Origin of the sequence: Pseudomonas vlassakiae (genome assembly GCF_014269035.2) — a bacterium.
Lineage (GTDB): Bacteria > Pseudomonadota > Gammaproteobacteria > Pseudomonadales > Pseudomonadaceae > Aquipseudomonas > Aquipseudomonas vlassakiae.
Map to the genome: position 1 here is coordinate 1 of NZ_JABWRP020000009.1, position 56,374 is coordinate 56,374.

Here is a 56,374-nt window from a genome sequence, read left to right on the forward strand (position 1 = left end):
ACATGCAGGTAGGGGTTTTGTCTTTCTGGCCCAGGAAACGTTCAGCCCCGGGCCAGTTCCGCCAGGTGTGCCGTCGCTTCTTCGCTCTTGAGCACCAGCACATCGCTTTCCAGCGAATCGAGCACCACTTCAGCGGTATTGCCGATAAGGGCCCCGGAAATCCCTGTGCGGGCGACAGTGCCGATCACCGTGACCACGGCACCGAGCTGCTTCTGCAAATGGGGAATCAACACATCAGCTGGCCCTTCCGCGACATGCAGGCGGTCTTCACTGACATCGTATTCGGCCTGGAACGCACTGCAGGCCTCGCGATAGCGCTTCTCGATGGTTTCACTCAGCTGATAAACCGGGTCTGACGCCGACAGCATGGGGGAGGGGTGCGCACTGACGACATGCAGGTCGCCTTTGGCCAACCCGGCAATCGCATAACCGTGGTCGATAATGCTGGCATGCAGGCGACGATGATCCTCGTCCTGGTTGCCGACATCCACCGCGGCCAGAATCACGCCACCGGCCCAAGGTCGTTCGCTCTTGACCATCAGGACCGCACAGGGGCACTGGCGCAACAGCTTCCAGTCGGTAGGCGTCAGCAGGGCCTTTTTCAGCGGGCTGTCCGGCCGGTGCTCTTTGATCACCAGCTCGCAACCCTCGGCCTGCTGCACGGCGATGATCGATTCATGCAAGCTCTCGTGCCAGTTCTGCTCATGGCTGACATTGTCATAGCCATCATCATGCAATTGGCTGCTGAGCAAGCTGAGCAACGCACTGTGGTCATGCTTCTTGTCACACATCAGCAGGTGCAGGCGAGCACCCGTTACGCTGGCAATCAGCTTGGCCCGGGTCAGTGCACGGCTATGGGCATGTTCCGGGTCGAGGACAACGAGGATGCTGCGGACCGCTTGCATGGGCGTGAACTCCGTTCAAAGGTTGCGACCAATGCCTGACTATAGTCGGCGCTTCCCGCGTCGCCGTTTGATGTACATCAAGCATAGTCACTGGTGATACCCGCCGCCCTCGGTATAATCGCCGGTCTTGCCTGTCCAGTGTGGTTGTTCGCTTATGTCGCTGATCCCCGAAATCGATGCCTTTCTCGGCTGCCCGACCCCAGATGCCTGGATCGAAGCGGCACTCGCCGACCAGGAAACCCTACTGATCGATCACAAGAATTGCGAGTTCAAGGCGGCCAGCACTGCCCTGAGCCTGATCGCCAAGTACAACACCCACCTGGACCTGATCAACATGATGTCGCGCCTGGCCCGCGAAGAGCTGGTGCATCACGAACAGGTACTGCGGCTGATGAAGCGTCGTGGTGTGCCATTGCGGCCGGTCTCGGCAGGGCGCTATGCGTCTGGCCTGCGCCGTCTGGTGCGTGCTCACGAGCCGGTGAAGCTGGTGGATACGCTGGTGGTCGGGGCATTCATCGAAGCCCGTAGTTGCGAACGCTTTGCTGCCTTGGTGCCGCACCTCGATGAAGAGCTCGGCACCTTCTATCACGGCTTGTTGAAAAGCGAAGCACGCCACTATCAGGGTTACCTGAAACTGGCCCAGCAGTACGGTGACGAGGCGGATATCGCCCGCCGCGTCACCCTGGTGCGGGAAGCAGAAGCCGAACTGATCCTGTCACCGGACCAGGAGCTACGTTTTCACAGCGGCATCCCGATGGCGCTAGCGGCCTGACGCTCACTAGCGGCGCCCCAGCAGCAGGCCGACCACCAGGCCAAAGCCTGCAGACACTGCCACGGTCTGCCATGGATGGCCACCGATGTAGTCCTGGGTGGCGTCCACCACCGGTTGCGCCTTGGCGCGCACCTGGCCGGCGGCCTGGCGAGCCTGGCGCAGTTTCAGGCTCACCTGGGCACGCAGCGTCTCGGCTTCTTCGCCAACCAGTGCGGCGCTGTCGTTCAGCAGTTTTTCCGATTCTTCGATCAATGCCTGCAGTTCACTGAAGACTTGGTCCTTGATCTGATCACTGTCTGCCAGTGCGGCGGTTTTCTTGGCCATGAACACGTCCTCGTCGATGGGATTGTTAGAACAATGGATGCCTGCGCGGCGGGAAAGTTGCGAAGGCTTTGCCGATGATCCGGCGCCTGAGTGTAAGATAGCGGCCATTTCCAACAGGCAGGTACCTTCATGACTTTCAATCTGGCCAACATGAGCTTCGAGGAACGGGCACAGATCGAGGCGGAAAAGGCCCGGCTGTTCGAGCTGTGGCAGAACAACCTGGGCAAGGCCAAGGGTGAAGCTGCGCGGCTGATCGCTGAAAAGCCGCGCCGCAAAGGCAAGTGGGCTGAGTGGGTGCGTGGCGAGCTGGACGCGATGTCGCCGCCAGAATTCGCCAGTATGGTCCGCAGCGAGGTCAACAAGATGATGGCTGCCGCCAGCGCCAGTCGCTGATCCCTTGCCCTACCAATACAGGCTGCCATCCTTGGGCAGGTCCAGCTTGCCCTCATCGGTGAAGCGCACGGTGCCAAACGGCCCGCTGGCCAGCTTGCCACGCAGCTTGTAAGGCATCCCTTGCAGTGAATCGAGCTTGCCCAGGCCATAGGCCTGGCGCAGGAACGCGAACGCCGTGATGCTCACTGGCACCACGATCACGGCTTCGTCATAACGGCCGATGCGCCCTTGCTGATCACTGACCCCAGACGCCAGCGGCTGGCCATTCACCTCCAGGTTCAACGCAACGCCGTTATAGTCGATGGGCGACTCGTTGGGGTTCTGCACTCTCATTTTCACCGCCATGCGCATTTCCAGCTCCTGCCCCGGCAGTGGCTCGATGCCGATCACGCTGATAGTGAGCGGGTCGCGGGCCTGGAACAGTGCGCAGGCGTTGAGCCCGCCAGCCAGCATCAGCACCAGCAGCAGGCGAAGGGAACGGCGCAAATGGGCAGCCATGGAAGGTCCTTACCGACGAAGTGGTGCCTGCAGTGTGGCAAAAGCACGACAGCGTTGAAAGCACAGGGTGTTATGAAAGATACTGTTTCTCATTAACGCCCGATAATTTCTCCTACTGGCAGTGCTTTACCCCATGCTGACGTCTCCCGTGTCCGCTCTGCTGGCAAGTTTCCAGGAGCACTACGACGACCTGCTGCAGTTCCTCACCCGGCGCATGAGCGATCGGCAGCGTGCCGCCGACGTGGCGCAGGAGACTTACCTGAAACTGGTCAAGATCGACGAGCAGGCGGTGCCGGTGCTGCATGCGCGCAGCTTCATCTTCCGCGTGGCTGGCAATCTGGCCATCGATGCGCTGCGCCGCGAACAGCGTATCGCCGCCAGCCATGAGGGCAGCGATGGCGCAGGGGAGGTGGCCTGCCCGGCGCCGGCGCCGGAGGCGACGCTGTTGGCCCGGGAGCGCCTGCAGATACTCGACGAAGCACTGCTGCAGTTATCCAGCAATGCTCGCCAGGCGCTGCTGCTGAACCGTGTCGAAGGCCTGACCCAGGCGCAGATCGCACAACGGTTGGGCGTTTCCGAGAGCATGGTGGCAAAATACATCGGCCAGGCCCTGCGCCATTGCCGCGACTGGCTCAAGCACAACCATGACTGAAACTTCGACCATGCACGCTCCGCAGCCGATCAGTGACTTGTCCGACGATGCCCTCGACTGGCAGGTACTGCTGCACTCGGGCCAGGCCAGTGCGACCGATCGGGCACGCTATCGGCGCTGGTGCCAGCTCAGCCCGGCGCATGCCGAGGCGGCACATGAGGCCGAAGCGCTGTGGCAGGATCTGGGGCATACACAGGCTGCCCAAGCGTTGCAAGCCGCGCCCGGGCGCAGCAGCAAGCGCCACTGGGCGGCAGGCATCGCTGCCGCGCTGGTGCTGCTGATGGCAGGTTACGGCAGCTGGCAACAGGTGCCGGTGTGGCTGGCGGACTATCACACGGGCATGGGCGAGCGGCAGCGTATCACCCTCGCAGACGGTTCGCGGGTACTGCTCAACAGCGCCAGCGCCCTCAATGTGGCCTTCAGCGCCAACGAACGCCGGGTGACGCTGCAAGCTGGCGAGGCATTGTTCGAAACCACCGATGACCCACGCCCCTTCGTCGTCGAAACCGCCGGTGAGGCCGTGCAGGGCAGCGCGGCCACCTTCAGTGTGCGTCGTGACGGCCACGTGGTGCTGGCCAAAGGGGCAGCCCGGCTCGGCGATCGCAACCTGGCCATCGCCGTCGACGCCAGCGCGCAGACGGCCTGGCAACGTGGCAAGCTGATCTTCAATGGCAAACCGCTTGGGCAGGTACTGGCCGAACTCGAGCGCTACCAGCATGGCCGCATTCTGCTCTCCGACCATACCCTCTCGGCACTCGAAGTCAGCGGTGTGTTCGATTTGAACGAGCCGCAGGGCCTGCTGCGCACCCTGGAGCAGCGTTATGGCCTGAAAGTCACCTATCTGCCCTGGCTGGCCGTCGTGCACTGAGCCTGTAAAAAATAATCGAAATTTTTTTCATTTGGCGCTGCAAGTTCGTGCAAGCCAGAACGTCGTAGTGGGACTGATCAGCAACCCATTCTCATTCACGACTTGTCTGGAAGCTCATTCGTGCCTCTCTTGCCCAAGCCCAACTACCGTCGCAGCGGTCGCCTTCACCATGCCCTGATGTCCTGCAGTGCCCTGGCCATGTTCGCCGGCTCCTTGCAGGCGTGGGCCGCCACAGACGTGGCAGCGCAGGTTCAGGCGCGCCAGGTTCGACTGGACCTGCCAGCACAAACGCTGGATCAAGCCCTGACCGCATTTGCCGACCAGGCGGGCCTGCACCTGCTGTACACCACCGGGGATGTGGCCGGCCTGAGCAGCCCGGCGCTGCAGGGCAGCTACAGTATCGAGCAGGCGCTGCAGCTGCTGCTGGCAGGTAGTGACATGGCCTGGCAATTCAGCGATGCCGGCACGGTCACCCTGCGCAAGACCGTGCCCGCGCCGCAGGCGGTCAACCTCAAGCCCATCGAAGTCAGTGTCGCCTCGCGCACCAGCACCGCCATCAGCGAAATCCCCGGCACGGTGTGGGTGGTTGAACAGCAGCAGCTGCGTGAACAGATCGACAGCGGCGTCAGCCTCAAGGAGGCGATCGGCAAGCTGGTGCCGGGCCTCGACCTGGCGCCCGAAGGGCGCACCAACTATGGCCAGAACATGCGCGGGCGCAATGTGCTGGTGATGATCGACGGTGTCAGCCAGAACAGCTCTCGCGGCCTGTCGCGCCAGTTCGACAGCATTTCGCCGTTCAACGTCGAACGCGTCGAGGTGCTGTCTGGCGCCAGCGCCATCTACGGCGGTGGCGCCACGGGCGGCATCATCAATATCGTCACTAAAAAGGGCGAAGCGGGCCCGGCACGCTTCGAGACCCAGCTCGGTGCCAGCAGCGGTTTCAACAATAGTGATGACCTGGCCACTCGTTTCGCACAGTCGATCAGTGGCGGCAACGACCGGGTCAACGCGCGCCTGGGGATCTCCGGGGAGCAGAACGAAGCCTTCTACGATGGCGCGGGCGAGCAGATCTTCATCGATAACACCCAGACCGACCTGCAGTACAACCGCACTGTGGATGTGCTGGGCACCCTCGGCCTGAAATTCACCGACGAGCAAAGCCTCGACCTGCTGGCCCAGTACTACGATTCCGGCAACCACGGCAGTACCGGCATCTACTTCCCCAACCTCAACTACAACGCCCCCTCGGACCTGGAGGACGCCGAACTGCGCAGCGGTTATTCTTCTGACCTTGAGCCACGCACCCGGCGCCTGTTGCTCAACGCCAATTACCACCACACCGACGTGCTGGGCCAGGACTTCTACTTGCAGGCCTCGTACCGCAAGGAAGACGACAATTTCTATCCGTTCCCGTACTACAACCGTGCCACTCCGAGCGGGTCGCGTGGCGTGTATTTCGCTGCCTCGCAACAGAACTTCGAAGTCACCAGCCTCAAGGGGCTGTTCGCCAAGCAGTGGGACAGCCTCAAGCTGACCTACGGCGTCGACCTGGATCGCGAGCGTTTCAACGCCGACCAGACCACGTTCGATGCGCTGACGTCCTCCCAGAGCGGGGGGCTGGACCTGGATAAGCAAAGCAAGGCCGAGCGTTACCCCAGCTATCGGGTCGATGGCGTTTCGGTCTACGCCCAGCTCGACTGGCATGCCAGCGACAACCTGACCTTGTCCGGCGGCGCCCGGCGCCAGCAGATGGATGTGGATGTCAGCGACTTCAAGGGCGTGCCCGGTGGAAGTAACGACTATGAGGTCAACCTGTACAACGTCGGCGCCATCTACGACTTCAAGAACGGTCATCAGCTGTGGGCCAACTATGGTGAAGGTTTCGACCTGCCAGACCCGGCCAAGTACTACGGCAAGCCTGGCCTGAGCGTGGCGGACAACCCGCTGGCCGGTATCAAGAGCCGCCAGGTCGAACTGGGCTGGCGCTATGCCGACCTCGACTGGGACGCGCAGGCCGCGCTGTACTACATCTGGTCGGACAAGATCATCAACGTCGACTCGCAGACGCTGACCATCGACGTCGAGGATCAGAAAAGCCGCGATTTCGGCTTCGAGGGCGCATTGACCCGGCACTTCCAGACAGGCTGGGAGGCGGGTGGAACCCTGCACCTGACCCGTTCCGAGGAAGAAGATGCCGACGGCGACTGGATCAAGCGCGACGCCCGCTATGCCTCATTGTCCAAGGCCACCGCATTCGTCGGCTGGAAGGGCGATGGCCGCAGTGCGCGGCTGCAGGCCAACCACGCCTTCAATCTGAAGGACGATGCCGATCATGAAATCGACGGCTACACCACCTTTGACTTGCTGGCCAGCCAGGACAGCGGTTTCGGCACGTTCAGCGCGGGGATCCAGAACCTGCTGGACAAGCAGTACAGCACCGTGTGGGGGCAGCGGGCGACGCTGTTCTACTCGCCGACCTACGGGCCGGCCTATCTGTATGACTACCAGGGCCGGGGCCGCACCTACACCCTGACCTGGAGCATGGCTTACTGATTGTCGTTGCCTGAGCCGGCCTCTTCGCGGGCACGCCCGCTCCCAAAGGGATAGCGCCCAAGCTGACGGAGCGGGTGTGCCCGCGAAGAGGCCATGTCAGGAGAACGCGGCCAGCAGATCCTCCACAAATGCCGCCTGCGCCTCGCCAGGTGCCTGTGCCCGATGCCGAGCCAGGGTGAACGGCACCACGAAATCCAGCCCCGTATCCAGCGCCCGCAACATTCCCTGGTCTTCCCAGCTTGCCGCGCAGTGACAGGGCAGGTAGCCAATATGCTGCCCCGACAAAATGAACGTCAGCACGCTCTCGATCTGTTCCGCCACCGCCATGCTGCGTCGGCTCTGGAACGGCTCGCCGCCTTTGAGAAAGCGGTACGGGTGGCGCACCTGGTCCGCCTCCAGCAACTGCTCGTGCGTCACCTCGGCCTTGTCGAACAGCACATGCCCCTTGCCGCAGTACAAGCGCTGGCGCTCTTCGAACAAAGGCTGATAGTCGAACGCCGCCTGGTTGCCGGAAAAATAGCTGATGGCAACGTCGAGCCGTTGCTCCAGCAGCAGTCGCTCAAGCTCCGCCGGTGGTGCGCTGACCAGCTCTAGCTGCACGGCTTCTTCGCGCCGGCGAAAGCGTGAGATGGCCGTGGCCAGGCGCAGGCTCACGGGCGCATCCTGGTTCTCGGCCATGCCCACCCGCACCGTCCCCAGCAAGCGCCCGGCGACGCCGTTGGCCTGCTGACGGAACAACTCGACGTTCAGCAACAGCCCGCGTGCCGCTTCCAGCAGCAACTCGCCCTTGTCGGTCAGCCGAAAACCGCCTTTGCCGCGGCTGCACAGGCGGTAACCCAGGCGCGTTTCCAGCTGCGCCATGCGCTGGCTGATGGTGGGCTGGCTCAGCCCCAGTACGCCCTGGGCGGCACTGAAGCCGCCGGCCTCTACTACAGTGACGAACAGCCGCAGCAGGTGCAGGTCGGGGTCGTGCAGTTGTCCGAGCATCACATTGCTCCTGATGAATGTCAGCTTTGCAAACTTGCCATTCTTGCAATGTTACCCGGATGGCATGCTGGCGGCATCCACCCACTTGCCGAGGTGCCCGTCATGCGTCGATCGCTGTGCCTGTTGTCCTTGATCCTGGCTCTGCCGCTGCAGGCCGAAGAAAAGGTCGTCAACCTCTACAGCTGGGCCGACTACGTCGCGCCGCAAACCCTTCAGCGCTTCGAAAAGGAAACCGGCTACAAGGTGCGTTACGACACCTTTGACACCACTGAAGTCCTGGAAACCAAGCTGCTCACTGGCGGCAGCGGCTACGACGTGGTGGTGCCGTCAGCCACCGTGCTGGCCCGGGCGCTGAAGGCCAATGCCCTGCAACCGCTCGACGCGCAAGGCATGCCCGGCTACGTCAACCTTGACAAGGACCTGCTGGCCAAGCTGGCCGAGACCGACCCAGGCAACCGCTACGCGGTCCCCTACACCTGGGGCACCTTGGGCCTGGGGGTGAACGTCGAGGCGGTGCGCCAGCGCCTGGGCGATGTACCGCTGGATAGCCTCGACCTGTTGTTCAAGCCGGAGTACGCCAGCCGCCTCAAGGCGTGTGGCATCGCCATGCCGGACTCGCCACAGGAGGTGATCGGTGTTGCCCTCAACTACCTCGGCAAGGACCCTTACAGCCAGGACAAGGCCGACCTCGCGGCGGCGCAGGACCTGCTCAACCAGCTGCAGCCGTCGATCAGCTACGTCGCCAATGGCCGACAGATCAGTGACCTGGCCAACGGCAGCGTGTGCCTGGCGCTGACCTACAACGGCGACGCGGCCATGGCCGCCGACCAGGCGCGCCGCGCCGGCAAGCCGTTCGAGCTGATCTACCGCATTCCCCGTGAAGGCACGCTGGTGTGGCAGGACAACCTGGTCATCCCCAGGGACGCCCCGCACCCGGAAGCTGCCCGGGCATTCATCGCGTTCATGTTGAAACCGGAGTCGGTGGCTGCGCTCACCAATACGCTGTTCTTTGCCAATGCCAACCAGGCCGCGACGGCTCTGGTCGATGACGCCGTGCGCAATGGCCCGGATATCTACCCGCCTGCCGACGTGCGTGAGCGCTTGTATGCCGACCGCAGCATGGCGCTGTCCGACCTGCGTCAGCGCAACCGGCTGTGGACGGCCTTCCGTAGCCGCCAGTGACCGATAAACACAAAGGAGCCCAACCGTGGAACAAGCCCAGAACAACGACCAGGCCATGACCCGTGACAGCCTGTACGGTACTGCAGCGGAAAGTACCTACGCCGGTATTACCAGTTTCTCCCGTCGTCGCTACAGCCGCGACCTGCGTGGAGTGGATGTTGTTGTCAGCGGTGTGCCATTCGACACCGCCACCAGCAACCGCCCCGGGGCGCGTTTCGGGCCTCGCGCAATCCGTGCCGCCTCGGTGCAGCAGGCCTGGGCGCGCCACTGGCCCTGGGCCTTCGACCCGTTCGACCACTTGGCAGTGATCGACTACGGCGACTGCGCTTTCGACAGTGGCGCCCCGCAGTCGGTCCCGGCGAGTATCCAGGCCCACGCCGAGCACATACTTGAAGCCGGTTGCGCCATGCTCACCCTGGGCGGTGACCATTTCATCAGCTACCCGCTGCTCAAGGCCCATGCCCGCCGCCACGGCCCGCTGGCGCTGATCCATTTCGATGCGCACAGCGACACCTGGCCGGACGAAGAAGGCCGCATCGACCATGGCACCATGTTCTGGCATGCCGCCCGCGAGGGCCTGGTCGATCCATCCTGCTCGGTGCAGGTCGGCCTGCGCACCACCAATGACGACAGCCAGGGCTTCGCCATCCTCGATGCCCGGCAGGTTCACCGCCAGGGCACCGAGGCGATCATCGCGGCGATCCGCCAGCGGGTCGGCGACCGGCCGGTGTACCTGACCTTCGACATCGATTGCCTCGACCCGGCCTATGCGCCAGGCACCGGCACCCCGGTATGCGGGGGGTTGAGCACGCTGCAGGCGCTGGAGATCCTCGGCGGCCTGCGCGGTATCAACCTGGTAGGGATGGACCTGGTGGAAGTGGCGCCAGCCTATGACCACGCCGATATCACTGCGCTGGCCGGGGCTACCCTGGCCATGGAGATGCTGTGCCTGTACGCGGCACGGCACAAGGTCGGCGCCGCCCGGTGATCGGCGGGCCTGATGCACCGTGCCATCAGGCCCATACTGAAACATCAGGAATCGCATTCACACTTTTGCCGCGAACCCTTCGCGCCTTAGGCTATCCAAACCCACATGGCGCGCTTTTCGTACAGGAGGTGAAGCATGAAACTCAGGGTGCCAGCCTTGTTCTTCGGCTTGACGCTAAGCCTGTCGGTACCGGCTGCGCCTGCGCAGTCATTGCAGCTCGCCGCCAGCAACAACAACCCCTACAACAGCCCGATCCAGCGTGCCAACCCCAACAGTCGCCAGGGCAGCATGCCGGCCACACCGCCCGTTCGCGGCCCGTCCACCCAGCCCATCTACCGTACGCCAAGCCTGGACAACCGCGGTATCGGCAATGGCGACAACCTGCGCCGCCAACAGCAGGCCCCCAATCTGGAGCCGACGCGGCCAGCGCGTGATGGCCAACGTGTGCCCTGATCCATCGCCTGATCCTCAGAAAGGAATCCTGCATGACCCGAATCAACTGGCTGACCACCCTGACCGCTGCGGCGCTGTTGCCACTGCTGGCCCACGCCGCCCCTGAGCAGCAATTTCCCAGCGAAGAGGGCCAACTTACCGTCAGCACGGTGGCCGATGGCCTGCGCAACCCCTGGGCGCTGGCTTTCCTGCCGGGTGGCAAGGACATGCTGGTCACCGAGCGCCCCGGCAACCTGCGGGTGGTAAGCGCCGAGGGCAAGGTCGGCCCACCCATCAGCGGCGTGCCCAAGGTCTGGGCCGAAGGCCAGGGTGGCCTGCTTGATGTAGTGCTGTCGCCTGAGTTTGCCAAGGACCGCACGGTGTACCTGTCGTATGCCGAGGAGGGCAGTGATGGCAAGGCCGGCACGGCAGTGGGCCGTGGCCAGCTGTCCGAGGACCGCGCGCGGCTGGAAGACTTCACTGTGATCTTCCGCCAGCAGCCCAAGCTTTCCGAGGGCAATCACTTTGGCGCGCGGCTGGTATTCGACCGCGACGGTTTCCTGTTCATTGCCCTGGGCGAGAACAACCAGCGCCCGACAGCGCAGGACCTGGACAAGCTGCAGGGCAAGGTGGTGCGGATCCTGCCGGACGGCGAAGTGCCAAAGGACAACCCCTTCGTCGGCAAGCGGGACGTGCGCCCGGAAATCTGGTCGTTTGGCCATCGTAACCAGCAGGGCGCAGCGCTCAACCCGTGGACCGGCAAACTCTGGACCCATGAACACGGCCCGCGTGGCGGCGACGAGATCAACATCCCGGAGCCGGGCAAGAACTATGGCTGGCCGATCGCTACGCACGGTATCAACTATTCGCTCATGCCGATCCCTGAGGCCAAGGGCAAGCATGTCGACGGCATGGTCGACCCGCACCATGTCTGGGAAAAGTCGCCTGGCATCAGCGGCATGGCGTTCTATGACAACCCGACCTTCAAGGCCTGGGATCACAACCTGTTCGTCGGCGCGCTGGCGGCTCAGGAATTGATCCGCCTGCAGCTCGACGGTGACAAGATCGTTCATGAAGAGCGCTTGCTCAGCGACTTGAAGGCGCGCATCCGTGATGTGCGGGTGGGGCCGGACGGCTACCTGTATGTGCTCACCGATGCCAAGGATGGGACACTGCTGAAGGTCGGCCTGAGCGAAGGCTGAAACCGCTTTTTCCTGAACAGGCCTTTTCGCGGGCTTGCCCGCGTAAGGGGCAGTGCAGACAATGGAGCGCTAACTGTCCAAGCCACCGACTATGCCTCTCGATCCGCAGTCCCTCTATCTTCAGGCGCTCGCCGAGCAAGGCTTCGCCCATGACCCTGCTCAAGCCCAGGCGGTCACGGCCCTGCAAAGCTGTTTCGAAGCCCTGGAAAGTGGCCATGCTGCCCAGGGCCTGTACCTCTGGGGCCCGGTCGGCCGCGGCAAGACCTGGCTCATGGACCTGTTCCACCGCTGCCTCAGCGTTCCGTCCCGCCGCCAGCACTTCCACCACTTCATGGCCTGGGTCCACCAGCGCCTGTTCCAGCTCAACGGCACTGCCGACCCTTTGAAGGCATTGGCGCGGGAGCTGGCCGGGCAGATCCGTGTGTTGTGCTTCGACGAGCTGTTCGTCAGCGACATCGGCGATGCGATCATTCTCGGCCGGCTGTTCCAGGTGCTGTTCGACCACGGCGTGGTGGTGGTCGCTACCTCCAACCAGCCACCGCAACAGCTGTACCGCGACGGTTTCAATCGCGAGCGCTTCCTGCCGGCCATCAGCGCCATCGAGCGGCACATGCAGGTGCTGTCGGTGGCCGGCGAGCAGGACCATCGCTTGCATCCCGGCGCACAGTGCCAGCGTTACTGGGTGGCCGAAGCGGGGAACAAAGGCGGCGCGCTTGAAGCCGTTTTCCTCCAGCTCAGCGCGGGTGAGCCCGGTAGCACTGCGCCTTTGCTGATTGGCTCGCGGCAGGTCGAGGTGATCCGGCGCAGCAACCAGGCGGTCTGGTGCCACTTTACCGAACTCTGTGAACGGCCCTTGGCTGCCATGGAGTTCATGGCCTTGTGCGACCAATTTCCGGCGATTCTGGTCGAGGGTATTCCGGCCTTGGGCGGTGAACAGCGGGCCGGGCGCATTGCCCGCGGCACCGAAGATGGCGCCGCGCGTGTCGTGGCAGGCGACCGGGAATTGCCGATGCTGTCACCCAGGGATGACGCGGTGCGCCGTTTCATCGCTTTGGTCGACGAATGCTACGATCGGCGTGTGGCCCTGTACCTGGAGGCGCAGGTGCCGCTCGATGCGCTCTACACTCAAGGGTATCTGGCGTTCCCGTACCAACGCACCCTGAGCCGGTTACGGGAGATGCAACTGCAACGCTTCGCCTGAAGGAGCCGAATCATGCAGCCGCTGTCGCATCATCTGCTGACCCAGGCCTACAACAATGGCTGGGCCAACCACCGCCTGTACAAAGCCTGCCTGCAACTGACCTTTGATGAGTTCGTCGCCCCCCGTTGCAGCTTCTTCCCGTCGATCAAGGCCACCCTCAACCACCTGCTGACGGTGGACTGGTTCTATCTGGACATGCTCGAGTGCGAACAGCGCGGTGAAACGCCGAACCCTGACGGCGAGCGCTTTTTCGAGCCGGAGCAACCGTTTGCCACCTGTACCGACCTGCATGCCGAGCAGGCCCAGGCCGACCACCGGCTGATCGCCTATTGCAGGCAGTTGCAGGACGATCAGCTGGCGCGCTACGTGAGCATCGTGCGGCCTGGGCGGATCCAGCGCGAACAGCGCTTGCGCCTGCTGGCGCATGTGTTCCAGCACCAGATCCATCACCGTGGGCAGGTGCATGCGATGCTCAGTGACACAGCGGTGCGGCCGCCGCAGCTGGATGAGTTTTTCTGTGAAGAGGAGGCCGACCTGCGCGCCCTGGACTTCGCCGAACTCGGCTGGAGCGAAGCGCAGGTCTGGAAGGGCTAGCGCCCGAGCCACTCCACCAGTGTCCGGTTGAAGCGCCGCGGCTCCTCGATCTGCGGCGCATGCCCCATGCCCTCGAAGGTCACCAGCTCGCCGTGTGGAATCAGCTTGGCCACTTGCGGCCCCAGTTCCTTGTACTTGCCCAGCCTGGCCTTTACTTCAGGCGGGGCGATGTCGCTGCCGATCGCCGTGGTGTCCTGGTCACCGATCAGTAGCAGGGTCGGCATCTTCAGGTCCTTGAATTCGTGATACACCGGTTGGGTGAAGATCATGTCGTAGATCAGCGCCGAGTTCCACGCCACCGCCTCATGCCCCGGCCCCTTGTTCAGGCCCACCAGCATCTGCACCCAACGCTCGTAATCAGGCTTCCAGCGCCCCGCGTAGTAGGTCTTGCGCTCATACTCGCGCACGCCTTCGGCATCGAGCTTGAGCTCGCGGGCATACCACTGATCCACCGTGCGGTAGGGCACGCCGAGGGCTTTCCAGTCCTCGAGGCCGATCGGGTTGACCATCGCCAGGCGCTCGACCTGCTGCGGATACATCAGCGCATAGCGAGTGGCGAGCATGCCGCCGGTGGAGTGGCCGAGCACGATGGCCTGCTTGATGCCCAATTGTTCGAGCAGGGCATGGGTGTTCACTGCCAGCTGCTGGAAACTGTACTGGTACTGCGCCGGCTTGCTTGAAGTGCAGAAGCCGATCTGGTCTGGCGCGATGACCCGGTAGCCAGCCTGGCTCAAGGCGTCGATGGTGGTCTCCCAGGTGGCCGCGCAGAAGTTCTTGCCATGCATCAGCACCACACTGCGGCCATTGGCCTGGCCCTGGGCTGGCACATCCATGTAGCCCATCTGCAGGGACTGCCCCTGGGACTGGAAGTCGAAATGCTGGAGGGGGTGAGGGTAGGTGAAGCCTTCGAGCTGTTTGCCGTAGGTGGGCGATTCGGCAGCGATGGCCGGGGCGCCGACGAGGCAGGCCAGGGCCAGGGCGGTTGCGCGCAGCATGGGGGGCACTCCATGTAGGACCATGTAGGAATTGGCGACTGTAGCAGTCAGTGGACCACCTTAAACGTTAAAGGTGTTACCAGGCATGAAACCAGCCCAGGGTAATCATCGTCACGACGATATAGCGCCCGCCCTTGGCCAGGGTCACCAGCAGCAGAAAACGCCAGAACGGTTCACGCATGATGCCGGCAATCAGCGTCAGCGGATCGCCGATCACCGGCATCCAGCTCAGCAGCAGCGACCACTGCCCCCAACGCTGGTAGCGCTGTTGCGCGCGTTGTAGCTGGCTGGCGCTGAACGGAAACCAGCGCCGGTCGCGCAGGTGCTCGATGGCCCGGCCGAGCAGCCAGTTGACCAGCGAACCGAGCACATTGCCCAAGGTGGCTACCAGCAGCAAGGTCACCCAGGCGTCGGGCTCGCGCAGCAGCAGGCCGACCAGCACTGCCTCCGATTGCAGCGGCAGCAGGGTGGCGGCACCGAAGGCGCTGAGAAACAGCGCCCAAAGGCTCAGCATCAGTAGCGGGCGACCACGGTGTCCTGGCCATCCTGGGTCACGCCGATGACCTGGTAGGCATCCTTATGGTCACCCATTTCCATGCCGGGCGAACCCATGGGCATACCCGGCACGGCCAGGCCCTTGAGGTCGTTGCGCTTGGCGAGCAGGCGCACCTGCGCGGCGGGCACATGGCCTTCGACGAACTTGCCATCGATCACCCCGGTGTGGCACGACGCCAGGCGCGGCGCCACGCCCAGGCGCTGCTTGACAGCGCTCATGTTCGGCTCGACGTGGTCGTTGACGGTGAAGCCATTGTCGCGAAGGTGGCTGATCCAAGCCTTGCAGCAGCCGCAGTTGGGGTCGCGATAGACATCGATGGTTTCGGCGGCCTGCGCCAGGCTGGTGATGGCCAGCAGGCCAAAGGTGAACAGGTGTTTACGCAGCATGGTCGAACAACTCCTTAGAAACGCAGGCGAATGCCTGCCACCAGACGGGTCTGGCCGAGGTCTTCGCCGTCCTCACGGGCCTGGCTGGCGCGGTTGCCGTGCAGGCGCTCGAAGCTTACCCCGACATAGGGCGCGAAGCCTCGGCTGATTTCGTAGCGCAGGCGCAGGCCGACTTCGCTGTCGGCAAGCCCCGCGCCCTGTTCGCGCCCGGCATCGTTGCGGCCGTAGAAGTTGGCTTCCAGGTTCGGCTCGAGGATCCAGCGGTTGGTCAGCAGGATAGCGTAAGCGGCCTCCAGGCGCAGTGCGCTCTGTTGTCGCTCGCCGGCATAGGCGGTGGCTTCCAGCTCCAGGCCATACAGCGGGGTGCCCTGGATGCCGAAGGCGGCCCAGGTCTGGCCGTTGGCCGGCTTGAAATCCTCGCGCAGGCCGCCGACCAGCTCCCACCAGGGGCTGATCGCGTGGCCCCACAGCGCTTGCAACTCTGCCTTGTGGGTCTTGCCTTGTTGCCGTTCACCCTCGGTGCGTAGCCACAGGCGGTCGATGTCGCCACCGACCCAGGCCGTGGCGTTCCACTTGAGGGCGTTGCTGCTTTCGAAGTTCTGGTATTCCAGCTGATCGACGATCACCGCCCAATTGACGGCGCGGTCATGCACCTGATGGCCGGGCAGGGGCGGGAAGGCGGCCTGGCGGTCGGCGTCGGTCAGCACGGGGAGCGGTGTGCGGGGTTGGCTTGGGGCTGTGCCGTGGTTCATTTGACTGTGGTCCATCGGCATGGCGCCATGGTCCATGTGCTCCATGCTGGTGGCCGTGGCCCGTTCGCTGGCCAGCAACGCGGCCAGGGCGACGCCCGTGATCAGGCGCCGGTTGCTGATCTCATTCATCGACCCGTACCTCGCGGAACATGCCGGTCTCCATGTGGTAGAGCAGGTGGCAGTGGTAGGCCCAGCGACCCAGGGCGTCGGCGGTGACCCGGTAGCTGCGGCGACTGCCAGGCGGCATGTCGACGGTGTGCTTGCGCACCAGGAAGCGCCCGTGTTCGTCCTCCAGATCGCTCCACATGCCGTGCAGGTGGATGGGGTGGGTCATCATCGTGTCGTTGACCAGGGTGATGCGCACCCGCTCGCCGTAGGCCAGGCGCAACGGTGCGGCATCGCTGAACTTGACCCCGTCGAACGACCAGGCGAAGCGCTCCATGTGCCCGGTCAGGTGCAGCTCGATATCCCGTGAAGGTTCGCGGCCATCCGGGTCCGGGTAGGGGCTGCGCAGGTCGGCATAGGTCAGCACCCGGCGGCCGTTGTCCCGCAGACCGATGCCGGGGTCGGCCAGGTTGGCGCGAGGGGCCATGGTCTGCATATCCACCAGCGGGTTACCGGACTCGCTGGCGGGGTGGCCTTGCATGCTGCTCATGCTGGCGTGGTCCATGCCGGCCATGTTGCCGTGATCCATCGCAGCCATGTGGCCGTGGCCCATGTCGGCCATGCTCAGCACGGGGCGCGGGTCAGGCTCAGGCACCGCTGCCTGCAGACCGCTGGCACGGGCCAGGGTGCCGCGGGCGTAGCCGCTGCGGTCCATGCTTTGGGCGAACAGGGTGTAGGCGGGCAGGTCGCCGACGGTCACCAGCACGTCGTAGGTTTCGGCCACCGCGATACGCAGTTCGTCCACGGTCACCGGTGTCACCGGCAGGCCGTCGGCGGCGATCACGGTCAGCGTAAGGCCCGGAATGCGAAAGTCGAAGTAGGTCATTGCCGAGGCATTGATCAGGCGCAGGCGCACGGTTTCGCCGGGCTGGAACAGGCAGGTGAAGTTGCCGCCCGGGGGTTGGCCGTTGAGCAGGTAGGTGTAGCTGGCGGCGCTGATGTCGGCCAGATCGGTCGGGTTCATGCGCATGCGCGCCCAGGCCAGGCGTTCGTCGACGGTAGCGCCCCAACCGTTGTCGGCAACGTCGGTGACAAAGTCGCCGAGTGTGCGCTTGTGGTAGTTGAAGGCGTCGGACTGTTTCTTCAGGGTCGCCAGCAACGCTTCGGGTGCCTGGTCGGACCAGTCGCTGAACAGCAGCACATGGTCGCGCTGGTAGGCATGCGGCTCGGGCGCGCGTGGCTCGATGACGATCGCGCCATACACCCCGGCCTGCTCCTGCAGGCCGGAATGGCTGTGGTACCAGTAGGTACCGCTCTGGCGCAGGGTGAACTGGTACAGGTACTCGCCACCCGGGGCGATGCCGGCGAAGCTCAAGCCCGGTACACCGTCCATGTTGGCCGGCAGGAGGATGCCGTGCCAGTGGATCGAGGTGTCCTGTTCGAGACGGTTGCGCACGCGCAGGGTCACCGTGTCGCCTTCGCGCCAGCGCAGCAGCGGGCCGGGCAGGCTGCCATTGATGGTCAGCGCGGTGCGTGGCCGGCCGGTGATGTTGACCGGCGTCTGGCCAATCGACAGCTCGAAGTGCTGGCCGGCCAGCTCGCGGCCATCGCTGGCCTGGGCCAGCGGCCGCCACAGGCCCAGGCCGGCCAGTGTGGTGGCGGCGCCCAGGCCTTTGACGAAGGTGCGGCGTGTGGGGTTGCGCAACATGGCGTGGCCTCATGCGTGGGGAGCCACGATCCTCGCCGGTTGCGCCTGTCAGCTGGCTGAGGCGCAGATTACAGCCTTGTCAGGCAGCCTGTTCGGCATCGCCCAGGTCGCGCATCAGCAGGCCGTACTCCAGCGCAACCTGCTCGGGAATCGGCAGGTACACCACATGGCCGTCGCCGGGCGCGACATCGATCGCGTGCTGTTGGCGGTCGAACAGGCGGTGCAGGTCGAAGTGGTAGTTGCCACGCGGGGTCATCAACTCCAGGTGGTCACCCAGGGCGAAGCGGTTCTTGACCTTGACCTCGGCCAGGCCATCGACGCGCAATCCCGTCAGCTCGCCGACGAACTGCTGGCGCTCCGACAGCGAGTTGCCACGCAGGTAGTTCTGGTATTCGTCGTGCACATGGCGACGCAGGAAGCCTTCGGTATAGCCGCGCTGGGCCAGCGATTCGAGGTTGTCCATCAAGCCCATGTCGAACGGCCTTCCGGCTGCTGCGTCGTCGATGGCCTTGCGGTAGGACTGCACGGCCCGGGCGCAGTAGAAGTGACTCTTGGTCCGCCCTTCGATCTTCAGCGAGTGCACACCCATGGCCGCCAGGCGCTCGACGTGCTGGATGGCGCGCAGGTCCTTGGCATTCATGATGTAGGTGCCATGCTCGTCCTCGAAGGCGGGCATCTCGCTGCCTGGGCGATTGCTCTCCTGCAACAGGAACACCTGCTGGGTCGGCGCGCCCAGGCCCAGGGTCGGCTCGACCTCACGGACGATGTCGCCGGTGGTGTTTTCCGTGGCTGGGGTGGCCTGGTATTTCCAGCGGCAGGCATTGGTGCAAGTACCCTGGTTGGCATCGCGCCTGTTCAGGTAACCCGACAGCAGGCAACGGCCGGAGTAAGCCATGCACAATGCGCCGTGAACGAACACTTCCAGCTCCATGGCCGGTACCTGCTGGCGGATTTCCTCGATCTCCTCCAGCGACAGTTCACGCGACAGGATCACCCGGCTCAGGCCCATCTGTTGCCAGAACTGCACGCTGGCCCAGTTGACCGTATTGGCCTGCACCGACAGATGCACCGGCATCTGCGGAAAATGCTGGCGCACCAGCATGATCAGCCCGGGGTCGGACATGATCAGCGCATCGGGCGCCATCTCGATCACCGGTGCCAGGTCCTTGAGGAAGGTCTTCAACTTGGCATTGTGCGGCGCGATGTTGACCACCACGTAGAAGCGCTTGCCCAGGGCATGTGCCTCGTTGATGCCCAGCGCCAGGTTGGCGTGGTCGAATTCGTTGTTGCGCACCCTCAGGCTGTAACGCGGCTGGCCGGCGTAGACCGCGTCGGCACCGTAGGCGAAGGCATAGCGCAGGGTCTTGAGGCTGCCGGCGGGGGCAAGCAGTTCGGGCTTGGCAGGTAGGGTCATGGGCGCACCGGGGCAAAGGCGCGGATGCTAGCGGCTGGCCGGGGCCGTCGTATTGATTTGAATCAACGGCAGGGTGGCACTTTTGCCCAGGTGGCGTGCACTAATGACCATGACCCCTGAGGAGTTGCCATGAACCAAGACGCCCTGCAGAACAAAGCCATGGCCGTGCTCCTGACCCTGGTGACCATCGCCTTCGTGTGGATCTTGCTGCCGTATTACGGCGCCATCTTCTGGGCAGTGATTCTCGGCATCCTGTTCGCGCCGTTGCAGCGTCACCTGCTGATCCGCTTCGGCCGCCGCCGCAACCTGGCGGCGGCCTGTACCGTGCTGGTGTGCCTGCTGGTGGCCGTGCTGCCAGTGATCATCACCAGCGCCTTGCTGGTGCAGGAAGGCGCCACGCTGTACCAGCGAATCGAGAGTGGCCAGCTGGACATCGCCGGCTACGTCGAGCGCGGCAAGGACATGCTCCCGGCCTTTGCCCAACACGGTCTGGACCGCATGGGCATGGGCAACCTGGACGGGCTGCGCGACAAGATCACCAAATGGGCCACCCAGGGCAGCCAGGTGCTGGCCAGCCAGGCATTCAACTTTGGCCAGGGCACCTTCGAGTTTGTGGTGAGCTTCGGCATCATGATGTACCTGTTGTTCTTTTTCCTGCGCGAGGGGGCCGATGTGGCGCGCCGGGTGCGCCTGGCCGTGCCGTTGCCGGAACACCAGAAGCGCCGCCTGCAGTTGAAGTTCAACCGGGTGGTAAGGGCCACGGTCAAGGGCAATGTGCTGGTGGCCATCACCCAGGGTGCACTGGGTGGTTTGATCTTCTGGGTGCTGGATATCCCCAGTGCGTTGGTCTGGGCGGTACTGATGGCGTTCCTGTCGCTATTGCCGGCGGTCGGCGCGGGAATTGTCTGGGCGCCGGTGGCAGCCTACTTCCTGTTGACCGGGGCGATTCTGCCAGGGGTGATCCTGACCGCGTTCGGCGTGCTGGTGATCGGCCTGGTGGACAACCTGCTGCGGCCGATCCTGGTGGGCAAGGACACGCGGATGCCCGATTACCTGATCCTGGTGTCCACTCTGGGCGGGCTGGCGGTATTCGGGCTCAACGGCTTCGTGATCGGGCCGTTGATTGCGGCGTTGTTCGTTTCCAGCTGGGCGATCTTCGCGGCGGCCAAGCCGCAGGTGCAGTTACCGTCCTGAGACGGTATCAGCGGAAGCTGTACGAAACCCCGGCATACACGCCGAAGCCTTCGCCCGGTGTCGAGCGGGCAACGTCCTTGCCGGCATCGTTGTACCCTGGCGTAACGGTCGCCGCGTAGCGCTGGTTGGTCAGGTTGCGCAGGTCCAGCCAGGTCTGCCAGTCCTGCTTCGGCGAATCCCAGCCCAGCCGCGCGCCGAGCACGGCGTAGGCGTCGGCGTGGTAGCTGTTGGCGTAGTCGACCTGCACCTGCGACGCCATCTGCGTGTTGACCCCGGCGTAGAACCCGCTCGGCCAGTCGTAACGCAGTTCCGCCTGGTAGTAGTGCATGGGGATGCCGGGCAGGCGGTTGTCGCCGAATGTATCGTCGTCGCGGTAGTGGAAGTCGCTGAAGGTGTAGGCCTGGCGCAGGCTCAGCTTGCCCGTGCCGGGTTGCTCCCAGAGGAGGCTGTCCAGGCCGGCTTCGACGCCTTGGTGGACGGTGGGGCTGGCGTTGAACTCCTTGAACGGCAAGCCTTGCACGACTTCCACGTTGAGCAGTTCGTGACGTACCTGCGAGTAGTACCAGGCCAGATCCCAATGCCCCAGCGCCGAGTCGCCGCGGGCGCCCAGTTCCAGAGTGGTGGCGGTCTGATTCTGCATCTTCATGGGCTGATTGGTTACCGGTGCACTCCAGACCAGCGACCACGGGTGCGGCGGCTCCACCGAGCGGCTGAGATTGCCGTAAACCTGCAGGTCCGGGCGAATGTCGTAACGCAGGCCCACACGCGGGGCGTAATCCCAGGCATGCTGGCTGACTTTGCCGCCATCGGCGGGGTAAGTCACATCGCTTTCACGGCGGGTATAGATCATCGCAAGGCCCGTGGTCAGCCACAGATTGGGGACCAGTTCCAGATCATTGCCAAGGTGCAGCACGGTGTCCGAACCCTGGTAGGTGAAGTCACGCGTGCGCGCGCCGACCACGTCGTTGATCCGGGAGAACTGCGAGGCGCCACTGTTGGGCAGGTGCTTGGTGGTGCGCCAGCCAACGGTGGTCTTGCTCTCATGGCCAAGCAGGGTGTCACGCCGGAAGTAGTTCAGCGTGCCGCTGACATCGGTGTAGGCCACCTTCAGGCGCATGGCGCCCTCGCGCAGGTCCATCGGGTAGTCGTGATAGACCAGCCCGGCTTCAAGGCGTGAGTCATCGTCGAGGAAGAAGGTGGTCTTGTTGCCCACCCAGGTGCTGCCCGGTTGCGGGCGGCTGTCGTTGCGCGACAGGTAGCCTGGGTTGGCAGCGCGAGGGTCATGCTTGATCTGGTCCTTGGTCAGGCGCCCGGCCAGTTCGTTTTCGGTTTCCCGGTAGCGCAGGTAGAAGCGCGTTTCCAGGTTCGGGTTGAAGCGGTAGCCGACATTGGCGGCAATGCCTTTCGAGCTGCCGCTGCTGTGGTCCTGATAGCCGTCGTACTCCGAGTCGGTCAGGGCCACGTAATAATCGAGGTTGCCCAGTACTTGCCCGGAACTGATCTGACGGTGCCGGTAGCCGCGGCTGCCGGCTTCGTAGCGCACCTGCAGTGGCGCGGCGTCGTAGCCGGTATGGGTCACGTAATTGATGGCCCCGCCCAGGGCCAGCGAGCCTTGATCGAAACCGTTGGCCCCGCGCAGTACTTCGGCACGGCTCAGCCACAGGGGTTCGAACAGCTCGTAGGGCGTACCGCCCGGGCCTGTCAGCGGCAGGCCGTCGAACAGGGTGTAGACCCCGGAACCATGGGCACCAGGTGCACGGTTGATGCCCGAGCCGCGGATCGACAACTTGATGCCGTCATTACCCGCGGACTGGGCGAACACGCCAGGTTGATAGGCCAGCACGTCCTGATTGCTGGCCACCCGTCCTTGCCCCACCTTGTCCATGTCGACCAGGTTGCTGGCGCCTGGGATCTCACGCAGACGCTCGGCGGCAGTCTCCAGTTCGGTCTGTTGCTGATCTTCGATCAGTACCTGGTCGAGTTCGATACTGCCAGCGGCCTGGGCGGCGCTGGTGACCAGCAGGGCCAGCAGCGAAAGGGGGAGGGTGGGGCGCATTTCAGGGGTTCCAGATCGATAAGCGGGATTCTGACGCTGCAAGTGTCAGACGAAGCACAGCTTTCGTTGTGGAACCGGAAAAAGAAAAACCCCGCCGAGGCGGGGTTTTGCGTATTGCCGAGTGATCAGCCCAGCAGTTGCAGGCCGGCGTGCTGGACCATGTCCAGCAGAGGCTGCGGGTATACACCGAGGACGAAGGCGAGGATGGCGATGGCCAGCAGCATCACGCCACCGGTGCGCTGTTCCCACTTCAGCGGGGCGTCGTGGCGACGCAGGTTCGGCTCGACCAGGTACAGGGTGACCATGACGCGCAGATAGTAGTAGACACCGATGGCGCTACCGATCACCAGCGCACCGACCAGCCACCACAGCTGCGATTCGACGCCGGTGGCGATGATGTAGAACTTGCCGATGAAGCCAGCGGTCAGCGGGATGCCCGCCAGCGACAGCATCATCACGGTCAGCACTGCGGTCAGGTACGGGCGGCGCCAGAACAGGCCGCGGTATTCGTACAGGGCGTCGGCGTCACGGCCGGCGTAAGGCGACGACATCAAGGTGATGACACCGAACGCACCGAGGCTGGTGATCACGTAGGTGACCAGGTACACGCCCATGGCTTCCAGGGCCAGGCCTTTGCTGGCGACCAGGGCGATGACCAGGTAGCCGAAGTGGGCGATGGACGAGTAACCGAGCAGGCGCTTGAGGTTGCTCTGGGTCAGTGCCAGCAGGTTACCGATCAGGATCGACGCTACCGCGATCACTGCCAGGACGGTGCTCAGCACGCCGCTGCTGGCAGCGGGGGAGAGCATGAACAGGCGCACGACCACGGCGAATACCGCAACCTTGCTGGCGGTGGCCAGGAACGCGGCGACCGGCGCCGGTGCGCCTTCGTACACGTCCGGGGTCCACAGGTGGAACGGTACCAGCGACAGCTTGAAGGCCAGGCCGACCAGCATCATGCCCAGGCCCAGCTGGGCCAGCAGGCTAGGCATGCTGGTGGCGGCCAGGGCCTTGCCCAGCTGGTCGAAGGTCAGGCTGCCAGCGTCGGCGTACAGCAGGGCCATGCCGAACAGCAGGAAGGCGGAGCCTGCGGCCGACAGCACCATGTACTTGATGCCGGCTTCCAGCGAGCGCTTGTTGAAGAAGGCGTATGCCACCAGGCCGTAGACCGGTACCGACAGCAGCTCCAGGCCGATGAACAGGCCGGCCAGGTGGTTGGCGCTGACCAGCACCAGGCCACCGAGGGCAGACATCAGCAGCAGCAGGTACAGCTCTTCACGGTTGCCCGGGAAACCCTTGGACCCTTCGCCGAGGTAGGCGTGGGCGAGGGTGACGCAAGCCAGCGTGGCCACCAGGATGATCGCCATGTACAGGCAGGCGAACTTGTCGATGGTGACCAGGGAGGTCACCGCCAAGGGCGCGACTTTCAGTGCTGGCAGGATCGACAGCAGGGCCAGGTTCAGGCCCACGGTGGACAGCAGGAAGGTCTGCGAGTGGTTGCGCTTCCAGGCGATCGCCAGCATCACCACCACGGTGGTGACGGTGGTGATCAGCATCGGCGCCAATGCGATAAAGTGTTGAGTGGTGAATTCCATAGCGCTCTTACCGGGCCGAAGCGAGTTGAGTGAAAGCGGAACCGAGCCACTGCTGCACGCCGGTCATGGTGGCGGCAGAGGTGTCGAGGAACGGCTGCGGATACACGCCCAGCAGGATCAGCAGTACCGCCAGGCCCAGCACCATGACCAGCTCGCGACCGTCCATGCCGGCCAGCACGGTGTCGGCCTTGGCCGGGCCGAAGTAGGCGCGGTGGATCATGATCAGCGAGTACACCGAACCGAATACCAGGCCGGTGGTGGCGATCACGGTGATCCACGGTACATGCACGAAGCTGCCGATCAGGATCAGGAACTCGCCGACGAAGTTGCCGGTACCTGGCAGGCCCAGCGACGCGGCGGCGAAGAATAGGCTGATGGCTGGGAGGTAGGCAATGCGGTGCCACAGGCCGCCCATCTGGCGCATGTCACGGGTGTGCAGGCGCTCGTACAGCTGGCCCGACAGGATGAACAGCGCGGCAGCCGACAGGCCGTGGGCCAGCATCTGGATCACCGCGCCTTGCAGGGCCTGCTGGCTGCCGGAGTAGATACCGATCAGCACGAAGCCCATGTGCGAAACGCTGGAGAAGGCGATCAGGCGCTTGATGTCGGTCTGCGCGAAGGCCAGGAAGGCGCCGTAGAAGATACCGATCAGGCCCAGGGTCATGGCGATGGGGGCAAACTCGGCCGAGGCGTTCGGGAACAGCGGCAGGGCGAAGCGCAGCAGGCCATAGGCCGCGGTCTTCAGCAGGATACCGGCCAGGTCCACGGAACCTGCGGTCGGCGCCTGGGCGTGAGCGTCAGGCAGCCAGGAGTGGAACGGCACCACCGGCAGCTTCACCGCGAAGGCGATGAAGAAGCCCAGCATCAGCAGGTACTCGGTACCGGCCGGCAGCTCGGCCTTGAGCAGGTCGCTGTAATTGAAGGTGATCACACCAGTGTTGCTGTAGTTGACCAGCACCAGGCCCAGGATCGCCACCAGCATGATCAGGCCGCTGGCCTGGGTGAAGATGAAGAACTTGGTCGCCGCGTAGATCCGGGTCTTCTTGCCATCTGCCGAGCTGTGACCCCAGAGCGCGATGAGGAAGTACATCGGCACCAGCATCATTTCCCAGAAGAAGAAGAACAGGAACAGGTCCAGGGCCAGGAACACACCGACCACGCCGCCGAGGATCCACATCAGGTTGAGGTGGAAGAAGCCGACGTGGCGCTGGATCTCTTTCCAGGAGCACAGTACCGACAGCACACCGAGCAGGCCGGTGAGCAGGATCATCAGCAGCGACAGGCCATCGAGGGCCAGGTGGATACTGATGCCGAAGCGCTGGATCCACTGGACTTTGTATTCCAGGGCCCAGGCAGGCTCGCCACCCGGAGCGGGCGCCAGGGTGTAGTCGCCGTTGGCCCACAGGTACAGGCCGATGCCGAGCAGCAGGGACATGGTCAGCAGCGCGATCCAGCGCGGCAGGGTGGCGCCGAAGCGCTCACCCAGCCAGCACAGGAGGCCGCCGATGAAGGGGATCAGGATCAGCCAAGGCAAAATCATGACGGGTTGGTTTCCTTTCGCAGAGTCGCAAGGTTCGCAAAATTCATGGTCATACCGCTGCCACTACTACAGCGCCGAGTACCAGCACTGCGCCAACGGCGATCGAAGCGGTGTACCAGCGCAGCTGGCCGGTCTCGGTCTTGCTCATGGCGACGTTGCCGCCGCGAGCCAGGCGCGGGATCAGGCCGATGCTGCGGTCAACCGGATCCTTGCGCAGGACGTGGCTGATCAGCAGGTAAGGTTTGACGAACAGCTTGTCGTAGATCCAGTCGAAGCCCCAGGCAGCGAACCACCAGGCCGACAGCACACGGCCGATGCCGCTGTTGGCGACCGCGCTGACGAAGCTGCGCTTGCCCAGGAACAGCAGGGCCGACAGCAGGATGCCGGCGATGGCGATGGCACCCGAGGTGATCTCCAGCGCGTGCTTGGCTTCGCCACCGGCATGGCCGGCGCTCTCCGGCAGTACACCGGCCAGCGGCGGGGTGATCCAGGCGCCGACGAAGGTCGACAGCACGATCAGCACGCCCAGCGGCAGCCAGTGGCTGATGCCGTGGCCAGCGTGGGCTTCGGTCTTGGCTTCACCGTGGAAGGCGATGAAGATCAGGCGGAAGGTGTACAGCGAGGTCATGAACGCACCGACCAGGCCGGCGTACAGCAGGCCGGTGTTGCCGCTGGCGAAGGCTTCCCAGAGGATTTCGTCCTTGGAGTAGAAGCCCACGGTCACGATCGGCAAGGCTGCCAGGGCAGCACCACCGACCACGAAGCTGGCGTAGGCCAGTGGCAGTTTCTTCCACAGGCCGCCCATCTTGAAGATGTTCTGCTCGTGGTGGCAGGCAACGATCACCGCACCGGAGGCCAGGAACAGCAGGGCCTTGAAGAAGGCGTGGGTCATCAGGTGGAAGATCGCCGCGTCCCAGGCACCTACGCCCAGGGCGAGGAACATGTAGCCGATCTGGCTCATGGTCGAGTAGGCGAGGATACGCTTGATGTCGGTTTGCACCAGCGCGGCGAAGCCGGCCAGTACCAGGGTCACGCCACCGACCACGCCTACCAGGTGCAGGATGTCCGGCGCCAGCAGGAACAGGCCGTTGGTACGGGCGATCAGGTACACGCCCGCAGTCACCATGGTCGCCGCGTGGATCAGTGCCGAAACCGGAGTCGGGCCCGCCATCGCGTCGGCCAGCCAGGTCTGCAGCGGCAGCTGGGCCGATTTACCGACCGCGCCACCCAGCAGCATCAGGGTCGCCAGGACCATCCAGGTGTCGCCAGCCTGGAACTTCTGCGGTGCCAGCACCAGCAGTTCCTGCACGTTCAGGGTACCCAGCTGGGCGAACAGGATGAACAGGCCGATGGCCATGAACACGTCGCCGATACGGGTGACGATGAACGCCTTGAGTGCCGCGTTACCGTTGTTGCGGTTGCTGTAGTAGAAACCGATCAACAGGTACGAGCACAGGCCCACGCCTTCCCAGCCGAAGTAGATGAACAGCAGGTTATCGCCGAGGATCAGGAACAGCATGCTGGCGATGAACAGGTTGGTGTACGAGAAGAAGCGCGAGTAACCGGCTTCGCCACGCATGTACCAGGAGGCGAACAGGTGGATCAGGAAGCCGACACCGGTGACCACGCCGAGCATGGTGACCGACAGGCCGTCCAGGTACAGGGTGAAGTTCGGCGCGAAGCCGTCCACCGACATCCACTGCCACAGCAGCTGGCTGTAGGCGCCACCCTCAGGCGGGGCGACGTTGAACTGCCAGATGACGTAGGCGGCGGTGGCGGCCGACAGGCCCACCGAGCCGACGCCGATCAGGGCGGACAGGTTCTCCGAGAACCGCCCGCGCGAGAACGACAGCAGCAGGAAGCCGACGAGGGGGAAGACGAAAGTCAGGAAGAGAAGGTTCATCCGCGCATCTCACTGGCAGCATCGATGTCGAGAGTGTGGAAGCGGCGATACAGCTGCAGCAGGATCGCCAGGCCAATGCTGGCCTCGGCGGCTGCCAGGCTGATCACCAGAATGAACATCACCTGGCCGTCGGGCTGGACCCAACGGGCACCGGCGACGATGAACGCCAGGGCAGAGGCGTTCATCATGACTTCCAGGCTCATGAGCACGAAGAGGATGTTGCGGCGGACCATCAGGCCAACCAGACCTAAGCAGAACAGGATGCCGGCGACTGCCAGACCATGCTCGAGAGGGATAGCACCCATGATTTACTCCTTCGCCTCGTTGCGGCCCAGGTGGAAGGCGGTGACGGCTGCAGCGAGCAGCAGCATCGAGGCCAGTTCGACCACCAGCAGGTACGGGCCGAACAGGCTGATACCCACTGCTTTCGCGCCGACGGTGGTACCGCTGATGGCCGCGCCGCTCGGCGCGACGAACAGCACGTACAGCAGCTCCAGCAGCAGCAGGGCGGCCAGGATCACCGGCCCGGCCCAGATGCCGGGCTTGAGCCAGCCCCGTTCCTGGGCGACCGAAGCCGGCCCGAGGTTGAGCATCATCACCACGAAGACGAACAGCACCATGATGGCGCCGGCGTAGGCGATCACTTCCAGGGCGCCGGCAAACGGCGCGCCCAGGGCGAAGAAGATCATCGCGACGGAAATCAGCGAGATGATCAGGTAAAGCAAGGCGTGCACGGGGTTGGTGCCCGTCACCACCCGGAGGGTGGAGACCACGGCGATCCCGGATGCGAAGTAGAAAGCGAATTCCATCTTTCTGTCCTTATGGGAGCAAGCTCTTCACGTTGATCGGCTCGGCTTCGTTCTGCGCAGCGCCCTTCGGCTTGCCAGCGATCGCCATACCCGCAACACGGTAGAAGTTGTAGTCAGGGTTCTTGCCGGGGCCGGAGATCAGCAGATCTTCTTTCTCGTACACCAGGTCCTGACGCTTGAACTCGGCCATTTCGAAATCCGGAGTCAGCTGGATCGCGGTGGTCGGGCATGCTTCTTCACACAGGCCACAGAAGATGCAGCGCGAGAAGTTGATGCGGAAGAACTCCGGGTACCAGCGGCCGTCCTCGGTCTCGGCCTTCTGCAGCGAAATGCAGCCGACCGGGCAGGCCACCGCGCAGAGGTTGCACGCTACGCAGCGCTCCTCGCCATCGGGGTCGCGGGTGAGGACGATGCGGCCGCGGTAGCGCGGCGGCAGGTACACGGGTTCTTCGGGGTACTGCAGGGTATCGCGCTTGCGGAACCCGTGGGAGAACACCATTGCCAGGCTGCGCAGCTGGGTGCCGGTGCCCTTAACGATGTCGCCGATATACTTGAACATGGGTCAAATCCTCACTGGGCCGCGACGGCTGGCGTGTTGTAGAGCACGATCGCAGCGGTCACCAGCAAATTGATCAGGGTCAGCGGCAGGCAGAACTTCCAGCTGAAGTCCATCACCTGGTCATAGCGTGGGCGCGGGATCGAGGCGCGCAGCAGGATGAACAGCATGATGAAGAACGCGGTCTTCAGGGCGAACCACAGGAACGGCAGTTGCGGCAGGATGCCGAACGGGCCGTGCCAGCCGCCGAAGAACAGGGTCACCAGCAGCGCCGAGATGAGGATGATGCCGATGTACTCACCGACGAAGAACATGCCCCATTTCATGCCGGCATACTCGATGTGGTAGCCGTCGGCCAGTTCCTGTTCCGCTTCCGGCTGGTCGAACGGGTGACGGTGGGTCACGGCGACGCCAGCGATGAAGAAGGTGCAGAAGCCGAAGAACTGCGGAATGATGAACCACAGGTTCTGAGCCTGGTATTCAACGATGTCGCGCATGTTGAACGAGCCCACCTGCACCACCACGCCCATCAGCGCCAGGCCCAGGAACACTTCGTACGACACGGTCTGGGCCGAGGCACGCAAGCTGCCCAGCAGGGCGTACTTGTTGTTCGACGACCAGCCGGCGAACAGCACTGCGTAGACCGACAGGCCGGCCATGGCGAAGAAGAACAGCAGGCCGATGTTCAGGTCGGCGACGCCCCACAGCGGGGTGATCGGGATCACGCAGAAGGCGATCAGCAGGGCACTCATGGCCACCACTGGCGCCAGGGTGAAAATCATCCGATCGACGAAGGGCGGGTTCCAGTCTTCCTTGAAGAACATCTTCAGCATGTCGGCAGCGATCTGGAACATGCCGAACGGGCCGACGCGGTTCGGACCGTAACGGTCCTGCCACCAGCCCAGCAGGCGCCGCTCGACGAAGCTGAGCAGCGCGCCGCAGACCACCACCGCGAGCAGGACCACGATGGCCCGGACCACGGTGAGGATCACATCGATCACTTCGGGGGTGAACCAGCTCATTGTGCTGCCTCCTGCAGACCTTCGACGGATGCACCGAAGATGGCAGGCGGGATGCCGGCCAGGCCTTTGGGCAGGGCAACCAGGCCAGCGCCCAGTTCTTCATTGATGCGCAGCGGCAGGCGCAGGGCCACGCCCGCGACGTTCAGGCTCAGCAGGGCGCCGTCGTTGACCCCCAGGCGGTCGGCTTCGGACTTGGCCAGCGCCACGTAGGCGGACGGGATGCGCTCTTGCACCGGGGCGGCGCGCGAAGAACTCTCTTCGCTGCCGAACAGATGGAAGAACGGTACCGCAGTCCAGGTCCCACGGGCCGGGTTGAACGCGCCGGGGATGGCGGTGAACCAGTTCAGGCGATCGCCTTGCGATTCGATCAGGCGTACGCCCGGGTCACCGGCACGCAGGTGACCACCGACCTCGTCCTGGAACTTGTTCCAGGCTTGCGGCGAGTTCCAGCCTGGCGACCAGGCGAACGGCACCTGCTGACGCGGTTCGGCCGAACCCGAGTAACCTTCCATGGAGAAGGCGAATGCGGTGTCCTTGTCCTGCGGGGTACGAGGCTCGTGCACGCTGATGTTGGCGCGCATGGCGGTACGGCCGGAGTAGCGCAGCGGCTCACGGGCCAGCTTCATGCCCTTGATGCGGAACGCGGCGCTTGGCGCGGCGTTGACGATGCCAGCCAGTTGCGGGGCAGCTTCGGCGCAGGCGCTGGTGACATGGTCCAGTTGGGTCCAGTCGACCGGCTTGTTGAGCAGGGTGGCACGCAGGGCGTGCATCCAGCGCCAGCCTTCGTGCACCAGGATGCTGCTGTCCAGGTACTGCGGGTCGAACACCTGGAAGAAGCGCTGGGCGCGGCCTTCCTGGCTGACCAGGGTACCGTCGCCTTCGGCGAAGGATGCAGCCGGCAGCACCAGGTGGGCGCGGTCGACAGTGGCCGTCTTGGAATGGTCGGCGACGATCACCACCTTGGCCGCAGCCAGGGCTGCGTCGACCTTGGCGGCCGGTACGCGGGCGTACAGGTCGTTCTCCAGTACGACAATGGCGTCGGCCTTGCCGCTGATGACGGCATCCAGTGCGGCATCGACCGACTCGCCACCCAGCATGGCCATGCCGAGGCTGTTGGCCTCAGGCACTACCAGGCTCAGCGAACCGTTCTTCTCGCGCAGTTTCAGGGCCTTGGCGATGTTGGCGGCAGCTTCGATCAGTGCCGGGTCGGCCAGCGAGGTACCGGCCACGACCAGTGGGCGCTTGGCGGCGACCAGGGCATCGGCGATGCGTTGGGCCAAGGCATGGGCTTCGTCGTCCAGGCCGGCGACTGCCGGTGCGCTCGGGTCGATGGCGTGGGCCACGGCGAAACCGATGCGGGCCAGGTCGGCCGGGGCGGCGTGCACGCATTCTTCAGCGACGTCGTCCAGCTTGGTTTCCGCCAGCGAGGCAATGAACAGCGGGTACAGCGCGTGCTGGCCGATGTTCTTCACGGCAGCGTCGAGCCACGGCTGAACCTTCATCGCCTCGGCCATGGCCTCGGCCTTGCCCTTGGTGGCCTGGCGTACGGCCAGGGCAACCCGGGCTGCGGTCTGGGTCAGGTCTTCACCGAGCACGAACACGGCGTCGTGGTCTTCGATGTCGCGCAGGGTCGGGACTGGCAGCGGGCTGTTGTTCAGCACATCCAGGACCAGGCGGACGCGGGCCAGTTCGCCTGCTTCCATGCCGGAGTAGAAGTAGTCGGCGCCGACCAGCTCACGCAGGCCGTAGTTGCTTTCGAGGCTGGCGCGTGGCGAACCGATACCGACGATGGTGCGGCCGCGCAGCAGGTCGGCGGCCTTGTCCAGGGCAGCGTCCAGGCCCAGCTTGGTGCCGTCGGCCAGGTGTGGCTGGCGCGGGCGGTCCTTGCGGTTGACATAGCCATAGCCGAAGCGGCCGCGGTCGCACAGGAAGTACTGGTTGACCGAACCGTTGAAGCGGTTCTCGATGCGGCGCAGTTCGCCGTAGCGCTCGCCCGGGCTGATGTTGCAGCCGCTGGAGCAGCCATGGCAGATGCTTGGGGCGAACTGCATGTCCCACTTGCGGTTGTAGCGCTCGGAGTGGGTCTTGTCGGTGAATACGCCGGTCGGGCAGACCTCGGTCAGGTTGCCGGAGAACTCGCTTTCCAGCACGCCGTCTTCGACGCGGCCGAAGTACACGTTGTCGTGGGCGCCGTAAACGCCCAGGTCGGTACCACCGGCATAGTCCTTGTAGTAGCGCACGCAGCGGTAGCAGGCGATGCAGCGGTTCATCTCATGGGCGATGAACGGGCCAAGGTCCTGGTTCTGGTGGGTACGCTTGGTGAAACGGTAGCGGCGCTCGTTGTGGCCGGTCATCACCGTCATGTCTTGCAGGTGGCAGTGGCCGCCTTCCTCGCACACCGGGCAGTCGTGCGGGTGGTTGGTCATCAGCCATTCGACGACGCTGGCGCGGAACGCCTTGGACTCTTCATCGTCGATGGAAATCCAGGTGCCGTCGGAGGCAGGGGTCATGCAGGACATGACGATACGACCACGGGTGTCGTTCTCGTCGGTGTACTGCTTGACCGCACACTGCCGGCAGGCGCCGACGCTACCAAGCGCCGGGTGCCAGCAGAAATAAGGGATGTCGAGGCCGAGCGACAGACACGCCTGTAACAGGTTGTCTGCACCGTTGACTTCGAGCGCTTTGCCGTCTACGTGGATAGTGGCCATTGTTCAAAGTTCTTCGTTGGCCCGCGTGAGCGGGCGTGGCTAATGGAAATCGGTGAGCTTGCGACACGCCACGATCGACTCGGGCCTGTCAGCTGGCGAGCGGCTCGGGCCACCCGCCTTGTCATCTTGTTATGCGCCGACCACGATCGGTTTGGCCAGGTCAGGGCGCAGGGTGCCTGCAGCGGACGCTGGCGCGACACCCGCCTCGAACTCGGACCGGAAGTATTTGATAGCACTGCCCAACGGCTCGACGGCACCCGGTGCGTGAGCACAGAAGGTACGGCCCGGGCCGAGGAAGTTGACCAGGCCCAGCAGCGTCTCGATGTCTTCGGCGCGGCCCTGGCCTTTCTCCAGTGCGCGCAGCATCTTCACGCTCCACGGCAGGCCGTCACGGCACGGGGTGCACCAGCCGCACGACTCGCGGGCAAAGAACTCTTCCATGTTGCGCAGCAGCGAGACCATGTTGATGCTGTCGTCGACCGCCATGGCCAAGCCGGTACCCATCCGGGTGCCGACCTTGGCGATGCCACCGGCATACATCTGGGCGTCGAGGTGCTCGGGCAGCAGGAAGCCGGTACCGGCGCCGCCTGGCTGCCAGCACTTGAGCTTGTAGCCGTCGCGCATGCCACCGGCGTAGTCTTCGAACAGCTCGCGGGCGGTAACGCCGAACGGCAGTTCCCACAGGCCTGGGTTCTTCACCTTGCCGGAGAAGCCCATCAGCTTGGTGCCGTGGTCTTCGCTGCCTTCACGGGCCAGCGACTTGTACCAGTCGTTGCCGTTGGCGACGATGGCCGGGACGTTGCACAGGGTTTCGACGTTGTTTACGCACGTTGGCTTGCCCCATACGCCAACGGCGGCTGGGAAGGGCGGCTTGGAGCGCGGGTTGGCGCGGCGGCCTTCGAGGGAGTTGATCAGCGCGGTTTCTTCACCGCAGATGTAGCGCCCGGCGCCGGTGTGCACGAACAGTTCGAAATCGAAACCGCTACCGAGAATGTTCTTGCCCAGCAGGCCGGCGGCCTTGGCTTCGTCGATGGCGCGGTTGAGGTTCTTCGCCGCGGTGGTGTATTCGCCACGCAGGAAGATGTAGCCACGGTAGGCCTTCAGGGCGCGGGCGCTGATCAGCATGCCCTCGACCAGCAGATGGGGCTGTTGCTCCATCAGCATGCGGTCCTTCCAGGTGTTCGGTTCCATTTCGTCCGCGTTGCACAGCAGGTAGCGGATGTTCATGGATTCGTCTTTGGGCATCAGGCCCCACTTCACGCCAGTGGGGAAGCCCGCGCCACCGCGGCCCTTGAGGCCGGAGTCCTTGACGCTCTGCACGATGTCGTCGGCGGACATGTCGGCCAGCGCCTTGCGCGCGGCGGCGTAGCCGTTCTTCGACTGGTACTCGGCCAGCCAGACCGGCTCGCCGTCATCACGCAGGCGCCAGGTCAGCGGGTGGGTTTCGGCCGAGCGCGCGATGCGGTTGGCCGGGCCGAAGGAAGTCATGGTCATACGTAACCCTCCAGCAGTTTGGAAACGCCAGCCGGCTGCACGTCACCGAAGGTGTCGTCGTCGATCATCAGCGCCGGGGCCTTGTCACAGTTGCCCAGGCAGCACACCGGCAGCAGGGTGAAGCGCCCGTCCGCGGTGGTCTGGCCGAGGCCGATGCCCAGTTCGCTCTGGATCTGGCTGACCACCGATTCGTGGCCACCGATGTAGCAGACCATGCTGTCGCACACGCGGATGATGTGGCGGCCCACCGGCTGGCGGAAGATCTGGCTGTAGAAGGTGGCCACACCCTCGACGTCGCTGGCCGGGATGCCCAGCACTTCGCCGATGGCGTGGATGGCGCCGTCCGGCACCCAGCCACGTTCCTTCTGGACGATCTTCAGGGCTTCGATGGACGCCGCGCGCGGGTCCTCGTAGTGATGCATTTCGTGCTCGATGGCCGAGCGCTCGGTTTCGCTCAGGGCGAAACGGTCTGTCTGGATAAGCGTGCTGTTCATGCTTAGCGGTCCACGTCAGCCATAACGAAGTCGATACTGCCCAGGTACGCAATGAGGTCGGCGACCATGCTGCCTTTGATCACCGAAGGGATCTGCTGCAGGTGCGGGTAGCTCGGGGTACGGATCCGGGTGCGGTAGCTCATGGTGCCGCCATCGCTCGTCAGGTAGTAACTGTTGATGCCCTTGGTCGCCTCGATCATCTGGAACGACTCGTTGGCCGGCATGACCGGGCCCCACGAGACTTGCAGGAAGTGCGTGATCAGGGTTTCGATGTGCTGCAGGGTGCGCTCTTTCGGCGGCGGCGTGGTCAGCGGGTGGTCCGCCTTGTACGGGCCTTCCGGCATGTTGCGCAGGCACTGGTCGATGATGCGGATACTCTGGCGCATCTCTTCGACACGGACCATGCAGCGGTCATAGGCATCGCCGTTGTGGGCCAGCGGTACTTCGAACTCGAAGTTCTCGTAGCCGGAGTAGGGGCGCGCTTTGCGCAGGTCGAAGTCGCAGCCGGTGGCACGCAGGCCGGCACCGGTGGTACCCCAGGCCAGGGCTTCCTTGGTGTTGTACGCGGCAACGCCAATGGTACGACCCTTGAGGATGCTGTTGCGCAGGGCGGCCTTCTCGTACTCGTCGAGGCGCTTGGGCAGCCATTCGACGAAGTCCTTGACCAGCTTGTCCCAGCCGCGTGGCAGGTCGTGGGCGACGCCACCGATGCGGTACCAGGCCGGGTGCAGGCGGAAGCCGGTGATCGCCTCGATCACGGTGTAGGCGCGCTGGCGGTCGGTGAAGGTGAAGAATACCGGGGTCATGGCACCGACGTCCTGGATGTAGGTACCCAGGAACAGCAGGTGGCTGGTGATACGGAAGAACTCGGCCAGCATCACGCGGATGGTGTCGACCTTCTGTGGCACCTTGATGCCGGCCAGCTTCTCGACCGCGAGCACGTACGGCAGGTTGTTCATCACCCCGCCGAGGTAGTCGATACGGTCGGTGTAGGGAATGAAGCTGTGCCAGGACTGGCGCTCGGCCATTTTTTCGGCACCACGGTGGTGGTAACCGATGTCCGGCACGCAGTCGACGATCTCTTCACCGTCCAGCTGCAGGACGATACGGAAGGCACCGTGGGCCGAAGGGTGGTTCGGGCCGAGGTTGAGGAACATGTAGTCCTCGTTGGCGCCCTGACGCTTCATGCCCCAGGCTTCGGGGTTGAAACGCGCCGATTCCTCTTCAAGCTGCTGCTTGGCCAGGGTCAGGCTGTACGGGTCGAACTCGGTGGCGCGGGCAGGGTAGTCCTTGCGCAGCGGGTGACCTTCCCAGGTCGGCGGCATCATGATGCGGCTCAGGTGCGGGTGGCCGGCAAAGTCGATGCCGAACATGTCCCAGACTTCGCGCTCGTACCAGTTGGCGTTGGGCCAGATGCCGGTCACGGTCGGCAGGTTCAGGTCGCCTTCGCTGAGCGACACCTTGATCATCACGTCGCTGTTACGTTCGATCGACAGCAAGTGGTAGAACACGCTGAAGTCGGCAGCGGGCAGGCCGCGGCGCTGGGTGCGCAGGCGCTCGTCGACGCCGTGCAGGTCGTACAGCATGCTGTACGGCTTGGCGACGCCGCGCAGGAAGCTCAGCACCTCCTTGAGCTGGGCGCGCTTTACCCACAGCACTGGCATGCCAGTGCGGGTTTCCTGGGCGACGAATGCGTCGGCGCCAAAACGGTTGTGCAGTTCGACGACCACATCCTGGTCGTCTGCCTTGTAGGGCGGAATGAAAATAGCGTTGTCCGCTGTCATGGTCTCGGTCGCTTTGGGTCAGCGTTAAGAATGAAGCCAGGCCGCCGGCTCTTTCGGGAGCGGGCGGCAGGTCGCTGGATCAGACTTCGTCGGGGCTGCGCAGGTTGGTTACCGCAATGCGCTGTTCACGACGCAGGTCCTTCTGGGCTGGCATCTCGGCACGGTAGATGCCTTGATCACCAACCACCCAGGAAAGCGGGCGTCGTTCTTGGCCAATCGACTCCTGCAGCAGCATCAAGCCTTGCAGGAAAGCCTCAGGGCGCGGCGGGCAGCCAGGCACGTAGACGTCCACGGGGAGGAACTTGTCGACCCCCTGAACGACCGAGTAGATGTCGTACATGCCACCGGAGTTGGCGCACGAACCCATGGAGATGACCCACTTCGGTTCGAGCATCTGCTCATACAGGCGCTGGATGATCGGCGCCATTTTGACGAAGCAGGTACCGGCGATGACCATGAAGTCGGCCTGGCGCGGCGAGGCCCGGATGACTTCGGCGCCGAAGCGGGCGATGTCGTGGGGCGCCGTGAAGGCCGTGGTCATTTCCACGTAGCAGCAGGACAGGCCGAAGTTGTACGGCCAGAGGGAGTTCTTGCGACCCCAGTTGACCGCGCCACGCATCACATCTTCAAGCTTGCCCATGAAGATGTTCTTGTGGACCTGGTCCTCGAGCAGCTGGTCGGTGACGGTTTCCCGATCACCTACCGGGTATTGCTCGTTGGGCGCATCCGGATCGATTCTGGTGAGATTGTATTGCATTGCCAAAGCCTCATTGTTTCAGCTTCGCTTGCCGCTTGCGGCGACCTTCGGGTGCCCAGTCAAGGGCTCCGACGCGCCATAGGTAGACAAGACCAGCCAACAGAATTGCTATGAAAACGAGTGCTTCGACGAATCCGGTCCAGCCACTTTCGCGGACGGACACAGACCATGCATACAGGAAGAGGGCTTCGATATCGAAGATCACGAACAGCATCGCGACCAGATAGAATTTGGCGGACAGGCGCAGGCGGGCGCTGCCGACGGGCAGCATGCCGGATTCGAAGGGTTCGTTCTTGGCACGGCCCCAGGCCTTGCTACCGAGCAGGCTGGACAGGCCGAGCATGAAGGCACACAGGCCGACGACACCCAGGAGGAAGATGGCAAAGCCCCAGTTGTGGGCGATGAGTCCTGCCGAATCGGACATGCTAGAAATCCTTATACAGAGACCCAGCTCTGCAGTCTGAAATAAGTAGAGCGGCGACGTGGTGTCGCAGGTGCAGTGACCAAATGTCGCAGCTGAATCAATCGGGCTGATTTTATGGGTAAACCCGGTGCAAGTAAAATTTCCGTTGCAAATTTATTCGTAGGATTTAGAACAAAACCCGCGCCTAACTGGCTGAAAGCCTTGAGATTCGGGCATTGCATGCGGTTTTGTTAATTATGTTTCTTGCGACTGGTAACGAATTACAAACTTCGTAATGATAATTAATATCATTTGACCTGATGCCTTCTAATTTGGCTCTTCTGTGCCTTGTAAAGTTCATCTGCAGATTCCCCCTACTTGTAAATGCGAAAGACTCGTGTTCTAGCAGCTTCCGACGCCACGTGCACCGCTCTGGGTCAATACTTTATCGGTTGCGTGATGACGTGCTGACGAAGCGATCGCCCACTGGCCGAGCCAGTAGGCGAGGATGATCAGGTACGGTGCGGCGGCAAAAGGGCTGACGAAGCGGTCGATGCCGATCAGGCTGTCGGAGAATACGAACAGGCAGGCGCCCAATGCGGCGACGCCGCCACAGGCAAGCGCGCGCCAGAGCATGGCGCTGATGGCCAGGGCATAGACCGAAACCGGAAACAGCAGGGGCCCAAGGCCGTGCTGCGCAAGCACGCTGAACAGGGTGATGCCGGTGATCGCGCTCAACAGTAAGGCGGGCAGGGCGGGGCGCAGGGTCTTGCCGCAATAGGCGCGCAAGTAGGTCAGGTGGGCGCAGAGGAAAGCGGCCAGACCGAACACGAACAGGTCGGTGGGGATGGCCAGGAGGATGTCGCCGAGTGCGGAGAACGCCAGGCCGGTGGTAATCCAGCGGCGGTAGGGCGTTATTGGGGCGCTGTATAGCCAGGCAATCAGTGCCATGACCGGAATAGGCTTGGCCAGCAGGCCGAGCAGGGCGTTGTCGTTGGCCAGTGCATATATATAGAAGGCAGCGGCGGCCAGGGCGAGCATCATCAGGTGGCGTGGACGGAGCATGGGCGGTCCTTGCTGCTGGGCTGCCACAAGCATAGTCCTTATCGCGAAATCTGCTTTGCCTGTACCGGCCCCTTCGCGGCTAAAGCCGCTCCTGCAGGTACTGCACAGCCTTCTGATTTTTGTAAGCGGCTTTAGCCGCGAAGGGCCGGTACAGGAAAAAAGAAAAGCCCAGGGCTTTCGCAAGCCCCGGGCCTCAATCAGCAATCCACGATCAGTGGAACTGCTCTTCCTCGGTCGAACCGGTCAGTGCAGTCACCGACGAAGCGCCACCCTGGATCACGGTGGTCATGTCGTCGAAGTAGCCGGTGCCGACTTCCTGCTGGTGCGCCACGAAGGTGTAGCCCTTGCTGGCGTCGGCGAATTCCTGCTCTTGCAGCTTCACGTAGGCGGTCATGTCGTTGCGGGCGTAGTCGTGCGCCAGGTTGAACATGCCGTGCCACATGTTGTGGATACCGGCCAGGGTGATGAACTGGTGCTTGTAACCCATGGCCGAGAGCTCGCGCTGGAACTTGGCGATGGTCGCGTCGTCCAGGTTCTTCTTCCAGTTGAAGGAAGGCGAGCAGTTGTACGACAGGATCTGGTCCGGGTACTCCTTCTTGATCGCTTCGGCGAAGCGGCGGGCTTCGTCCAGGTCCGGCTTGGCGGTTTCACACCAGATCAGGTCGGCGTACGGGGCATAGGCCAGGCCGCGGGCGATGGCCTGGTCCAGGCCGGCACGCACCTTGTAGAAGCCTTCACGGGTACGCTCGCCGATCACGAACGGCTGGTCGTACGGGTCGCAGTCGCTGGTCAGCAGGTCGGCGGCGTTGGCGTCGGTACGGGCCAGGATGATGGTCGGTACGCCCGATACGTCGGCAGCCAGTCGCGCAGCCACCAGCTTCTGTACGGCTTCCTGGGTCGGTACCAGTACCTTGCCACCCATGTGGCCGCATTTCTTCACCGAAGCCAGCTGGTCTTCGAAATGCACGCCGGCAGCGCCTGCCTCGATCATGTTCTTCATCAGCTCGTAGGCGTTCAGCACGCCGCCGAAACCGGCTTCGGCGTCCGCCACGATCGGCGCGAAGTAGTCGATGTAGCCTTCATCGCCCGGGTTCTTGCCGGCTTTCCACTGGATCTGGTCGGCGCGGCGGAATGCGTTGTTGATGCGCTTGACCACGGTCGGTACCGAGTCGACCGGGTACAACGACTGGTCAGGGTACATGGATTCGGCCGAGTTGTTGTCGGCGGCCACCTGCCAGCCAGACAGGTAGATGGCCTGGATGCCAGCCTTGACCTGCTGCACTGCCTGGCCGCCGGTCAGGGCGCCCATGCAGTTGACGAAATCTTTTTCTGGGCGGAAGGATGGGTGGGCACCTTCGGTGACCAGCTTCCACAGTTTTTCTGCACCCAGGCGGGCCAGGGTGTGCTCCGGCTGCAGGGAGCCACGCAGGCGAACGACATCAGCGGCGGTGTAGGTACGGGTCACGCCTTTCCAGCGCGGGTTCTCGGCCCAGTCTTTCTCGAGGGCTGCAATTTGCTGTTCGCGTGTCAGTGCCATGGAAATAAACCTCGTCGCATCGATCTTGGGGTAATTGTGCTGATGCTCGGGGCCGATCAGGGAAGCTGGCGGCTGTCCTGTTCGTGGAAGTGCGGCGGCGAACGTGAAGGCTCGAAGGGGAAGGAGGTGCAGGTCAGGCGCAGGTGCGCTCCGGCAGGTCGGCTCGTGGTTGCCTTGCTGCGGTGCTACGCGATTGCCAGAACTGCGGTGATGCGCTTCCGTCCCTCGGGACAACTTCTTCGTTGCAGTCGCAATCCCGTCGAACCGCCTTGTGGGCCGTATAGACACGAGGTGCCTCCAGGGGTGGGAGGAGGGCGCCTCGAAGGCCCTTGCCAGGGCCCCTGATTAGCGGGAGCGAGGCCATCATGCCCTTGGCAAAAAGACCCTGTCAAATGTTTTGTAGTGATTTTTTTCACTTACTACATCTTTGGTCTAATGCGACTTGGCGGTCAGTTTCAAGGCCTTTGGTCGAGGCCTTGAATTGCCTGGGATCAGTCCAGAAGGTCGACTTTGACGCGCAACGTCATGTTTTCACCCCGTTGCGTGCTGTAGGTGCGGCTTGAAGGGTTGCGGTCGGCTTGGCTCTGCTGGTTGTAGCCGGCCAGGGTGATCCACTCGCCGAGCCTGCCGGTGATGGTCGTGTCGGTACTTTGCACCTTCACTACATCGGCACGTTCCTGGCTCATTCGGTCATTATTGGTGCTTATTTGCAGACGAACCGTATCTCCGCTCAAGCTCGGCGTGACGTAGAAACCCTGGGTCACATTGCGGTATTCGGTGTTGCTCTGGATGCGCCCATAGCCGTCGGTGCTGGTGCTGGTGATCGGGATGCTCTGGCCGATCTGGATCAATGCCGGCTGACCTTCGCTGGCCTGGATTTGCTGCAAGCCGCCGTCGCGGTTGCTGGTGCCGTAGCGGATGACCTGGCCGTTGCCGCGGTTGTCCTGGTAATTGCTGTCGTTGTTGTCGACGCTGATCAGCAGGCGCTTGGGCGCGGTGTCCAGCTGTTGCAGCAGGGTGCGCAGGTCATCGATGCGCTCGGGGCTGGCGTTGACGATCAGCTTGTTCTCGAAGGCGCTGACCGTGCCGTCGCGGCCGATGAAGGCCTGGGCGGCGGGCAGCAGTTCGGCGCTGCTGCGATGCTGCAGGGGCACCACCTCGGTGGCGGCCTGGGCGGTGAGGCTGGTGGCCAGCAGCAGGGCAGTGAAGAGGGGGCGTAGCGGCATGTCCATGATCTCCGCAGATGGAATCAACATGATGGCAAATTTGTCAGCAGTTTGCCGGGCCTGGATCACAGCTACCCTTTGCTTGTTTGCCATGGAAGGGAGGAGGATGTTTTATCTTCTTTTATCTTGTAGGCTATAAATTATAGTTGGAAAGATAATTGAGGATAATGGCATGTCACCTTCCCGTCCGCTGCTGCGTCGCGATCAGTTGGCGAAGACCCTGGCCCAGGACCTGGCCGGCGAGTCGCTGGTCGATTACAGCTCCGGCATGTTCCTGGCTGCGCCTCGGCGTACCGGCAAGAGCACTTTCCTCAATAATGACTTTATCCCCGAGTGCGTGCAGCGTGGCTGGCTACCGGTGTATGTCGACCTGTGGTCGGACCGCGATGCCGCCCCGGCCGACCTGATCAGCGGCGCGATCGGCACCGCGCTGGGCAGTTTCGAGAGTGCGCTGGCCAAGGCCGCGAAGAAGGCCGGCATCGACAAGATCAACCTGCTGCGCACCCTCAGCTGGGACTTCACCCGCCCGCAACTGCCCGCCGGCACCACCCTGGCCCAGGCGCTGGCGGTGCTGCACCAGGTATCAGGGCAGATGGTGGTATTGATCATCGATGAAGCACAGCACGCGCTCAACAGCGAAGACGGCCTCAATGCGATGTTCGCCCTCAAGGCGGCGCGTGACCAACTCAATCGGGGGGCCGGCCCGGACGGCTTGCGCCTGGTGTTCACCGGCTCGAGCCGTGACAAGCTCGCCAACCTGGTGCTCAAGAGCAAGCAGCCATTCTTCGGGGCCAGCATCACGCCTTTCCCGTTGCTCGGTCGCGAGTATGTCGGTTTCATCACCGAACTGTGGAACCGCCGCCTGGCCGAGAGCAACCAGTTCAAGGCCGAGGATCTGGAATATGCCTTCGAGCTGGTGGGCCGACGCCCGGAAATGCTCAACAAGTTGCTCGCCGAGGTCAGCGTCGGCTTGGGTGAGGCGGCCAATCTGGGTCAATTGCTACGCACCGGGGCGCTCAACCACCAGGCCGGGGTGTGGAGCGACTACGAGAGTGCCTGGAACGAGCTGTCGCCCTTGCAACAGGCGGTGCTCGAAGTCATGGCCGAGCGAGCACAGGGCCGCCAGCCGTTCTCGCCGTTCACCGAGCAGACCTTGATCGATGTCGCGCGCAAGCTGGAGCAGGCCGGGGCCGACGTCAACGCCAGCACGCCCAATGTGCAGAAGGCCCTGGATGCCCTGCGCGACAAGGAACTGGTATGGAAGGCCAACCGAGGCGAGTACGCCCTGGAGGACGCGTCCATGGCGCAGTGGCTGACCCGCACAGGCCGATGACACGCCTTGCGGTGGCCGCTGTCAGACAAATTCCGTAACATCGCGCCCCTTGTTTTTTCGTACCGTCCGCCCGGACCGCACCACAGGATGCCCATGAAACCCGCCCGACTACGTGCCGACCTGCTCGCCGGCCTGACCACCTCGTTCGCCCTGGTGCCCGAGTGCATCGCCTTCGCCCTGGTGGCGCACCTCAATCCATTGATGGGCCTTTATGGCGCCTTCATCATCTGCACCCTGACGGCGCTGTTCGGCGGCCGCCCAGGGATGATCTCCGGTGCTGCTGGCTCCATGGCGGTGGTGATCGTCGCCCTGGTGGTGCAGCACGGTGTGCAATACCTGCTGGCCACGGTACTGCTGGGCGGGGTGGTGATGATCCTGTTCGGCCTGCTGCGTTTGGGCAAACTGGTGCGGCTGGTGCCGTACCCGGTGATGCTCGGCTTCGTCAACGGCCTGGCGATCGTCATCGCCCTGGCCCAGCTCGAGCATTTCAAGGCCGGTGGACACTGGCTCAGTGGCACACCGCTGTACCTGATGATCGGCCTGGTGGCGCTGACCATGCTGGTGGTCTATGTGCTGCCGAAGCTGACCCGTGCGGTGCCGCCTGCGCTGGTGGCGATTCTCGGTGTTGGCGTGCTGGTGTATCTGCTCGGCCTGCCGACCCGCACCCTCGGTGACATGGCGCACATTGCCGGTGGCCTGCCGCAGCTGGCCCTTCCGGCGGTGCCCTGGAGCCTGGAAACACTGAAGATTATCGTCCCCTATGCCGTGCTGATGGCCATGGTCGGCCTGCTGGAAACCCTGCTGACCCTCAACCTCACCGATGAGATCACCGAGAGCCGTGGCTACCCGGACCGCGAATGCGTGGCGTTGGGGGCGGCCAACATGGTCTCCGGCCTGTGCGGTGGCATGGGTGGTTGCGCGATGATCGGCCAGACCGTGATCAACCTCAGCTCCAATGGCCGGGGCCGGTTGTCAGGCGTCGTAGCGGGGCTGATGATCCTGCTGTTCGTCCTGTTCCTGTCGCCGCTGATCGAGCGTATTCCGCTGGCGGCGCTGGTCGGGGTGATGTTCGTGGTGGCCCAGCAGACCTTTGCCTGGGCCTCGCTGCGGGTGCTGCACAAGGTACCGGTGAGCGACGTGCTGGCGATCGTCGCCGTGACCGTGGTGACGGTGTTCACCGACCTGGCCGTGGCGGTGCTGTTCGGTATCGTGATCGCGGCGGTCAACTTTGCCTGGCAGCATGCCCGTGAGCTGTACGCTGACAGCCACGAGGACGGGGAAGGGGGCAAGCATTACCAGGTGCATGGCACGCTGTTCTTTGCCTCCACCACGCAGTTCCTCAATCAGTTCGATGCGGCCAGTGACCCGGCCAAGGTCACTCTGGATTGCCAGCATTTGAGCTTTGTCGATTATTCGGCGATTGCCGCGTTGAAGACCCTGCGTGAGCGTTATGCCAAGGCGGGCAAGCATCTGCGCGTGGTACACCTTTCCGAGCGCTGCAAGAAGCTGCTGAAGCGGGCCGGGGAGCAGCACTGAACAGGTGTGCTGAAATGTGCCGGCCTTATCGCGGCTAAAGCGGCTTCTACAGGGATTGCATCACCCTTGTAAAAGCGGCTTTAGCCGCGATGAGGCCTGCATAGGAGACCGTCATTCCCCGCGGTTCTTCTTGACGATGGCATCGGCAATGCTAGCCGGTGCCTCGGCATACCGCGTGAACTCCATCGAAAAGCTCGCCCGCCCTTGGGTCATCGAGCGCATCGAGGTGGCATAGCCGAACATCTCGCCCAACGGCACTTCGGCGCGGATGACCTTGCCGGCGGGTGTCTCGTCGCCATCCTGGATCATCCCCCGACGTCGGCTCAGGTCGCCGAGGATATCGCCCTGATACTCCTCCGGTGTCACCACCTCGACTTTCATCACCGGCTCCAGCAACACCGCACCGCCTTTCTGCGACAGCTGCTTGGTGGCCATGGATGCGGCGATCTTGTAGGCCATCTCGTTGGAGTCGACGTCGTGGTAGGAGCCGTCGTACACCGCTGCCTTCAGGTTGATCAGCGGGTAGCCGGCCAGCACGCCGTTCTTCATCTGCTCCTCGATGCCTTTCTGGATCGCCGGGATGTACTCGCGTGGCACCACGCCGCCGACAATCTCGTTGATGAATTCCAGGCCTTCCTTGCCTTCATCGCCAGGGGCGAAGCGGATCCAGCAGTGGCCATACTGCCCGCGCCCGCCGGACTGGCGAACGAAGCGGCCTTCGATTTCGCAGGTGTTGCGGATCTTCTCGCGGTAGGCCACCTGCGGCTTGCCGATGTTGGCGTCGACGTTGAACTCGCGTTTCATGCGGTCGACGATGATGTCCAGGTGCAGTTCGCCCATGCCAGAAATGATGGTCTGGCCGGTTTCTTCATCGGTGCGCACACGGAACGACGGGTCTTCCTGGGCCAGCTTGCCCAGGGCGATGCCCATCTTCTCCTGGTCGCCCTTGGTCTTCGGTTCCACCGCCACCGAGATCACCGGGTCAGGGAAGTCCATGCGTTCGAGGATGATCGGCTTGTCGATGTCGCACAGGGTGTCGCCCGTGGTGACATCCTTCATGCCGATCAGTGCGGCGATGTCGCCGGCGCACACGTCCTTGATCTCGGCGCGCTGGTTGGCGTGCATCTGCACCATGCGGCCGATGCGTTCCTTCTTGCCTTTGACCGAGTTGAGCACGGCGTTGCCTGAACTGAGCACACCGGAGTACACCCGGGCGAAGGTCAGGGTACCGACGAAGGGGTCGGTGGCGATCTTGAAGGCGAGGGCGGAGAAGGGCTCTTTATCGTCAGCGTGACGCTCCAGGTGCTTTTCCTCGTCGTCCGGGTCGGTGCCCTTGATGGCCGGGATTTCCGAAGGTGCAGGCAGGTAGTCGATCACCGCGTCGAGCATCAGCGGCACACCCTTGTTCTTGAACGACGAGCCGAGAATGGTCGGCACGATCTCATTGGCGATGGTGCGCTGGCGCAAGGCTGCCTTGATTTCATCGACGCTCAGCTCCTCGCCCTCGAGAAACTTCATGGTCAGTTCATCATTGGCTTCGGCCGCGGCCTCGATCATGTGCGCGCGCCATTCGTCGGCAAGCGCCTGCAGTTCGGCGGGAATCTCTTCTTCGCGGTAGCTGGTGCCCTGGTCGTTGTCGTTCCAGTAGATCGCCTTCATCTTCACCAGGTCGATCTGGCCGATGAAGTTCTCTTCGCTACCGATGGCCAGCTGGATCGGCACCGGGTGATGACCCAGGCGCTGATCGATCTGTTTGACCACACGCAGGAAGTCGGCGCCCTGGCGGTCCATCTTGTTGATATAGGCCAGGCGCGGCACGTGGTACTTGTTGGCCTGGCGCCAGACCGTCTCGGACTGTGGCTCGACCCCGTCGGCGCCGCTGAACACCACCACCGCGCCATCCAGTACGCGCAGCGAGCGCTCCACCTCGATGGTGAAGTCGACGTGGCCGGGGGTGTCGATGATATTGAAGCGGTACTTGTCGGCGAACTGCTTGGTCGAGCCCTGCCAGAAGGCTGTGGTCGCCGCCGAGGTGATGGTGATGCCGCGCTCCTGTTCCTGCGCCATCCAGTCCATGGTCGCGGCGCCATCGTGCACCTCGCCCATTTTGTGGTTGACCCCGGTGTAGAACAGGATGCGCTCGGTGGTCGTGGTCTTGCCAGCATCCACGTGGGCGACGATGCCGATATTGCGGTACAGCTCGATGGGCGTTGTACGGGCCATGACGGACTACCTGCAGATGGGCGGATTCCCCCACGGTAGCAGAGCGGGGGAATCCTGCCTGACCGCCGGGCCGTCAGTCAGCCTGGGCTTGCAGCATCCACTGGCCGTCGATTTCGCGGGCCAGGCCGCTGGCCGGCAGCAGGGCCAGCAGGCGCTCGTGCAGGGTGACCTCAGTGAACGTCTTGAGGGTGGTGAGGTCCAGCGCGCCGAGCAGGGTGAGGTCGGCCTTGGTGTACGACAGCCAGGCCTTTTTCAGGACCTGGGCGACGTCGCTGCCGGCGGTGCTGGCGAAGCGGCGATGCCGCGGGCGGCCTTCGAAGGTGAACGTATGGGCGTGGCTGTAGCTGCTTGGGTCGCTGCCTTCGGTGCAGCGGTGGCAGCGGCACGGGCCTTCGCCAAAGGCGTTGCGCAGGAAACTGTTGAAATCCACGACGGGCTTGAGGGTCAGGCGTTTGTCGACCTCGAACAGGTCGGCGATCAGGGGTTCTTCGGCGCTCACTCAGGTGTCCTCGTGTGGTGTGGCGTGCATCGGCGGGCACCCTAACAGATCGGGGCATCTTTTGCAGGCCCGGCCTCTTCCGCGTACTCTACGCGCCCATCTACCCAGACACCCTTTTGAGGTAACCCCGCTTGAGCATCAAGTACCCTTACACCGCCACCGTGACCATCAGCGCCGAAGACCGTGGCGGTGACACCGAAGCCTCGGAAAACCCGGGCATGCGCGTCGGGCTGGAAGCGGTGACCGAAACCCTGAAGAAGGTGCATTTCGTCGGTACGCTCGCGGCCCCCGAAAAATCCGCCACGCACATCTGCGTGACCTTGGAGAATGGCCTGACCTACTACGGCCCGATCGTCAACGGCCACGCCGAACTCGAAGGCGGCTGGATCGCCTTCGAGTCCGACATGCTCACCCCTGAAGAACTGGGCCTGTAACCCTCAGCTCAGTTCAGCCAGGCACTGCTCGAGGATATCCAGCCCTTCCTCGAGCACCTCGGCCTCGATGGTCAGCGGCGCCAGCAGGCGAATGATGTGCCGCGCCTTGCCGCTGGGCATCAGCAGCAGCCCCTTGGCTCGCGCCGCTTCGATCACCTTGGCCAATTGCACCGGCGCCGGGCTGCCGTCGGCATTGACCAACTCGATGCCGCGCATCGCGCCCGTACCGGTCAGGCGGCCGATGTACGGGCTCAGGTTCGAGGCCTTCCAGCGGGCATGGCGGCCAACGATCGCCTGTTCCTGGCGCTCACCCCAGGTGGCGACGTTTTCGTCGGTCATCTGTGACAGGCTTGCCAGTGCTGCCGCGCAGGCGATCGGGTTGCCCGAATAGGTGCCCCCCAGGCCACCCTTGGGCAGTGCTGCCATCACGTCCTGACGCCCGACCACGGCGCCCAGCGGCATGCCGCCGGCGATGCTCTTTGCCAGCAACAGCAGGTCCGGTTCGATCCCCAGGCGCGGGAAGGCGAAGCGCTGGCCGGTACGGCCAAAGCCGGACTGGATCTCGTCGATGATGATCAGGATCCCGTGGTCATCGCAGAACCGCCGCAGCGCCTGGGCGAACGCTGGGTCCAGGGCGAGGAAGCCGCCTTCGCCCTGCACCGGTTCGAAGATGAACGCCGCCACGTCCTCTACCGCCAATTCGACGCTGAACAGGCGGTCCATGGCCTTGAGTGCCTGCTCGCAGCTGACGCCGGTATCGGCGCTGGGGTAGGGCAGGTGGTACACCGGCCCCGGCAATTCGCCGACCCGCTGCTTGTAGGGCGCGACCTTGCCGTTGAGGTTCAAGGTGGCCAGGGTGCGGCCATGGAAGCCGCCGTCGAAGGCGATGATGGCGCGTTTGCCGGTGGCACCGCGGGCGACCTTCAGGGCGTTTTCCGCCGCTTCCGCACCGCTGTTGGTGAGCATGCCGGCCAGCGGGTAGCTGACCGGGACGAACTGGCGCAGGCGGTCCATCAGCTCCAGGTACGGGCCATGGGGCGCGGCGTTGAACGCGTAGTGGGTCAGGCGGCTGGCCTGGGCCTGGATCGCCTCGACCACCGCCGGGTTGCAGTGGCCCAGGTTGAGCACGCCGATACCGCCGACAAAGTCGATGTAGCGTTTGCCGTCGGTATCCCAGACTTCGGCATTACGGCCATGGGAAAGTGTGATCGGATGAACGATGGCAATGGATTGACTGATACTTTCCAGTTTCATGGGCACGCGGACCTTGTTCAAGTTTCTTAATATCCAAGCGCGCCGCGGCATTATCCCGCAAACGAATTATTCGATTGCGGTCATTCCTCTGATTCATGAAGTTGCCCCTTCGCGAGTGCAGGCAACCTCAGTCTCCCTCGGCAACCCGCTCGCGAATCCACTGCACGAAGGCCTTCACCTTGGGCACTTCGGCAGCATGTTCGGCATGGGCGATGAAATGCCGGCCATTGCTCGCCACCGGGTGGTCCCAGGCCACTACCAGCTTGCCTTCGCTCAGTTCTTCAGCCACCAGATAGCGCGGAATCAGGGCAATGCCACAGCCGGCGATGGCCGCGCGGATGCACAGGTAGAACGTGTCGAAACGCGGCCCGTGGTAGCTGTTCTGGCTGTGCAAGCCCAACCCCAGGAACCACTCGTGCCAAGCCTCCGGCCGGGACGCGCACTGCAACAGCCGGTGTGCGGTGAGCGCCTCGGCGCTGTCGAAACGGTGCCGGGCCAGCAGCTCGGGCGCACACACCGGCACCACTTCCTCGCTGAACAGTTCGATGCAGGTGGCCCCCGGCCAGGTGCCCTGGCCGAAGAAGAACGCAATATCGGCCTTGGCCTGCACCAGGTCGAACGGCTCCAGTTCGTTGCGGATGTCCAGGTGGATGCGCGGGTGGCGGTCGCCGAAGCCCTTGAGCCTGGGCACCAGCCAGCGCGCGCCAAAGGTCGGCTGGGTAGCGATGCGCAGTACCTCGGTCTCGTCGCCGTAGCTGAGGATGTAGCGGCTGGAGATGTCGATCTGGTTGAGGATCTTGTTCACTTCGGCGAGGTACAGCGCGCCGGCCGGGGTCAGGTGCAAGCGCCGGCGAATACGCTGGAACAGCGAATGCGAGAGCATGTCCTCGAGTTGCGCAACCTGCTTGCTGACGGCGCTCTGGGTAAGGTGCAGCTCCTGTGCCGCACGGGTGAAGCTCAGGTGTCGGGCGGCAGCTTCGAAGCACTGCAGGGCGGTGGTCGAGGGCATCAGGCGTTTGGACATGGCAGGCGCGTACCGAGCAAAAAAGGATGAAGTTCATTCCGTATTGGAATCATGTGCTTCGAAAAGGTCGTTTGTTGACCTCGTCTTATAGATTAATACTGACCTCGATCAACGATGACAACCGGTACAGCGAAGAGGAGGTAATTGCGCGACCGGCGACCTACAACAACAAAAAAACAGCACAACGACTACCCGAATTCTGCTCCAACTTTTTCAGCTGGCTGCGGCACTTCAGCTGCCTGCCGGCCGACCCATTCGAGGGTTCTCCATGGCTTCGCTACACAACAACAAACAGCGTTCCTTGCAGCACGGCCTGACCTCGCGTCAGGTGTCCATGATTTCCATCGCCGGCATCATCGGTGCCGGCCTGTTCATCGGTTCTTCCAACGCCATCGCCACGGCTGGTCCGGCCATTCTCATCTCCTACGCCATGACCGGCCTGCTGGTGCTGCTGGTCATGCGCATGCTGGGTGAAATGGCCATCGCCAACCCCAATAGCGGCTCGTTCTCCACTTATGCCTCCGAGGCCATCGGCCCATGGGCCGGTTTCACCATCGGCTGGCTGTACTGGTGGTTCTGGGTGCTGATCATCCCGGTCGAGGCCATCGCCGGCGCCGATATCCTGCATGCCTACTTCCCAGGCGTGCCGTCCTGGCTGTTCGCCTTCCTGATCATGCTCGTGCTGTCGGGCAGCAACCTGGTCAGCGTGAAGAACTTCGGCGCGTTCGAGTACTGGTTCGCGCTGGTCAAGGTGGTCGCCATCATCGCCTTCATCGCGGTCTGCAGCCTGGCCGTGTTCGGCTTCTGGCCGCTGGCCGAGGTGTCCGGCATCAGTCGCCTGTGGGCCAGCGGTGGGTTCATGCCCAACGGTTTCGGGACCGTGCTGGGTGGCGTGCTGATCACCATCTTCTCGTTCTTCGGCGCCGAGATCGTCACCATTGCTGCCGACGAAACCGCCAACCCGAAAGACAAGATCCGCCGTGCCACCAACCTGGTGGTGTACCGCATCGCAATCTTCTACCTGGCGTCGATTTTCCTGGTGGTGTCGCTGGTGGCCTGGAACGACCCTGGCCTGAAAGCGGTGGGCTCGTTCCAGCGCGTGCTGGAAGTGCTCAACGTGCCGGGCGCCAAGCTGCTGGTCGACCTGGTAGTGCTGGTGGCGGTGACCAGCTGCATGAACTCCGGCCTCTACACGGCTTCGCGGATGCTCTACTCGCTGGGTGCCCGCGGCCAGGCGCTGAGCATGACCAAGCGAATCTCCGGTGCTGGCGTGCCGACCGTGGCGGTGCTTCTCTCGACCCTGGCCGGCTTCGCCGGTTGCTTCGTCAACTATGTGCTGCCGGGCAAGGTCTTTGGCTTCCTGCTGTCCACCACCGGGGCCATCGCCTTGCTGGTGTACCTGGTGATTGCCGTGTCGCAGCTGCGCATGCGCGCCCGCGCCGAGCGGGAAGGGCGCTCGCTGGAGTTGAAGATGTGGCTGTTCCCGTGGCTGACCTGGCTGGTGATCGGCACCATCGTCATGGTCCTGGGCTACATGCTGTTCAGCGACGCCTACCGCTACGAGACACTGATGACCGTGGGCGTGACCTTGTTCATCCTCGTGGTGTCGCTGACCCAGAAGGGCGCCAAGGTGGTTGCCCAGCCGGCCTGAGCTTTGTGTTTAAATGGGGGCGTTTCGCGCCCCCAATTCCAACAAGCACAGGCTGCGCATGAACGAATATCCCCTTTCCCTCCAAGCCCTCGCTGCCCCCGAAGGCACCTGCTTCGGTTGCGGTTGTTCCCACCCCTCCGGCCTGCACCTGCAGAGCCACTGGGATGCCGACGGTATTCACCTGCTGTGCCGGCACTCACCCGACAGCACCTACATCGGCTGGCCCGGCCTGGTCTATGGCGGCCTGCTGGCGATGCTGGTCGACTGCCATTCGAACTGGACCGCCATGGCCTACCACTACCGCGCCGAAGGCCGCGAAGCGGGCAGCCTGCCGCGCATCGATTGTGTCACCGGCAGCCTCGGGCTCAATTACCTCAAGCCCACGCCGATGGGCGTAGAGCTACTGCTCAAGGCGCGTGTGGAAGGTGAAGTCGGGCGCAAGACCCGGGTCGTCTGCGAGGTCTGGGCAGGCGATGTGTTGACGGTCAGCGCCGACTCGGTGTTCGTGCGGGTGGACACCGAAAAACTCAAGCTCAAGGCGCATGGTCAGGCCAGCTGATCAACGCTCGGTGATGGCCAGCGAGCCGGGATGTCTCTAGAGTGACAGCTTCCCATCCAAGCCCAAGGTTGACCATGATTGATCTGAGCGCTTTCCCCATCACCCACAAATGGCCTGCGAAGCATCCTGAGCGCCTGCAACTGTACTCGCTGCCCACGCCCAACGGCGTCAAGGTGTCGATCATGCTGGAGGAGATCGGCCTGGCCTACGAGCCGCACAAGGTCAGCTTCGACAACGATGACCAGCTGAGCCCCGAGTTCATTTCGCTCAGTGCCAACAACAAGATCCCGGCGATCCTCGACCCCAATGGCCCAGGCGGCCAGCCGTTGCCGCTGTTCGAGTCGGGGGCGATCCTGCAGTACCTGGCAGAAAAGAGCGGCAAGTTGCTGAGCCAGGATCCGGCCCAGCGCTACCAGACCCTGCAGTGGCTGATGTTCCAGATGGGCGGCATCGGGCCGATGTTCGGCCAGGTCGGCTTCTTCCATTTCTTTGCCGGCAAGGAATACGAAGACAAGCGCCCGCGTGACCGTTACGTCAACGAATCGAAGCGCCTGCTGGGTGTGTTGGACCGCCACTTGAAAGGGCGTGAGTGGATGGTCGATGAATACAGCATCGCCGACATTGCCATCTTCCCTTGGGTGCGCAACCTGGTGGAACGCTATAACGCCCGCGAGCTGGTGGGCTTCGATGAATTCAAGGACGTGCAGCGGGTGCTGGCGAAGTTCCTCGAGCGGCCTGCGGTGCAGCGTGGCCTGAAAATTCCCGGCTGATCAAAAAACCTGGCTCAGCAGCCAGTACAGGCTGCCGGCCAACAGCATTGCCGCCGGCAGGGTCAGCACCCAGGCCATCAGCAGGTTGATCAGCGTGCGCTGCTGAATCCCCGAGCCGTTGGCGACCATGGTCCCGGCCACCCCCGAACTCAGCACGTGGGTGGTCGACACCGGCAGCCCGAACATGTCCGCCGCACCGATGGTGCACATTGCGACCACTTCGGCCGAAGCCCCCTGGGCATAGCTCAGGTGAGTCTTGCCGATCTTCTCGCCCACCGTCACCACGATACGTCTCCAGCCGACCATGGTCCCCAAGCCCAGGGCGATGGCCACCGCCACCTTGACCCACAGCGGGATGTAGCGGGTTGCGTCGTCCAGTTGCGTCTTGAACGCCAGCACCTGGCTGCGGGTGTCGGCGTCAAATGCCACCAGCTGTTTCTTTTCGATCAGGCGGATGGTTTCGCTGGCCAGGTACATGTCGTTGCGCACGTTGGCCATGGCTTCGGCTGGCACGCGCTTCAGTGAACCGTAGCCTTTGACCTGGTCACCGATCTGGCCGGTGAGCGCGGCCAGTGCCGGTACCAGTTGGGGGGTGGCCTTCGGTTCGGCGATGAAGGCGGTCAATGCCTGGCGCGGGTCGCCGGAGGCCGGCGTGGGCGCGGTGTCGACCAGCACCTGGCGGGTGACTTCGGCAACGGCAGAGAACTGCAGGGCCTGCTCGCTGGGCATGGTCTTGTTCAGGGCATAAGCCATCGGCAGGGTGCCGACCAGAATCAGCATGATCAGGCCCATGCCCTTCTGCCCGTCGTTGGAGCCATGGGCGAACGACACGCCGGTGCACGTCAGGATCAGCACCCCGCGGATCCACCACGGTGGCGGCGTGCGGCCTTCCGGCGCCTGGTACAACGCCTTGCGCTTGACCAGCGCGCGCAGCGCCAGCAGCAGCACGGCAGCACAGGCAAAGCCGATCAGCGGCGAGAACAGCAGGGCATAGCCGACCTTGCTGGCCTGCGCCCAGTCGACCCCGCTGGTGCCGTCACGCCCATGCATCAGCGCGTTGGCCACGCCGACGCCGATGATCGAGCCGATCAGTGTGTGCGAAGAGGACGCCGGCAGCCCCAGCCACCAGGTGCCGAGGTTCCAGATGATCGCCGCCAGCAGCAAGGCAAAGACCATGGCGAAGCCAGCCGAAGAACCAACCTGTAGAATCAGCTCTGCCGGCAACAGGGCGATGATGCCGAACGCCACCGCGCCACTGGAAAGCAACACGCCGAGAAAGTTGCACAAGCCGGACCAGACCACCGCCACCGGTGCCGGCAGTGAGTGGGTGTAGATCACCGTGGCCACCGCGTTGGCGGTGTCATGGAAACCGTTGACGAATTCGAAGCCCAGGGCAATCAGCAGCGCCAGGCCGAGCAGCAGGAACGGCGTGACGGTAGTGATCGCCGTACCACTGGCAGTCACGTCCTGCTTGAGGCTCCAGGCGGTATAGGCGATGCCGGCCAGCAGCAAGCCGAAGAACAGTACGAGGGTGGCGCGCCCGGGTTTATGGGAAAGTTGCGGGCGGGAGTCGCGGTGGGCCAGTGGCGGCTGGCTGGCCAGGGACGGGGTTGCCATGGGGGCTCCGATTGGCGTCGGCGAGGGTGGCTCTGAGCATAGAAACAATTCCCCGGCTGGGCGTGACCTCGGTCAATGAATTACCTAGGCTCAAGACAGACGGTCATGGCAGGAGACCCCTATGATTCGCTGCAAGCGCGTCTACGGCGCGCCAGACAAGCAAGATGGCCAGCGCGTGCTGATCGCCGCGAGCGATGCCTGGCGCACGTTTGCCCGCGACCTTACGCGTCGGGCGATGTTGCCGTACTACCGCGAGTTCGACCTGTTGTGGATCGAACAAGCGTTCGATGAAGCCTGGGGCTGGCGCGAACAGTGGCTGGTGGTGGAAGGCGAGACCGTGCTGGGTTTCTGCAGCCTCAGCCAGGACCGCCAGGCGTTGTTCATTCGTGAGTTGCACCTGCTGCCGGAACAGCGTGGGCGTGGGGTCGGCAGCTGGGTACTGGAAACGCTGATCGACTGGGCGGTGCAGCGGCGGCTGCCGTTATTGCGGTTGATGGTGTTCAAGAGCAACCCGGCGCGGCAGCTTTACCTGCGCCACGGGTTCGTCGAGATGGGGGAGGATGACTGCTTTGTGAGAATGCAGCGAGTAATCGGTTGACCTGTGCCGGCCTCATCGCGGGTAAACCCGCTCCTACAGGGACCTCACAACATTCAGGCCTGTGGTGACCCTGCAGGAGCGGGTTTACCCGCGATGAGGCCTGTGAAGTCACCCCAAGTGCCGGATCATTGCTGCCTCACCCGCACCGTCTCACCTTGGCGAACCGTGGCCTCGAGCAACTGTCCCTGCAACGGCAACAAATCCCCGATCAACAGGTTCTGCAGCAACGGCTTGCCCTCGAAGCGGTTGCCTCCGAGCACCACATCGCGCATTCCCTCCACCCGCACCAGCGCCTTGCCGACCCGGCCCAGGCGATTGCCGCTGAGCAGCAAGGGCCCGGCCAGTGGCGTGGCATTGCGCAGGCTGATGGCATATTCCGCGGTATTGCCGATGCGGTTGTCGAGCAGCGCCACCGCGGCGACCTCGCTGGCATCCACCGCGCTGCCCTGGCTGCTGGCCAGCAGGTTGTCGTCGATCACCAGCGGCGCCGCCACGGTGGGTGCCAGGTTTCGCAGCTGGATGGCATTGCCCCGGCTGTCGCCGATGCGGTTGCCGGCCAGCAGCACTGCGCCTTGTTGCTCGCTGACTTCGATGGCGGCCTTGGTCGCGCCGAGGATCAGGTTGCCTTCGACCAGGGCGCGGGTCTGGCCACGCAGGCGCACGCCACTGTTGTTGTCGATGCCCCGCAGCTGGTTGCCCTGCAGCCTGACCTGGCTGTTCTGCACGTCGATGGCGTACTGCTGCGACTGCCCGAACTGGCTGCCGGTGATGGTCGCCTGGCTGTGTTGCAGCTCCACCGCGCTGGACATCTCGCTGAACTGGCTGTCGCGGATGAGCAGCGTGGCCGGGCGCGTGCTGGCCGCCTGTTGGGTGCTCAAGGCCGTGGTCAGGCCACGGGAAAGATTGGCGTTGTAGCCCAGGCGCTTGAGCGTCGAGCCGATCACCTGGGTGTGGCTACCGGCCCAGGCCACCACGAAGGGCCGCCAGGCCCTGTCGGTGCTGCCCGGCTTGTCGCCGGCCATGCTCTCCAGGCTGGACTGGTTGAGCCCGAGCCAGCCCTGGTTGATCAGCGCCGTGCCGGAGAAACTCGAGAGGTACAGGCTGGTGCCTTCGAGCACCAGCCCCGCATCGCTGGCGATCATCAGCGGGTAGCTGAGCAGATAGCCGTCCTTGTAGCGCTTGAGGATGCGTGGATCGTTCAGGGCGTCGTGCAACTGCGCCAGGGTGATGCTGCCACCGCGCAGCATCACCACTTGCGGGTGG

General features: G+C 63.7%; 51 protein-coding genes and 2 pseudogenes (1 of these 53 cut by a window edge). 20 read left to right on the plus strand and 33 right to left on the minus strand.

Annotated elements, in window-relative coordinates; all coding sequences use genetic code 11:
- Positions 1-41: 41 nt before the first annotated feature.
- Entirely contained in the window at positions 42-905 is an 864-nt protein-coding gene (locus HU738_RS13135; RefSeq protein WP_186603553.1) for a universal stress protein, read from the minus strand.
- Between the two features lie 154 nt (positions 906-1,059).
- Here HU738_RS13135 and HU738_RS13140 point away from each other — a divergent pair, with 154 nt between their 5' ends.
- Positions 1,060-1,677: a MiaE family protein gene (locus HU738_RS13140; protein ID WP_054884858.1), complete on the plus strand. Its 618-nt coding sequence runs from the start codon at positions 1,060-1,062 to the stop codon at positions 1,675-1,677.
- 6 nt (positions 1,678-1,683) lie between these two features.
- On the opposite strand, the gene HU738_RS13145 is transcribed toward HU738_RS13140, so the two are convergent.
- A complete protein-coding gene (locus HU738_RS13145) occupies positions 1,684-2,001 on the minus strand; it encodes an ElaB/YgaM/YqjD family protein (RefSeq protein ID WP_186603552.1) in 318 nt (105 codons plus the stop codon).
- A gap of 129 nt (positions 2,002-2,130) precedes the next feature.
- On the opposite strand from HU738_RS13145, the gene HU738_RS13150 reads away from it, so the two are divergent.
- The gene (locus HU738_RS13150; RefSeq protein WP_054884860.1) at positions 2,131-2,394 is read left to right on the plus strand and encodes a hypothetical protein; all 264 of its coding nucleotides are present in this window, start codon (positions 2,131-2,133) and stop codon (positions 2,392-2,394) included.
- Between the two features lie 9 nt (positions 2,395-2,403).
- Here HU738_RS13150 and HU738_RS13155 read toward each other — a convergent pair whose 3' ends face one another.
- Entirely contained in the window at positions 2,404-2,892 is a 489-nt protein-coding gene (locus tag HU738_RS13155) for an LEA/WHy family protein (protein ID WP_186603551.1), read from the minus strand.
- A gap of 133 nt (positions 2,893-3,025) precedes the next feature.
- On the opposite strand from HU738_RS13155, the pseudogene HU738_RS13160 reads away from it, so the two are divergent.
- The 3 genes and pseudogenes from HU738_RS13160 to HU738_RS13170 form a co-directional block, all read left to right on the plus strand.
- Positions 3,026-3,529, plus strand: a pseudogene (locus tag HU738_RS13160) (RNA polymerase sigma factor); the annotation flags it as partial.
- Positions 3,530-3,536: 7 nt separating this feature from the next.
- Complete coding sequence (locus HU738_RS13165; RefSeq protein WP_225923453.1) at positions 3,537-4,412, plus strand: FecR family protein; 876 nt, start codon at positions 3,537-3,539, stop codon at positions 4,410-4,412.
- Between the two features lie 129 nt (positions 4,413-4,541).
- On the plus strand, positions 4,542-6,965 hold the full coding sequence (locus HU738_RS13170; RefSeq protein WP_186603556.1) for a TonB-dependent receptor: 2,424 nt from the start codon (positions 4,542-4,544) through the stop codon (positions 6,963-6,965).
- 96 nt (positions 6,966-7,061) lie between these two features.
- On the opposite strand, the gene HU738_RS13175 is transcribed toward HU738_RS13170, so the two are convergent.
- Positions 7,062-7,952, minus strand: a complete 891-nt coding sequence (locus HU738_RS13175; RefSeq protein WP_186603549.1) for a LysR family transcriptional regulator — start codon at positions 7,950-7,952, stop codon at positions 7,062-7,064.
- A 102-nt stretch (positions 7,953-8,054) separates the two neighbouring features.
- Between HU738_RS13175 and HU738_RS13180 the strand changes: the two genes are divergently transcribed.
- From HU738_RS13180 to HU738_RS13205, 6 genes are all read left to right on the plus strand, one after another.
- Positions 8,055-9,134: an extracellular solute-binding protein gene (locus HU738_RS13180; protein ID WP_186603548.1), complete on the plus strand. Its 1,080-nt coding sequence runs from the start codon at positions 8,055-8,057 to the stop codon at positions 9,132-9,134.
- A gap of 25 nt (positions 9,135-9,159) precedes the next feature.
- Positions 9,160-10,122: an agmatinase gene (gene speB / locus HU738_RS13185; RefSeq protein ID WP_176508652.1), complete on the plus strand. Its 963-nt coding sequence runs from the start codon at positions 9,160-9,162 to the stop codon at positions 10,120-10,122.
- A gap of 135 nt (positions 10,123-10,257) precedes the next feature.
- Positions 10,258-10,575: a hypothetical protein gene (locus HU738_RS13190; protein ID WP_186603547.1), complete on the plus strand. Its 318-nt coding sequence runs from the start codon at positions 10,258-10,260 to the stop codon at positions 10,573-10,575.
- A 32-nt stretch (positions 10,576-10,607) separates the two neighbouring features.
- Positions 10,608-11,756, plus strand: coding sequence for a PQQ-dependent sugar dehydrogenase (locus HU738_RS13195; protein ID WP_186603546.1), 1,149 nt, complete (start codon positions 10,608-10,610; stop codon positions 11,754-11,756).
- Between the two features lie 91 nt (positions 11,757-11,847).
- Positions 11,848-12,957 (plus strand): cell division protein ZapE, encoded by a 1,110-nt coding sequence (gene zapE, locus HU738_RS13200; RefSeq protein ID WP_186603545.1) that lies wholly within the window; start codon positions 11,848-11,850, stop codon positions 12,955-12,957.
- 12 nt (positions 12,958-12,969) lie between these two features.
- A complete protein-coding gene (locus tag HU738_RS13205) occupies positions 12,970-13,551 on the plus strand; it encodes a DinB family protein (RefSeq protein WP_186603544.1) in 582 nt (193 codons plus the stop codon).
- Here the strand turns inward: HU738_RS13205 and HU738_RS13210 are convergent.
- The 3 genes from HU738_RS13210 to HU738_RS13220 all read right to left on the minus strand — a co-directional run bounded on the left by HU738_RS13210 (position 13,548) and on the right by HU738_RS13220 (position 15,473).
- Positions 13,548-14,546, minus strand: a complete 999-nt coding sequence (locus HU738_RS13210) for an alpha/beta fold hydrolase (protein WP_186603543.1) — start codon at positions 14,544-14,546, stop codon at positions 13,548-13,550. The two genes, HU738_RS13205 and HU738_RS13210, sit on opposite strands and share 4 nt — an antisense overlap.
- 76 nt (positions 14,547-14,622) lie before the next feature.
- A complete protein-coding gene (locus HU738_RS13215; protein ID WP_186603542.1) occupies positions 14,623-15,060 on the minus strand; it encodes a YqaA family protein in 438 nt (145 codons plus the stop codon).
- Positions 15,060-15,473, minus strand: a complete 414-nt coding sequence (locus HU738_RS13220) for a DUF411 domain-containing protein (protein WP_367616168.1) — start codon at positions 15,471-15,473, stop codon at positions 15,060-15,062. The genes HU738_RS13215 and HU738_RS13220 overlap by 1 nt, the downstream gene beginning before the upstream one ends.
- On the opposite strand from HU738_RS13220, the pseudogene HU738_RS26205 reads away from it, so the two are divergent.
- A pseudogene (locus HU738_RS26205) lies at positions 15,448-15,501 on the plus strand (hypothetical protein); the annotation flags it as partial. The gene HU738_RS13220 and the pseudogene HU738_RS26205 sit on opposite strands and share 26 nt — an antisense overlap.
- Before the next feature lies 1 nt (position 15,502).
- Here the strand turns inward: HU738_RS26205 and HU738_RS13225 are convergent.
- From HU738_RS13225 to trhP, 3 genes are all read right to left on the minus strand, one after another.
- Positions 15,503-16,369: a copper resistance protein B gene (locus HU738_RS13225; protein ID WP_186603540.1), complete on the minus strand. Its 867-nt coding sequence runs from the start codon at positions 16,367-16,369 to the stop codon at positions 15,503-15,505.
- Entirely contained in the window at positions 16,362-18,053 is a 1,692-nt protein-coding gene (locus HU738_RS13230) for a copper resistance system multicopper oxidase (protein WP_186603539.1), read from the minus strand. Before HU738_RS13230 ends, HU738_RS13225 begins: the two co-directional genes overlap by 8 nt.
- 79 nt (positions 18,054-18,132) lie before the next feature.
- Entirely contained in the window at positions 18,133-19,467 is a 1,335-nt protein-coding gene (gene trhP, locus HU738_RS13235; RefSeq protein ID WP_186603538.1) for a prephenate-dependent tRNA uridine(34) hydroxylase TrhP, read from the minus strand.
- A gap of 129 nt (positions 19,468-19,596) precedes the next feature.
- Between trhP and HU738_RS13240 the strand changes: the two genes are divergently transcribed.
- Positions 19,597-20,661: an AI-2E family transporter gene (locus HU738_RS13240; RefSeq protein ID WP_176508641.1), complete on the plus strand. Its 1,065-nt coding sequence runs from the start codon at positions 19,597-19,599 to the stop codon at positions 20,659-20,661.
- A gap of 7 nt (positions 20,662-20,668) precedes the next feature.
- Here HU738_RS13240 and HU738_RS13245 read toward each other — a convergent pair whose 3' ends face one another.
- The 17 genes from HU738_RS13245 to HU738_RS13325 form a co-directional block, all read right to left on the minus strand.
- Positions 20,669-22,717, minus strand: a complete 2,049-nt coding sequence (locus HU738_RS13245) for a TonB-dependent receptor family protein (RefSeq protein WP_186603537.1) — start codon at positions 22,715-22,717, stop codon at positions 20,669-20,671.
- A gap of 125 nt (positions 22,718-22,842) precedes the next feature.
- Positions 22,843-24,312, minus strand: a complete 1,470-nt coding sequence (gene nuoN / locus HU738_RS13250) for an NADH-quinone oxidoreductase subunit NuoN (protein ID WP_176508639.1) — start codon at positions 24,310-24,312, stop codon at positions 22,843-22,845.
- A 7-nt stretch (positions 24,313-24,319) separates the two neighbouring features.
- Positions 24,320-25,852, minus strand: coding sequence for an NADH-quinone oxidoreductase subunit M (gene nuoM / locus HU738_RS13255; protein ID WP_186603536.1), 1,533 nt, complete (start codon positions 25,850-25,852; stop codon positions 24,320-24,322).
- A 49-nt stretch (positions 25,853-25,901) separates the two neighbouring features.
- Positions 25,902-27,755 carry an NADH-quinone oxidoreductase subunit L gene (nuoL, locus tag HU738_RS13260; RefSeq protein ID WP_099815219.1) on the minus strand — a complete coding sequence of 618 codons (1,854 nt, stop codon included), beginning with the start codon at positions 27,753-27,755 and terminating at the stop codon, positions 25,902-25,904.
- Positions 27,752-28,060 (minus strand): NADH-quinone oxidoreductase subunit NuoK, encoded by a 309-nt coding sequence (gene nuoK / locus HU738_RS13265; RefSeq protein WP_008096201.1) that lies wholly within the window; start codon positions 28,058-28,060, stop codon positions 27,752-27,754. Before nuoK ends, nuoL begins: the two co-directional genes overlap by 4 nt.
- A 3-nt stretch (positions 28,061-28,063) precedes the next feature.
- Positions 28,064-28,564, minus strand: a complete 501-nt coding sequence (gene nuoJ, locus HU738_RS13270) for an NADH-quinone oxidoreductase subunit J (protein WP_176508637.1) — start codon at positions 28,562-28,564, stop codon at positions 28,064-28,066.
- A gap of 10 nt (positions 28,565-28,574) precedes the next feature.
- A complete protein-coding gene (nuoI, locus tag HU738_RS13275) occupies positions 28,575-29,123 on the minus strand; it encodes an NADH-quinone oxidoreductase subunit NuoI (protein ID WP_016488223.1) in 549 nt (182 codons plus the stop codon).
- A gap of 11 nt (positions 29,124-29,134) precedes the next feature.
- Positions 29,135-30,142: an NADH-quinone oxidoreductase subunit NuoH gene (gene nuoH, locus HU738_RS13280; RefSeq protein WP_176508636.1), complete on the minus strand. Its 1,008-nt coding sequence runs from the start codon at positions 30,140-30,142 to the stop codon at positions 29,135-29,137.
- A complete protein-coding gene (gene nuoG, locus HU738_RS13285) occupies positions 30,139-32,853 on the minus strand; it encodes an NADH-quinone oxidoreductase subunit NuoG (protein ID WP_186603535.1) in 2,715 nt (904 codons plus the stop codon). The genes nuoH and nuoG overlap by 4 nt, the downstream gene beginning before the upstream one ends.
- A gap of 129 nt (positions 32,854-32,982) precedes the next feature.
- A complete protein-coding gene (gene nuoF / locus HU738_RS13290) occupies positions 32,983-34,347 on the minus strand; it encodes an NADH-quinone oxidoreductase subunit NuoF (RefSeq protein WP_176508634.1) in 1,365 nt (454 codons plus the stop codon).
- Positions 34,344-34,841: an NADH-quinone oxidoreductase subunit NuoE gene (gene nuoE / locus HU738_RS13295; protein WP_003251433.1), complete on the minus strand. Its 498-nt coding sequence runs from the start codon at positions 34,839-34,841 to the stop codon at positions 34,344-34,346. Before nuoE ends, nuoF begins: the two co-directional genes overlap by 4 nt.
- Positions 34,842-34,843: 2 nt before the next feature.
- Positions 34,844-36,625 carry an NADH-quinone oxidoreductase subunit C/D gene (gene nuoC / locus HU738_RS13300; protein WP_054884885.1) on the minus strand — a complete coding sequence of 594 codons (1,782 nt, stop codon included), beginning with the start codon at positions 36,623-36,625 and terminating at the stop codon, positions 34,844-34,846.
- A 79-nt stretch (positions 36,626-36,704) separates the two neighbouring features.
- Complete coding sequence (locus tag HU738_RS13305; RefSeq protein ID WP_027920598.1) at positions 36,705-37,382, minus strand: NuoB/complex I 20 kDa subunit family protein; 678 nt, start codon at positions 37,380-37,382, stop codon at positions 36,705-36,707.
- 10 nt (positions 37,383-37,392) lie between these two features.
- Complete coding sequence (locus tag HU738_RS13310; RefSeq protein WP_011534614.1) at positions 37,393-37,806, minus strand: NADH-quinone oxidoreductase subunit A; 414 nt, start codon at positions 37,804-37,806, stop codon at positions 37,393-37,395.
- Positions 37,807-38,187: 381 nt separating this feature from the next.
- The gene (locus tag HU738_RS13315; RefSeq protein ID WP_186603534.1) at positions 38,188-38,850 is read right to left on the minus strand and encodes a lysoplasmalogenase; all 663 of its coding nucleotides are present in this window, start codon (positions 38,848-38,850) and stop codon (positions 38,188-38,190) included.
- Between the two features lie 211 nt (positions 38,851-39,061).
- On the minus strand, positions 39,062-40,387 hold the full coding sequence (aceA, locus tag HU738_RS13320) for an isocitrate lyase (RefSeq protein WP_176508632.1): 1,326 nt from the start codon (positions 40,385-40,387) through the stop codon (positions 39,062-39,064).
- A gap of 491 nt (positions 40,388-40,878) precedes the next feature.
- Positions 40,879-41,643: a secretin N-terminal domain-containing protein gene (locus tag HU738_RS13325; RefSeq protein WP_186603533.1), complete on the minus strand. Its 765-nt coding sequence runs from the start codon at positions 41,641-41,643 to the stop codon at positions 40,879-40,881.
- 142 nt (positions 41,644-41,785) lie between these two features.
- Between HU738_RS13325 and HU738_RS13330 the strand changes: the two genes are divergently transcribed.
- Positions 41,786-42,946, plus strand: a complete 1,161-nt coding sequence (locus HU738_RS13330; protein WP_186603532.1) for an ATP-binding protein — start codon at positions 41,786-41,788, stop codon at positions 42,944-42,946.
- Between the two features lie 93 nt (positions 42,947-43,039).
- Positions 43,040-44,482 carry a SulP family inorganic anion transporter gene (locus tag HU738_RS13335; RefSeq protein ID WP_186603531.1) on the plus strand — a complete coding sequence of 481 codons (1,443 nt, stop codon included), beginning with the start codon at positions 43,040-43,042 and terminating at the stop codon, positions 44,480-44,482.
- A gap of 111 nt (positions 44,483-44,593) precedes the next feature.
- On the opposite strand, the gene fusA is transcribed toward HU738_RS13335, so the two are convergent.
- Together fusA and HU738_RS13345 are read right to left on the minus strand one after the other, a co-directional pair.
- Positions 44,594-46,705: an elongation factor G gene (gene fusA, locus HU738_RS13340; RefSeq protein WP_176508628.1), complete on the minus strand. Its 2,112-nt coding sequence runs from the start codon at positions 46,703-46,705 to the stop codon at positions 44,594-44,596.
- Between the two features lie 73 nt (positions 46,706-46,778).
- Positions 46,779-47,204 (minus strand): hypothetical protein, encoded by a 426-nt coding sequence (locus HU738_RS13345; protein WP_186603530.1) that lies wholly within the window; start codon positions 47,202-47,204, stop codon positions 46,779-46,781.
- Positions 47,205-47,335: 131 nt separating this feature from the next.
- Here HU738_RS13345 and HU738_RS13350 point away from each other — a divergent pair, with 131 nt between their 5' ends.
- On the plus strand, positions 47,336-47,638 hold the full coding sequence (locus HU738_RS13350) for a hypothetical protein (RefSeq protein WP_176508626.1): 303 nt from the start codon (positions 47,336-47,338) through the stop codon (positions 47,636-47,638).
- A gap of 3 nt (positions 47,639-47,641) precedes the next feature.
- Here the strand turns inward: HU738_RS13350 and HU738_RS13355 are convergent, their stop codons facing one another.
- Positions 47,642-48,892: a 2-aminoadipate transaminase gene (locus HU738_RS13355; RefSeq protein ID WP_186603529.1), complete on the minus strand. Its 1,251-nt coding sequence runs from the start codon at positions 48,890-48,892 to the stop codon at positions 47,642-47,644.
- A 127-nt stretch (positions 48,893-49,019) separates the two neighbouring features.
- Complete coding sequence (gene gcvA / locus HU738_RS13360; RefSeq protein ID WP_176508624.1) at positions 49,020-49,916, minus strand: transcriptional regulator GcvA; 897 nt, start codon at positions 49,914-49,916, stop codon at positions 49,020-49,022.
- Positions 49,917-50,184: 268 nt separating this feature from the next.
- Here gcvA and HU738_RS13365 point away from each other — a divergent pair, with 268 nt between their 5' ends.
- The 3 genes from HU738_RS13365 to HU738_RS13375 all read left to right on the plus strand — a co-directional run bounded on the left by HU738_RS13365 (position 50,185) and on the right by HU738_RS13375 (position 52,896).
- A complete protein-coding gene (locus HU738_RS13365) occupies positions 50,185-51,567 on the plus strand; it encodes an amino acid permease (RefSeq protein WP_186603528.1) in 1,383 nt (460 codons plus the stop codon).
- 58 nt (positions 51,568-51,625) lie between these two features.
- A complete protein-coding gene (locus tag HU738_RS13370) occupies positions 51,626-52,126 on the plus strand; it encodes a PaaI family thioesterase (RefSeq protein ID WP_186603527.1) in 501 nt (166 codons plus the stop codon).
- A 74-nt stretch (positions 52,127-52,200) separates the two neighbouring features.
- Positions 52,201-52,896: a glutathione S-transferase N-terminal domain-containing protein gene (locus HU738_RS13375; protein WP_186603526.1), complete on the plus strand. Its 696-nt coding sequence runs from the start codon at positions 52,201-52,203 to the stop codon at positions 52,894-52,896.
- On the opposite strand, the gene HU738_RS13380 is transcribed toward HU738_RS13375, so the two are convergent.
- Entirely contained in the window at positions 52,897-54,513 is a 1,617-nt protein-coding gene (locus HU738_RS13380) for an inorganic phosphate transporter (RefSeq protein ID WP_186603525.1), read from the minus strand.
- A gap of 121 nt (positions 54,514-54,634) precedes the next feature.
- Here HU738_RS13380 and HU738_RS13385 point away from each other — a divergent pair, with 121 nt between their 5' ends.
- Positions 54,635-55,111 (plus strand): GNAT family N-acetyltransferase, encoded by a 477-nt coding sequence (locus tag HU738_RS13385; protein WP_225923454.1) that lies wholly within the window; start codon positions 54,635-54,637, stop codon positions 55,109-55,111.
- 125 nt (positions 55,112-55,236) lie between these two features.
- Here the strand turns inward: HU738_RS13385 and HU738_RS13390 are convergent, their stop codons facing one another.
- Positions 55,237-56,374, minus strand: partial view of a right-handed parallel beta-helix repeat-containing protein gene (locus HU738_RS13390; RefSeq protein WP_186603524.1) — the 3' portion only. It continues 317 nt past the right edge of the window; only the last 1,138 of its 1,455 coding nucleotides appear in the window; its start codon lies off the right edge, out of view — the gene reads right to left on this strand; its stop codon occupies positions 55,237-55,239.

Excerpts from the sequence above, each read along its gene's own strand:
- HU738_RS13385 (WP_225923454.1), top strand. The coding sequence starts at position 54,635 with ATGATTCGCTGCAAGCGCGTCTACGGCGCGCCAGACAAGCAAGATGGC.
- HU738_RS13135 (WP_186603553.1), bottom strand. The coding sequence starts at position 905 with ATGCAAGCGGTCCGCAGCATCCTCGTTGTCCTCGACCCGGAACATGCC.
- HU738_RS13310 (WP_011534614.1), bottom strand. The coding sequence starts at position 37,806 with ATGTCCGATTCGGCAGGACTCATCGCCCACAACTGGGGCTTTGCCATC.
- nuoH (WP_176508636.1), bottom strand. The coding sequence starts at position 30,142 with ATGAGCTGGTTCACCCCCGAAGTGATCGATGTGATCCTCACCGTGGTC.
- HU738_RS13240 (WP_176508641.1), top strand. The coding sequence starts at position 19,597 with ATGAACCAAGACGCCCTGCAGAACAAAGCCATGGCCGTGCTCCTGACC.
- HU738_RS13210 (WP_186603543.1), bottom strand. The coding sequence starts at position 14,546 with ATGCTGCGCGCAACCGCCCTGGCCCTGGCCTGCCTCGTCGGCGCCCCG.
- nuoF (WP_176508634.1), bottom strand. The coding sequence starts at position 34,347 with ATGACCATGACTTCCTTCGGCCCGGCCAACCGCATCGCGCGCTCGGCC.
- HU738_RS13330 (WP_186603532.1), top strand. The coding sequence starts at position 41,786 with ATGTCACCTTCCCGTCCGCTGCTGCGTCGCGATCAGTTGGCGAAGACC.
- nuoM (WP_186603536.1), bottom strand. The coding sequence starts at position 25,852 with ATGATTTTGCCTTGGCTGATCCTGATCCCCTTCATCGGCGGCCTCCTG.
- HU738_RS13365 (WP_186603528.1), top strand. The coding sequence starts at position 50,185 with ATGGCTTCGCTACACAACAACAAACAGCGTTCCTTGCAGCACGGCCTG.
- HU738_RS13165 (WP_225923453.1), top strand. The coding sequence starts at position 3,537 with ATGACTGAAACTTCGACCATGCACGCTCCGCAGCCGATCAGTGACTTG.
- HU738_RS13230 (WP_186603539.1), bottom strand. The coding sequence starts at position 18,053 with ATGTTGCGCAACCCCACACGCCGCACCTTCGTCAAAGGCCTGGGCGCC.
- nuoL (WP_099815219.1), bottom strand. The coding sequence starts at position 27,755 with ATGAACCTTCTCTTCCTGACTTTCGTCTTCCCCCTCGTCGGCTTCCTG.
- zapE (WP_186603545.1), top strand. The coding sequence starts at position 11,848 with ATGCCTCTCGATCCGCAGTCCCTCTATCTTCAGGCGCTCGCCGAGCAA.
- HU738_RS13355 (WP_186603529.1), bottom strand. The coding sequence starts at position 48,892 with ATGAAACTGGAAAGTATCAGTCAATCCATTGCCATCGTTCATCCGATC.
- gcvA (WP_176508624.1), bottom strand. The coding sequence starts at position 49,916 with ATGTCCAAACGCCTGATGCCCTCGACCACCGCCCTGCAGTGCTTCGAA.
- HU738_RS13205 (WP_186603544.1), top strand. The coding sequence starts at position 12,970 with ATGCAGCCGCTGTCGCATCATCTGCTGACCCAGGCCTACAACAATGGC.
- nuoI (WP_016488223.1), bottom strand. The coding sequence starts at position 29,123 with ATGTTCAAGTATATCGGCGACATCGTTAAGGGCACCGGCACCCAGCTG.
- HU738_RS13140 (WP_054884858.1), top strand. The coding sequence starts at position 1,060 with ATGTCGCTGATCCCCGAAATCGATGCCTTTCTCGGCTGCCCGACCCCA.
- HU738_RS13195 (WP_186603546.1), top strand. The coding sequence starts at position 10,608 with ATGACCCGAATCAACTGGCTGACCACCCTGACCGCTGCGGCGCTGTTG.
- HU738_RS13325 (WP_186603533.1), bottom strand. The coding sequence starts at position 41,643 with ATGTTGATTCCATCTGCGGAGATCATGGACATGCCGCTACGCCCCCTC.
- HU738_RS13370 (WP_186603527.1), top strand. The coding sequence starts at position 51,626 with ATGAACGAATATCCCCTTTCCCTCCAAGCCCTCGCTGCCCCCGAAGGC.
- HU738_RS13175 (WP_186603549.1), bottom strand. The coding sequence starts at position 7,952 with ATGCTCGGACAACTGCACGACCCCGACCTGCACCTGCTGCGGCTGTTC.
- fusA (WP_176508628.1), bottom strand. The coding sequence starts at position 46,705 with ATGGCCCGTACAACGCCCATCGAGCTGTACCGCAATATCGGCATCGTC.
- HU738_RS13245 (WP_186603537.1), bottom strand. The coding sequence starts at position 22,717 with ATGCGCCCCACCCTCCCCCTTTCGCTGCTGGCCCTGCTGGTCACCAGC.
- nuoG (WP_186603535.1), bottom strand. The coding sequence starts at position 32,853 with ATGGCCACTATCCACGTAGACGGCAAAGCGCTCGAAGTCAACGGTGCA.
- HU738_RS13145 (WP_186603552.1), bottom strand. The coding sequence starts at position 2,001 with ATGGCCAAGAAAACCGCCGCACTGGCAGACAGTGATCAGATCAAGGAC.
- HU738_RS13150 (WP_054884860.1), top strand. The coding sequence starts at position 2,131 with ATGACTTTCAATCTGGCCAACATGAGCTTCGAGGAACGGGCACAGATC.
- HU738_RS13190 (WP_186603547.1), top strand. The coding sequence starts at position 10,258 with ATGAAACTCAGGGTGCCAGCCTTGTTCTTCGGCTTGACGCTAAGCCTG.
- HU738_RS13335 (WP_186603531.1), top strand. The coding sequence starts at position 43,040 with ATGAAACCCGCCCGACTACGTGCCGACCTGCTCGCCGGCCTGACCACC.
- aceA (WP_176508632.1), bottom strand. The coding sequence starts at position 40,387 with ATGGCACTGACACGCGAACAGCAAATTGCAGCCCTCGAGAAAGACTGG.
- HU738_RS13305 (WP_027920598.1), bottom strand. The coding sequence starts at position 37,382 with ATGCAATACAATCTCACCAGAATCGATCCGGATGCGCCCAACGAGCAA.
- nuoC (WP_054884885.1), bottom strand. The coding sequence starts at position 36,625 with ATGACAGCGGACAACGCTATTTTCATTCCGCCCTACAAGGCAGACGAC.
- HU738_RS13155 (WP_186603551.1), bottom strand. The coding sequence starts at position 2,892 with ATGGCTGCCCATTTGCGCCGTTCCCTTCGCCTGCTGCTGGTGCTGATG.
- nuoN (WP_176508639.1), bottom strand. The coding sequence starts at position 24,312 with ATGGAATTCACCACTCAACACTTTATCGCATTGGCGCCGATGCTGATC.
- trhP (WP_186603538.1), bottom strand. The coding sequence starts at position 19,467 with ATGACCCTACCTGCCAAGCCCGAACTGCTTGCCCCCGCCGGCAGCCTC.
- nuoE (WP_003251433.1), bottom strand. The coding sequence starts at position 34,841 with ATGAACAGCACGCTTATCCAGACAGACCGTTTCGCCCTGAGCGAAACC.
- HU738_RS13315 (WP_186603534.1), bottom strand. The coding sequence starts at position 38,850 with ATGCTCCGTCCACGCCACCTGATGATGCTCGCCCTGGCCGCCGCTGCC.
- HU738_RS13380 (WP_186603525.1), bottom strand. The coding sequence starts at position 54,513 with ATGGCAACCCCGTCCCTGGCCAGCCAGCCGCCACTGGCCCACCGCGAC.
- HU738_RS13375 (WP_186603526.1), top strand. The coding sequence starts at position 52,201 with ATGATTGATCTGAGCGCTTTCCCCATCACCCACAAATGGCCTGCGAAG.
- HU738_RS13180 (WP_186603548.1), top strand. The coding sequence starts at position 8,055 with ATGCGTCGATCGCTGTGCCTGTTGTCCTTGATCCTGGCTCTGCCGCTG.
- HU738_RS13225 (WP_186603540.1), bottom strand. The coding sequence starts at position 16,369 with ATGAATGAGATCAGCAACCGGCGCCTGATCACGGGCGTCGCCCTGGCC.
- HU738_RS13215 (WP_186603542.1), bottom strand. The coding sequence starts at position 15,060 with ATGCTGAGCCTTTGGGCGCTGTTTCTCAGCGCCTTCGGTGCCGCCACC.
- nuoJ (WP_176508637.1), bottom strand. The coding sequence starts at position 28,564 with ATGGAATTCGCTTTCTACTTCGCATCCGGGATCGCCGTGGTCTCCACC.
- nuoK (WP_008096201.1), bottom strand. The coding sequence starts at position 28,060 with ATGGGTGCTATCCCTCTCGAGCATGGTCTGGCAGTCGCCGGCATCCTG.